We start from the raw sequence: 57,671 nt of genomic DNA on the forward strand, positions 1-57,671 counted from the left end.
CCCAAATATATGACCAAAGCCAAACAAAAAAGAGGTAATCAAAATAGCATATAATGCTGCATTCTTGCTATTTTCAAAACAATTTTCTAAAAGATTTTGCAATAATCCTCTCAAGTACACTTCTTCTACAACAGCCACACCAATATAATAAATAATTCCTTCAACTAAGACACGCCAAAAGGATGGTTGATTACCAAATGGTGCTAAGCCACTGCAAAAAGTAATTGCTACAGCTAGCGTCGCAATCACAGCTGGTAAGCCAAATCTTTGTAAACCTGAAAAAGACCTGATTTTTGTAAACCAAACTTCAATGATTTAATCCAAATTTTTTGGCACAACCAGCAAATAAGCAAGGCTAGAACAAAATTTAACATCAATGTAAAATACATTGGTTTAATATCTTTGAAAGTTACTTGACCTAAAAAAGCTGCTGGTAAGGCTGAGAGCTCCATAAAAGCCATTAACAAAGTTAAAATAAGCACTTTCATTCTTGGTAGCTTATATATCATCGTTATCTCCTGATTCTAAGTGTCGCTGCCACAACTATTTTCATTAAATTTTCAAAACATTTTTATTATACGTTACCTGAAAATGCATTTCAAGAAAGAAATCAAAAAGCCTCAAAGAAATTCTTTAAGGCTTTAGGCTATATATTCTATTCAAAATAAATATCTGTTGTACCGAGACCATTATCAATGTTGAGTTTCAACAATGGCAATGTTTCATCTGTTGCTGGATTACCATGCGTGTTAACGGTACCGAGACCATTATCAATATTGACTGATACTCTAAATTCTTTTGGAACATAAACTTGCAGTTTACCTAGACCATTATCGATATCAATCGTAGCACCCGATTCATCTAAACTTGTGCCATTAAGATAAACAATCAAACTACCTAGGGCATTTTCAATTTTACCATGTCTTAAATCATTCACAGACATATAAGCTGTTCTTTCACCAAGACTATTGTCTACTGTAAATGTCCCGTCAGCATCCGAATATTCCTTAGAATCTGAAACATTACTATAGATGTACTTGCCTCCAAAATCATGACGAACATATGCCTTCTTACCAAAAATCATAGAAAGACCAACTCCAATCAAAATAGAAACCAAAATGATGATAAACGGAGATACCATACCAATCCCAAGCAAATCAGAGAATAAACAAGCAATAATACCAAGTGGGAATGTCACACCAAGAAAACTTCTTTTACCGATACCATTCACAATGATGAAGTAAGCTAAAATGACTATCAAAGCAATTTTCATCATAAACTTCAATGACGGAAATTCAGACAATACTCCCATTTTATTAAGTAATAACATCACAGCAAATAAAATCAATAATAATCCAGTAATAATTGAATTAATTCTATGTTTTTTCATCTCTTCAACCTCTTTTCGTCCATAATTTCAATTAATGCCTTAATATAATTTCTTGATGCATACGCTCTTTTAGTAGAATGAGTAAAGGATATCTCACTAGCACCAGTAATATTCTTCTTTATGCCAGAAATCCTGACGGTATTAACGATAGTTGATTTCGATACCCTGATAAAATCCCTTGGAAGAAGTTCTTCCAATTCATATAATTTTCGCCTGGTTTTGTAAATGTCCTGCGAAGTATGAACAAGAATATAATTACCATCTGATTCCATAAAAATGATTGTTTTTAATTCTAAAAAATGTTCAACATCATCCTGAAAAGCTGAGATGCGAAGACTTCCCACAGATTTACTGACTAAACTTTTTTGAAGTTCTAAAATATCATCTGTCAGCTCTTTACAATGAATGGTTATATAATCTTGCTCCAGAGAATCATCTACATCAATAGTGATTTTCAATCCTTTCCCTCCTTTTGATTATAGTAAAACATACTTACTTTTAATTCGCAATAGTTTGGGATAAGAGGTAAATTTATTGTGATGAAAGGTCAAAATCAAAACAAAAAAGCTAACCAAATCTGGTTAGCTCAATTCTTCGATAAAGTTCTGTATTCTCTGCGTGGCTAGTTCTTCTCGAGACATTTGACGCAATTCTTCAGCTGTCACCCATTTATAAGCAGAGGTTTCACCTTCTTGTAAAACAATACTATCCTTATCGACGTCTGTATGACAAAGATAATTGACATAATAAGTTTGATGCCTTTGGTGTAAGACGCGCCCTACTTCAACAAAATCATCTGTCACGATTCCTGTCTCTTCACGTAATTCTCGTTTTGCGCAATCTAAAGGACTTTCGCCTTGCAAAGCTGAACCTCCTGCGGTCGCTTCCCACATGCCACCTAGATTTTTTCTTGGATCTCTTTGTGTTAATAAATAAGTCCCATCGCTGTGCTTAACAATAATTTCACTAACCAAATGATAAACACCACAAGGAATCTTTTCCCCACGGACTAAAGTTTGTCCCTTAATTACATTCAAATGCGCATCATAAGCATCCCAAAGTTCCATTTCAAACCTCCTTTATTCCAGACAAATACTGTTAATAAGCTTTGATATTATACCACTTGATTTGATAAATTCAACTAAAAAACCACCTAGAAGATTTTCTTCTAAGTGGTTATATTATTCACCTCTCAGCAACCTCATCACATCGTCGCTTTTGCTCCTTGTTCTGAGACAGCTATCACAGGGGTAGTACTAAAGACTTTTTTTGCGACTTCGTCGCTAAAAATCTAGTACTACTCCCACTCAACTGTTGCAGGTGGTTTACTTGTAATATCGTAGACGATGCGGTTAACGTGGTCAACTTCATTTACGATACGAACAGAGATTTTTTGAAGAATATCCCATGGGATACGTGCAAAGTCTGCTGTCATACCGTCGATTGATGTGATTGCACGGATTGCGATTGTGTAATCGTAAGTACGTCCATCACCCATAACACCAACTGAGCGAACACCTGTGTTAACTGTGAAGTATTGCCAGATATCACGGTCAAGACCAGCTTTAGCAATTTCTTCACGAAGGATAGCATCAGATTCACGAACTGTTTCAAGACGTTCTGCTGTGATTTCACCCATTACACGGATAGCAAGTCCTGGTCCTGGGAATGGTTGGCGCCAAACGATTTCGTCAGGCATACCAAGAGCTGTACCAAGCGCACGAACTTCGTCTTTGAAAAGTGTATTAAGTGGTTCAATCAATTCAAATTGCATGTCTTCTGGAAGACCACCAACGTTATGGTGTGATTTGATTGTTTGGGCAGTATCTGTACCTGATTCGATAACGTCTGTGTAAAGAGTACCTTGGGCTAAGAAGTCAACACCTTTAAGTTTGCTTGCTTCGTCGTCAAATACACTGACAAATTCATTACCGATGATTTTACGTTTTTTCTCTGGGTCATCAACACCAGCAAGAAGGTCTAAGAAACGTTTTGAAGCATCGACACGAATGATGTTCAATCCGAATTTACCACCAAGCATGTTCATAACTTGGTCACCTTCTCCTTTACGAAGAAGACCGTGGTCAACGAAGATGCATGTCAATTGATCACCGATAGCGCGTTGTAAAAGAACACCAACTACTGATGAGTCAACCCCACCTGAAAGTCCCAAAAGAACTTTACGATCACCAACTTTTTGACGGATTTCATTAATTTGCAAATCAATGAAGTTATCCATTGACCAATCACCTTTAGCACCACAGATGCGGAAAGCAAAGTTACGTAAAATATCGTTACCATATACTGAGTGACGAACTTCTGGGTGGAATTGGATACCATAGATGTTTTTCTCAGTATTTTCAATTGCTGCGTAAGGGCAATCAGCAGAGTCCCCAACCAAATGGAAGCCTGCAGGAATTTCAGTAACGGCATCACCATGGCTCATCAAAACAGTTTGTTCTTCTGGTGTTTCAGCAAAAAGTTCTGATTTTGCTTGCAAACGAAGTGTTGATTGACCGTATTCACTGTGACCAGTTTGACCGGCTGGAACAACTTTACCACCAAGTTTGTCAGTCAACAATTGCATACCATAACAGATACCTAGAATCGGAATACCCAATTCAAAAATTTCTTCATCAATACCAAAAGCATTGTCAGCATAAACTGAATTTGGACCACCTGAAAGTACGATACCAATTGGGTTAATTGCACGAACTTCGTCTGCTGTGATTTTGTGGCTTCGTAGTTCAGAGAAAACACCAAATTCACGGATACGACGAGCAATCAATTGGTTGTACTGGCTACCATAGTCAAGAACAATGATTTTTTGAACATCGTTCAAAGTAGATTTGTCAGTCATTATTACCCTTTCTATTAACGTCAGCCCCTTTGGCTAACAGTGTTCCCTTTAATTGTAGCATAATTTCTAGCATTTAGCAGTAGATTTTCGGTATCTAATTAAAATTAGCAATTTAACAACTATTCTCATAATTATATAATCAGATAAAGCGATTTCTGCACTTGATTTTAGAAATTTCAGCTGCTAAAAAGCCACGATTTCTCGTGACTTCTATTTTTAATCAATAATCTGTTCCATACGAGTTTCTTGTGGTTTCATCCCTTGACGTTCATAGAAACGAACTGCTGATTTATTAGCACTCCAGACATTCAACGTTAAGTTGTAACAACCAATCTCTTTGGCATACTGCAAGGCAAACTGATATAACTGCTCACCGATTTTTTGCCCACGCGCAGCCTCATCCACACACAAGTCATCAATAAAAAGTGTCTTTCGTGGCACTTTTGGCGCTGACGATTGCTCGATAACGGTAAACATATGCCCAAGAACTTGTCCCTCTTCGTCTTCATAGACAAAAATCGGACGATTATCATCAGCTATCAACTCAGCTAATTGGGCTTCCGTATATTTGACACCCTTTTCTTGGAATAAATCAGGTCTAACCTTATGGTGCACCAAGAGAACTTGCTCTAGTAAATCAATCAGTTTTGATATATCACTTTCTTTTGCTCGTCTAATCGTCATATCAGTCTCTCCTTCTTACAACTTACCGTCCCATTCTGCGTAGAATTCTTTTAAGAATTCTTCCAAAACAGCGTGGCGGTGCTCAGCCATTTTTCTAGCGTGGCTTGTGTTCATCAAGTCTTTAAGTTTAAGCAATTTTTCATAAAAATGCATGATTGCTGTGTCCTTGCCATTACGATACTCCTCAGCAGTCAAATGTTCACGGGCAGTCATGCTGGGGTCATGAATAGGACGGCCTTTACTTCCTGAATAAGCCATGCAACGCGCAATACCAATCGCACCAATAGCATCCAAACGGTCAGCATCTTGCACAACTTTTCCTTCTAAAGTTGCTGGAATACTGCTTCCATCTCCTTTAAAAGACATGGTATTGATGATTTGAATAACGTGTTCGACGTCTGCTTGAGAAAGTTGCCGCTCAACGAGCCAAGCTTTTAAATTAGCTAGAGCTTGCTTAGGATCATCATTTAACTTTTCATCAGCCATATCATGCACCAAAGCTGTCAACTGACAGATAAAGCTATCTGCTCCTTCTTTTTCAGCTAATTCACGCGCTGTATTTCTCACACGAACCGCATGCCACCAGTCATGACCACTAGCTTCTGCATGTAATTTATCATAAACAAGCTTTTCAGCCCTTTGTAAAATATCATTTTTATCAGTCATAAAATGATTATATCATAAAAACAGGACAAATTTGCCCTGTTAAAAAATAGGAAGATGTTTAAAAAAATGTTCTATTAGTATTCCAATGCTCCTGGCCACGCTGATGTGCCGCCATCAACATTTACCACTTTATAGCCTTGGTCATCTAGAAAAAAGCAGGCTTGTTCTGAACGGGCACCACTTTGGCAAATGATATGGTATGTTTTATCTTTATCAAGCGCTTGGTAGCCAGATACAAATTCACTCAAGGGAAGATTGACTGCTGTAGGTACATGTCTCATTGCAAATTCCATTTTCTCACGAACATCAATAATGTTTAACGCTTCATTATTATTTAATGCATCATGCAATTGTTTTGCACTAATGTATTTAACCATGTTTAATCTCCTCTGGTTTGACAGTACTGTATAGGTGATAAGCACCATCAAGATTTTCTACTTTAAAGCCATGTTGTTTCAAAATACGTTCGCCGATGTAAGAACGAAGACCACTGTGACAACTGATAATGTACTCTTGGTTTGGATCTAGTTCTGATAAACGGTCACGTAATTCATCTAGTGGTATGTTAATACCATCGGCAATATGACCTCTGGCAACTTCTGCTTTAGTACGAACATCAAGGAAGACCTTACCTTTTGCTAATTCATCAGCTAATTCATACCACTGAACAGACTCACTAACCCCTTCAATAATATTAAGGGCAGCATATCCAGCCATGTTTACAGGGTCTTTTGCTGCTCCAAATGGTGGCGCATAAGTAAATTCTAATTCTGGAAGATCTGCCACAGTCAAGCCTGCTTTAATGGCTGTCGCTAAAACATCGATACGTTTATCAACACCTTTTTGACCAACTGCTTGTGCTCCATAGATAACACCAGTTTTCTTATTAAAAATTAGTTTTATGACAACATCTGTCGCACCAGGATAGTAACCAGCATGATCTTTGTTATTTGTGTGAACAACAGCAACATCATCAAAGTTTTGACGTGCAATACGCTCGCTAAGTCCTGTTGAAGCAGCTGCTAAATCAAAGACACGAACAATAGCTGTTCCAATGCTACCTTTATTTTGGCGAGCAATCCCAGCAATATTATCAGCTACTTGACGACCTTGACGGTTTGCTGGGCTAGCTAGAGAAATAAGCGCATCTTGACCAGTGATTTCTTGTTTGACAATAATGGCATCCCCAACAGCATAAATATCAGGGTTGCTTGTTTGGTAGTTTTCATTAACCAAAATACCACCACGAAGGCCAAGTTCAAGACCTGCGTCTTTAGCCAAACTTGACTCTGGTTGAACACCAACAGACATAATCGTAATATCTGATGTCAATTCACTACTATCTTCAAGGATAATAGTTTTCCCATTATCTTTAAACGCTTTAGCAGATTGATTGGTGTAGACTGTAATACCGTTGCGTGTTAATTCATTCTTAACAAAAGCAGCCATTTCTTCATCAAGTGGCGGTAAAACGTGCGGCGCTTTTTCAACGATTGTCACTTTCAAACCTTTTTTGGCTAGGCTTTCTGCCATTTCAAGCCCGATAAATCCAGCACCGATGACTGTCGCATTTCCTGATTGTACATCAGATAAAGCTGCCATGATTTTATCCAAATCTGGAATATTGCGAAGTACAAATACATTATCAGCGCTGTCTAAACCTTCCATTTGTGGCACAAATGGTTTAGCACCTGGTGACAAGATTAGTTTGTCATATGATTCTGTGTAAACTTTCTCTTCATGACGAACTGTAATTTCTTTCTTATCAGCATCAACTGACAATACTTCTGATTCTGGACGAACCTCAATATTAAAACGTGCTTTCAAACGTTCTGGTGTTTGAACTAGCAAGTTATCACGCTCTGCAATTTCTCCAGAAACATGAAAAGGTAGCCCACAGTTAGCAAAAGACACATAAGGCCCTTTATCAAAAACAATAATTTCAGCATCTTCCATCAAACGACGAAGACGTGTTGCAGCAGACATGCCCCCAGCTACACCACCGACAATCAAAATTTTACTCATTTGTTACCTCCAATTGTTTTTCCTTGCCAAGCAAGCATGCCACCTTTAACTGAAATGGCATCATAACCTTTCTTTTTCAAGAGTTTCGCAGCGCGTTTGCTACGTGCTCCTGAATGACAGATTAGGTAAACAGGACTTTCTTTTTTACCCTCGTAGGTATGAATTCTGTCAAGCGGGAAAAGTCGTGCTCCTTTAATATGCCCCCCGGCGTATTCTTGAGCTGTTCGAACATCAAGCAAGGTTGTTGATTTATCTTGTAAAACAGACTCTAATTCACTCGTAGTAACTGTTCTCACTGATTGAGAAAATAATTTATTAAGAAAAATAAGCCTTTTCCTCCTTTCTTTTAGATACCCCTATAGGTATACTAAGATAATACCATAGCTCTTTTTATTCTGTCAACGAAAAGGTCTTGCATTTGACAAATATACCTACCACCGGTATAATAAAAACATAAAGGAGGCCTCATGAAAACAGACAAAAAAGATATTATCAACCGTTTAAAACGTGCCGAAGGACAATTACGCGGTATCCAAAAAATGATTGACGAAGACCAAGAATGTATCGACATTGTGACACAACTAACTGCAGTTCGCTCAAGTATCAATCGTACTATCGGTATCGTCATCGGAAATAAAATCAATCAAGTCATTGAAGAACCTGTCAAAGACCCTATACAACAAGAAGAAAATCTGGCCAAGGCTATCGACTTGATTATTAAAAAATAAGAGCCTTGGCTCTTATTTTTTTATCTGCTTGAGTCAGAATATTTTTTTCTTGATGCGAATTCCTTAAAAAGGTGATATACTAAAATTTGAGAAAGCGATTTTAAAATTAGTAAGGAGTCCATATGACTAAGAAAGAAATGGTAAGCTTCCTGTTAGATTACCTTATTATGGAGAATCCGCAATTTAAAGCCATCGATGTTCCAGATGACTTACCTGGACAAGAAACTCTCTTGCGTGCTCTTCTTAATGTCAGACCGCCAATGGCTGTCTCAACTCGTTTTTTAATCATGCAAAATGATTATCTTCAATTGAAAAAAGCCGAACGGGTGGTCGTCTTTTTAAATCACTTACACCCACTTATGACTGATGAGCGTTTGTACGTCTGGAAGGGAGATATTTCACGACTTCAAGTCGATGCTATTGTCAATACAGCCACTCAACAAATGCTCGGTTGTTTCCAACCCCTTCACGAATGTACTGACAATACTATCCATACCTATGCGGGGGTTCAATTACGTTTAGAATGCTACAACTTGATGAAAGACCAAGGGCATGATGAACCAATTGGTAGTGCTAAAATCACGCCAGGTTACAATCTGCCTGCTAACTTTATTCTTCACACCGTTGGTCCTGCTATCAATGAACACCTCACACCTGAAGATAAAGATTTGTTAGCCCAAAGTTATCTGTCTTGCTTAACATTAGCTGAGAAAAACCAATTAGAATCCGTTGCACTTTCTTCTCTTGCGACTAATCATGACAATCATTTCATCAATGAAGAAGCGGCTAAAATCGCTGTTAATACTGTTAAAGCCTTTTTAGATCAAAGCAAATATGTCAAAAAAATCATTTTCAATGTTGCTGAAGATGACGAAGCGGCTATCTATCAAGATTTACTTCATTAAACTAAAAGAACTGGGATAAACTCCCAGCTCTTTTTTTATCAAACTAATTTATAATTTTTCCAAGTACCTTTTCGATAGCGAATTTCATAGATGATACCTTTTACAAACCAGTCTAAGAACATTGCTACCCAAGTTCCAAGCATTCCCATACCAAAATTAATCGATAACAGATAAGCACATACAACGCGTACTAAAAGCATTGAGGCGATTCCGATAACCATTGGAAAATTAGCATCTCCAGCACTACGAAAGACAACCGGCAAAACATAACCTGAATTCCAGAAAATACTAACCAAAATACCATGAGCAAGCACAATAATCCAAACATAATGAGTAGCTTGGTCTGATAAGTCATAAATCTTCATTAATAAAGGCATCAAAGCAATCACAACAACTGAAAATGAAGCGTTAGCTAAATGAATAATACGGCTAACTTTACGCTTATAATACTCAGCTTGTTCGTAATCCCCAGCACCAACACATTTTGAAATCACAACTGCTAAGCCTAAAACAATAGAAATACCAGGTAATCCCTGGAACATGATTATGGTTCCACCAACTGAATTTGCGGCGATAGCTGCGGTTCCAAAAAGGGAAACAACTGATAAAACAATCAATCGTCCAAGGAAAAACATACCATTTTCAAAACCAAATGGTAGTCCAATACCAAGAACTTTTTTGATCATCTGCCAGTCGACTTTTTCTTTTAAGAAATTCCCCAAAGTCAAGTCTGACTTGATATGATGTGCAAACCACAAAACCAAAAGCATGGCACCAACACGGGAAAGAAGAATTGGAATAGCTACTCCTTCAACACCCCAACCACAACCGTAAATCAAGCTAACGCCCATGACAATGTTCAAGCCATTCATGACTAACATAATATTCATCGGTAAGCGAGATTTATTTAAGGTTCTGAAAATGGCTGCGCCTGAGTTATAAAGAGCAATAAAGGGAGTCGAAAGAGCTACGATATTAAAGTAACGATCAGCTTGCGCGTGAACTTCAGGTGTAATTGACCCAAATAAATGACTCAAAATAAAAGGTTTAATCGCAAAAATCAAAACCGTAATCCCTAAATTGAAAAATAAAGTAAATTTGACTAGCTGATTGACAGCTTTGTTGGCATTTTTAGTATCACGGTCACCCAAATATTGACCTGCTACAATCCCGCCACCAGTCGCAAATGCCGCAAAAATACTAATAAAAAGAGCCATCAAGAATTCTACCAAAGAAACTCCCGACACAGCTGCTTCTCCAACTCTTGAAACCATGATTGAGGCAATAAGACCAACCAAAAATTCTAAGCCCTGCTCAATGATTAAAGGGATAAAAAGTTTGGTTAAATCACGATTACTAAAAAAGTAATTCTTTTCTAACGCCTTATCCGAAAAACTATCCATTCTTTCCTCCTATTTGAATTGCTACTACTAATATTACACCTTGGAGCCTACTCAAAGTCAAGAGTTTTTTAATTTTTCTGTATCTTCTCATAAAAAACAACTAAACATTGGTTTAGCTGTTTTTCATTATTTTGCGGATTTCATTTTCTTCGCTTTAGCTGTGTAATAATCTATGACAACTTTAATCACTGCAACTGAATTTGTCATTTTTTCGGTAAACTCAAACATTTTACCAGTTTGGTGTTGCATGAGTTGATTCAAGGCATAAGCTTTTTGTTCAGAATCCTCCAAAAACTCTGCTTTTCCACGTCCGATAAAAGAGGTAAAGAAAGCACCGTACTTACATGGAATCTCGTGGTCATAATCTGGTATGACTTCACCTTCAATTTGGATACAAACATTTGGATTTTGATGGATTAAATCAATCTTATGGCCTTGTTTTGCACCGTGCATGTAAAAAATAAACTGATGATTTTCTTCTTTAAATTCATATCCATAATGTAAAGGAACAACATAAGGAAATTCCTCATCAAAAAGACCTAGGTGCAAAATCATATTTTTTTCGATAATAGCTTTAATTTCTGCTAAATCTCTCACTTCACGGTCACGTCGTCTCATCTCAGGCATAATCAAACCACCATTCTCTTTTTTCAACATTATAGCAAAATAATCTTATTCTTCATAATGAAAATGGAATTTTTCATTATTTTTTCATTATGTGTTGCACGGCACTAATCAATATGCTAAACTAATATCGTTTTCACAACTTTTTACAAAGGAGATTTTTTTTGAAACACGAAAGCTATTTTGACGGCGGTTTGCTAAGTTATATTGGACACAGCATTATTGCAAGTTTGATTACCATTTTAACACTTGGTATTTGTGCCCCATGGGGAATTTGCATTATGATCAATTGGAAGGTCAAACACACTGTCATCGACGGACACCGTTTTTACTTTGATGGTACAGCTATGCAGCTATTTGGAAATTGGATTAAATGGCTAATTTTAACAGTCATCACGCTAGGTATTTACTCATTCTGGCTTAATATTAAATTGCAACAATGGATTACCAAACACATGCACTACTTAGACTAAATTAGGAAAACGTGCAAAAAACTGAACCACGTTAAAAGCTTATAGGAGAATTATAAAACATGAAAAAATGGTTTTTAGGTTTAATAACCATCACTTGCTTAATCTTAGTCGGATGTTCTAAAAAGACAAGCGAAAAAACATACTACGATGATAAATTTATGTCATCACTTGCCAAAGGCTTGGAATCAAGATGGACTTATGTTGATAATAACGATGATGAATCTAAAGAATTCTATACTGTTGCTATCAAAAAAGAGCTTGATGAAGTTAATAAATATAGTGATTTATCATTTAAAGATAGTAAATTACAAGAAGCGGCTATTTCCTACATTAATTCATTAAAAAAATGTAAAGAAATTGCTCAAACATTCGGCGCTGATTCTTTTTACGAAAAATGGTTTGATGCCTACGACCAACGAACTGAAGCTTTAAATAAAATTAATAAAATCAAAAAAATCAAGGTTTCAAAAGCCAATCAAAAAAATCTTGATGAACTCTTAGCCTCAGGTAAAGAAGTGCAAAAAAACAATAAAGCCAAAGAGCAGGTTACAAAATTAATTAACTCTCTATCATTTGCCAAAGATGAAGAAAAATCTTTTGAAGAGTACGGAGAATATACTGCAACTGCAACTAATAATACTGAGTATACAATTGAAGACTTAAGTGTCATTGCTAAATTAAAAAATGATCAAGGTGTGGTTGTTGATGAACAATACTTAATTTTCAATAACTGGACACCAAATGAAACTCGACAAGCTGAATTCGGAACAGATAAAACTTTCTCAACAATCGAATACAGTATTGATTACATTGAAATCAAAGATAATGAAGATTAACCAAAACTAGCTAGCAATTTTTGCTAGCTGGTTTTATATTACCTCACTCCACTACTGCTTTTGCAATTTCTTGTGGGCTGATATTAGTGAAATATTGTGTGGTGTCTATGGTTTGGAGTTTTTCTAGGACATCTTGGTATTCATAGCGTAGACCGATGAGTTTTTCTTCAATATCTGAAACATCTTTGATGCCAAAGAAATCACCATAAATTTTAAGACCTGTAATCATCGATTTTTCAACTTTGACGTAGCTTGTAATCTTACCAGCTGGATAGCGAACTGAGCGTTTAATAGTATAATCTGGCGATTTGCCAAAATTCCAATCCCAAGTTGCAAATTTCTGGTCTGCTAAGGTTTGAATGGCTACTAATTCTTCTTCTGAAAAGACATATTCGGTCATTTCTGGATAAGATTCTTTCATTTTAGCTAACAGTTTATCCGAAAAGTCTTCAACTGTGATTTTTTCGGGTAATTCATTCAAAATGTTAGTCACACGCGCACGAACTGACTTAACCCCTTTTGATTCAATTTTATCTTTTGAAACTTGAAGGGCATTGCTAAGCACTGTCATATCAACATCAAAAAGCAAACAACCATGATGCATCATGCGACCTTTGTAATAAGCTTGTGCATTACCACAAAACTTTTTGCCATCGATTTCAAGGTCATTTCTTCCAGTGAAGGTCGCTGTCACACCAAGATCAGCAAGGGTTTCAATGACAGGTTGTGAGAAGGTCTTAAAATCAAAGGCACCTTCTTGGGTTTTATTAGAAATAATGGTGTAGTTCAAATTATTAAGGTCATGGTATACTGCTCCGCCACCTGACAAGCGACGAACCACATGAATACCATGCTCATCTGTATAGGCTTTATTAATTTCTTCGATAGCATTTTGGTGTTTGCCAATCACAATCGTTGGTTCATTGATCCAGAGAATAAAAATCTCATCTTCATCTTGTAATTCACGAAAAGCGTAAGCTTCCAAGGCAATATTGTAAGCTGGGTTGTGGGACTTGTTGACGATATACTTCATATGAAAGCTCCTTCATTTTCATTAAGCTTAGTATATCAGAATCACAGACCTGCGTCTTTTAATTTGCTCACTAATTCTCCCAAGCTTTTCTCAATCTCTTAACACAATCTGGAATATCTTCCAAGTCAATCTTACTAAACCCAAGAAAGAGACTTTCCTGCGGACAAGCCGCTTTTTCTTGCCAAAATTGCATGGTATCATAAACTCGGACACCTTCTTTTTCAGCACGTTTAATGACATCACACTGATTGATTTTATCTGGAAAAGTCAACAGAAAATATTGTCCACTAACATTTGAAGATAGTTTAATCGGAGCCTTAAATTCCTCGAATTCCTTTTTAAATGCTTCATAACGTTTTTTGAAGACATGATTCATTTTGCGAACCAAGCGGTCATAATCGCCACTAGATAAAATATTAGCCAGCGCAATTTGATTCAACAAATTCACCGTACTATTGTAAAGTTTAAATTTATCCAAGAAAGCTTCCGTGAATTGCTCAGGTAAAACCATGTAGCCCATCCGAAATGACGGTGACAAGATTTTTGAAAAAGTCCCAAGGTAAATCACGCGATCAAGGTAGTCAATGGATTTTAAAGCAGGGATTGGACGTTGGTAATAGCGAAGTTCACTATCATAATCGTCTTCAATGATAAAGGAATTCTTTTCCTTGGCAAAAGCTAGCAGCTCCTGACGCCTAGAAATTGGCATAATCATCCCCAGTGGAAATTGATGCGATGGTGTGGTGTAAATCATCTCAATCTCCGAACTCCTTTCAACCTTAGTCAAGTCCAAACCCTTCTCATCAACTTCTGCCGTCACGATTGGATAGGCGTTTTTCTTAAAAATTTCACGCGCCTTAGGATAGCTTGGATCTTCCATCAAGACGCTTTTTTGCGTATTTCCTAGGAACTGACAGATATAATCTAATGACTGCTGCAAACCACTGGTGATGATAATTTGATTAGGGTGGCATTTCACCCCGCGGATACGTTCCAAGTATCGACTGATTTCCTTTCTCAGCTTATATTCTCCCTGAAATGGCTGCAAAGTTGATAATTGCTCTGCTTTATCCAATTCATCAAGCGCTTGTAAATAATGCTTTTTCCAAACTTTTTTTGGAAACAAATTATTGGTATGACTACTATTTGTTAAGTCATAAACAATGTGATCATCATTTGAACAAGCTTCCTTGCTAGGAAGAATGTCATTAACTCCTTTTTCTGATTGAAAGGCTTTGGGCAATTTTAAAACATAAAAGCCAGCATTTTGACGACTTTCAATATATCCTTCCAAAGTTAGCTGCATGTATGCTCGATCAACGGTATTACGGCTAACTCCAAGCATTTTAGCTAAAGTTCGAGTCCCTAAAAGTCTCTCAGCTGGTGGTAAATAGCCCTGCAAAATATCTGATTTTACTTGCTGATAGATTTGCTGGTACAGGGGACTGCTACCTGCACTGCGATCAAGATGAATCATATTACCTCCAAAGTGGCACCTAAAAATTTTTAAATACTGGTACTTTTTATTATACCACATATTCGTTACAATTTTAGCTGAGGTGAAAAAATGAAGCAAAATCGTACAAATGATAGCAAATATATATTCTTAATTTTTCTAGCTATCTGTTTTTTAGCAACTGGTGGCATCTTTGTCAAACTCAGTTCGTTACCACCAATCAATACCGGTTTTTACCGTGTTTTATTTTCCATTCCCATGCTAATGCCATTTCTTAAGAAGTCTGATTTACAGGCTTTGAGTCGTAAAGAAGTCATAACGATTGTCTTAGCAGGCGCTTTTCTAGCAGGAGATTTGACTTTATGGAACACTTCGTTTTCTTATACAAGCGTCGCTAATTCAAATTTATTAGTGAACCTTACCCCTTTTACCGTTATTCCAGTCAGTTATTTCCTATTCAAAGAAAAAATAACGCCTAAGTTTTTATTAGGTGGCTTGATTACTCTTACTGGTGTTCTTGTTCTCATGGCAAATAAAGTAACCATGTCTCCTAATCGTTTACTCGGAGATTCTATGAGCCTTGGAGCTTCAGTCTTTTATGCCATGTTCATGATTACCGTTTACAAATTACGCGATACGGTCAAATCAAATACCATCATGTTTATCAGTGCTTTTGGAACGCTGCTAGTACTTGCTTTTGTTATTTTCTTTACTGAAGGCTTTTATTTACCAAAAAACTTTGGTGAGCTTTGGCCGCTATTAGCATTAGCTTTAGTCTCTCAAATTTTGGGACAAGGCTTACTAGCTTATTGTTTGGGAAAAGTTAGTGCCTGCCTATCCTGCTTAATTACCCTTTCTCAGCCAGTCGTTGCCGCACTTTATGCTTGGGTAGTTTTTCAAGAGAGTTTAAACCTCCAAACCGTTATCGCCATTTTGATTACATTAACAGGTGTCTACCTTGCTAAAACACAAACATCAACTGAAATCACACAAGAAAAATCCCAATCTATTTAATTTCTAAGTTCATAAACAAAACATCCTCAAAACTAAAATAACTCTTCACTTTTCATACTCACATATGAGCTTACTGATCAAGTTAAGCGAAAACAAAAGGCTAAGACAAAAATTCTTAGCCTTTTTATGTATAAAGAAATAATTAATAATATATCTTTTTTGTTAAGAAAACAAATTTCTATAAAGCCGTTAACTTGCTTTCAACAGCTTTTTATTTCTTGGGTGGGTTATGGATAGCTTCGCCAATAGTATCTAGAAAAGCTTCATACATATTTTCAGAGAAGGTTGGATGTCCATGAATGGCTTGGGCCACTTCATCAACTGTTAACTCATTTTCCATGATAGTTGCTGCTTCGTTAATCAGCTCAGCTGCTGCAGGACCAATAATATGCACACCAAGAATTTCATGGTACTTAGAATCAGCAATGACTTTAACAAATCCTTGAGCTTCATTTGATGCCAAAGCTCGTCCGTTACCTGAAAAACTTGATTTACCAATCAAGACATCACCATACTGCTCACGCGCAGCTTCTTCAGTTAATCCAACCATAGCCACCTCTGGATGAGTATAGACAGCTGCAGGTGTATACTCGAGTTTTGCTTTGCGATGATTGCCAGAAAGAGCATTTTCAGCAGCTACTTCTCCCATACGGTAAGCAGCATGCGCTAACATTTTCTGACCATTAACATCACCTGGAGCATAAATACCTGGAATAGACGTTTCTTGATAAGCGTTTACTTTAATACGATTACCATCCATGGCTAAATCTAGCTTTTCAAGTCCCTTCATCTGTGGCACGCGTCCAATAGATAGCAGAACTTTATCAGCCTGAACAGTTTCTCCGTTTGATAATTTCAAGGTTAAATGGTTTGACTCATCAATGATTTCTGACACACCAACACTTGTCTTAATAGTCATGCCTTTTTTGGTTAAAAGCTTTTGCAATTCTTGTGATACTTCTTTATCCATTGCTGGAATTATGCGGTCAGCCATTTCAATAACGGTCACTTCGACACCATATGATGCCCAAACCAATCCAAGTTCAATACCAACAACGCCACCACCCATAACAGCTAGTGATTTTGGTATTTCGCGTAAATCAAGAATGTCATCAGATGTCAAAACACGCGGTGAATCAATACCTGGAATATTGATACGAGACACTTTTGATCCTGTCGCAAGAATAATGCTATGACCTTTAATGGTTTGATGACCAATTGTCACTGTTTTATCTGGATTGACTTGAGCTAGTCCATCAAAAATAGCTACTTTGTTTGCTTTCAAAAGTCCTCGAACACCACCCGTCAAGGTTTTCACAACACTATTTTTAAAATCTACAGTCTTATCCATATCAATACTGTAATTGGTTGAAGCCAGATTAATTCCTCGCCCAGCAGCGATTTTTAACCCGTCTAAAATTTCAGCATTCTTAAGATAAGTTTTCGTTGGAATACAGCCAACATTCAAGCAAGTACCACCGAATTCAGACTTTTCAACGATAGCTACCTTACCTCCTAGTTGCGCAGCACGAATAGCTGCATAATAACCTGCAGGTCCTCCACCAACGACAACCACATCATACTCATCTGATGCAAGCGAAGTTTTTTGTTCTGAAGACACCTCTGCCGTCACCGTCTTTGGAACTTCAAGTCCAGCTGATTCTAGGTGAGCTGTCGCTTCTTTCACACTGACGTCTAACTCATCAAGAGTCTCTCCTTCTGCTCCAATATAACCAATCACCTCAGTCACCGGAACCACATCACCAGCTGGACGGGTAATTTTTAAAAGAGTCCCCGAATCTTCTGCTTCCAGTTCCATATTTGTCTTATCAGACATGATTTCAAGGAGAATGTCACCCTCTTTGACGCTATCGCCCTCAGCTTTTTTCCACTCGATAATCTCGCCTTCTTGCATATCAACGCCAAGCTTTGGCATGATAATTTCTACTGCCATAAGTTTTTTCCCTTTCTTAACTTTGTCTAAATCAGCAATTCTAATGGATTTTCAAGAAGTGCCTTGAGATCTAACATAAATTTTGCACCATTCATTCCATCAACCAGTCGATGATCAATTGTCAAACTCATTCCCATAATCGGACGAATGACGACTTGACCGTCATAAGCAACCGGTGTCTCAATCGTTGCTGAAATGCCTAAAATGGCTGAATTTGGTTGATTAATAATCGGATTAAAAGACTTGGTTCCAAACATTCCTAGATTTGTGATTGAGAAAGTCGACCCAGACATTTCTGATGCTCTCAATTTTCCAGATTGAGCTTTTTGAATTACATCTTTTGAAGCTACTACAAACTCTGAGAGGCTCATTTTATCAGCTTCTTGAACTACTGGAACGACAAGACCATCAGACAAGCCAACAGCTATTCCTAGATTCACAAAGTGATGCAATTCAATGTCTTGCCCATCATTAATCAAAGAAGCATTTAGATAACGGTGTTCTTCTTTCATCAATATTTTAACAACCGCAAGTCCAATTAAATCTGTAAAAGTTACTTTATAGCCCGTCTTAGCTTTGATTGGCTCAATCAATTGCTTGCGAAGAGCAATCAAATTCGTCATATCAATATCATAGTTAAGTGTAAAGGTCGGCGCAGTGAAATAAGAATGTGACATTCCTTTTGATATTGCCTTGCGCATCGCAGACATCTTAATCACTTCAACACCTTCTGGTAAATCAACAACTTCTTTTTGAACACTTACCGTTTCAGAAAGAGGTTCATTGCTTGTCATTTGAGCTAAGATATCCTTCTTAGTAATCTTGCCACCAACACCAGTTCCAACAATACCAGTGATATCAACACCAATGTCGTCAGCAATTTTACGAGCTAATGGTGTTACACGGACCCTATTAAATGAAGCGACATCATCCTTATGAATGCGGCCATTTTCACCGCTACCACTAACCTCTTTGATATTAATGCCACGTTCACGTGCCAATTGACGTGCCGCTGGTGTAGCACGAATCTTATCATCTTCATCATTCTTTTGAGAAATAGCTGGCGCTAAATCTTCTGATAAGGAATCAGCTGACGCTTTCTGACTTGATCCTGGCTGATTTGCTTGCTCTATTCCTACAGAATCAGGAAGTTTCTCCCCTTCTGCTCCAATATAACCAATCACCTCAGTAACAGCTACCACGTCACCTGCTGGGTGCAGAATTTTCAAAAGAACACCTGAATCTTCTGCTTCTAGTTCCATGTTCGTCTTGTCAGACATGATTTCAAGAAGAATATCCCCTTCTTCGATCTTATCACCTTCAGCTTTTTTCCATTCAAGAATTTCTCCTTCTTGCATGTCTACACCAAGCTTTGGCATAATAATTTCATTTGCCACAGAAAACACCTCCTTAGGCATCACGACCGTTGCGAGCCATTTTATAGATGGCTGCCTTAATCTTGTCAACGTCTGGCAGAATGCCCTGCTCCAAAACACGGGCGTAAGGGACTGGAACATCTTCACTTGCCAAACGAACAATTGGATAATCAAGGTAGTCAAAGGCTTCGCTTTCGGTTACCTGCGCAGCAATTTCACCAATAAAGCCACCTGTCTTATAAGCATCATTAACTAACATGAGCTTACCAGTCTTCTTAACAGAACTGATAATCAACTCCTTATCAAGAGGTATTAAGGTGCGAGGATCCACCACTTCGACACTAATCCCATCAGCCGCTACTTCATCTGCTGCTTGAAGCACACGCTCTAACATGCGACCATAAGAGACAATAGTCAGATCACTTCCTTCACGCTTAATCTCACCTTTTCCTAAAGGCAGGTAAAAATCAGAATCCAAGATAACGTCTTCTTTCTTACCATAAAGCGCCTTAGGCTCCATGAAAATAACGATGTTGTTATCACGAATGGCTGATTTTAAAAGCCCTTTGGCATCATTAGCATTCCCTGGAGCAACAACCTTAATACCAGGAATATGGGTTAACCAAGCTTCCAGAGACTGCGAATGCTGTGCAGCTGAACCGATACCAGAACCAGAGGCTACACGAAAGGTCACAGGTGTTTTCAAACCACCACCAAACATGTAATTATTCTTAGCGCCATTATTAACAATAGCATCAAGAGCAATGGTAATAAAATCCATAAAAGTCACGTCAACAATCGGACGAAGACCAGTTATGGCTGCACCAATGGCACTTCCAGCAATAGCTGCTTCTGAAATCGGCGTGTCCTTGATACGCTCGGGCCCAAACTCCTCAAACATCCCAACAGATGTTCCAAAGTCACCACCATAAATCCCAACATCCTCACCCATGAGAAAAATCTTGTCATCTTTTCGCATTTCTTCTGTCATAGCAAGATTAATGGCTTCTCGCAAGGCCATTTGTTTTGTTTCAGTCATTATTTTCTCTCCTCTTTGTCATTGAAAAGCTATTTAATCTACCCAGACATCCTCAAAAGCAACTGATAAATCTGGTTCTGGACTATTTTGCGCAAATTCATAAGCATCATCTATTTCTTTAACCACTTGTGCATCAATAACATCAAGTTCTTCTGAACTTACAATCTGATTCTCAGTTAAATACTTACGGAATTTAACAAGTGGGTCTTTTTGCTTCCATTCATCAACCTCTTCTTTACTACGATATTTACCAGCATCAGCGGTTGAATGACCAAACCAACGGTAAGATTCGACCTCAACAATCGCTGGACCATTACCAGAACGAACATGTTCAACAGCTTTGCCCATGGTTTCATATACAGCTAAAACATCATTGCCATCTTCGCAATAAAAGCCTGGAATACCGTAAGCTTCCGCTCTTGTGTAGAGATGAGGTGTATTTGTTGCTTTCCTAATATTCATAGAAATGCCATAACGATTATTAATAATGAAGAAAATAACAGGAAGTTTCCAAGTGGCTGCTAAGTTAACCGATTCATGAAACGAGCCTTCATTTGTCGCCCCATCACCAGAAAATGCCACAACAATATTATTCGTTTTTTGATAATCTTGCGTAATGGCTGCGCCAACAGCCAGAGCATAACCACCACCGACAATGCCATTAGTCCCATAGTTTCCTTTTTCAAAATCTGCCAAATGCATGGAACCACCACGACCTTTTGACACACCAGTCACCTTGCCAGAGAGTTCAGCCATCATTTTATTCAAATCCATGTCTTTAGCAATACACTGCCCATGACCTCTGTGATTTGAAAAGATAATGTCATCATAAGTCAAATGAGCCATCGCCCCGACACTTGCCGCTTCTTCCCCAACAGAAAAGTGAGTCATGCCTTGGACGAAACCTCGTCGTACGAGTTTGTTAATTCGCATATCAAATTCACGAATACGCTGCATCTTCAGATACATTTCCATATGTTGTTCTCGAGACAAATTCATGCCATTGTCCTCCAAATATCTTTCTTAGTTAGTCCATTAATCATAAGCTATTATGTCTCAAATCACAAATAATTTAACCGCTTTTTTGGAAGCGTTTAAAGAAAAATAAAAAAGACGCTTGCGGCACCAGGGATTTAATCATTTTTTAGACAAATAATAACTTTTTAAAACAACTAGAAAAAGCAAGGGGCCGGGAAAACCACTTGCTTCGGAGTTATATGAAAAGTTTTTAGGATAATTATATTATAGGTCTTTCTGATTTATACTACATCCGTCTTAAGACCTATTTTCACTTTTTAAACTTTTAAAAAAAGTTGACTTATCTCCAAAAAGTTTTACAATGATAGCAGCAAATAAAGAAATAAGATTGGAGATGGCGCTTCTGTTTCAACATTACAAAATAATTCAACGCTTAATTCATATCCTATCAGCACTTGTCTTTATCATATCCTGTGCCTGCATTTTTTGGCTATACCAACACGGTTATCTGACTAATCAGGAAAAAATCCAAGCACTCATTGGACAGGATAAAGTCTGGGGAGCAATCTTCTTTACAATTTTCCAAATGATGCAAGTTGTCGTTCCAATTGTTCCAGCTAGCTTAACCATGATGCTTGCTGTGATGACTTTTCACCCAGTAGTTGGTGTTTTAACCAGCTGTATCGGCATTATTATTGGGACAATGATTTTATTTTTACTGACACGTTGGTATGGAAAGCGTTTCTGCCTTCTCTTTATCAAAGAAAGCACCCTGAAAAAATACGAAGATCTAATTGCCAGACATAAATCTTTTACTGTAGTCTTCACCATCTGCATGCTTTTGCCCTTTGCTCCTGCTGATTTATTGGTTATGCTAGCGGCACTTAGTAATATGCCATTTAAAACATTTTCTAAAATTATTGTCTGCTGTAAACCAATTTCCATCATTGGACACATTTTACTGCTCTTTTATGGCGGTGAATGGATTATACACACCATTTAAATGCTGAGAACAATTCTCAGTTTTTTTATTTGATTTTTTATAGCGCAAACGTTTGCATTATTTGAAGTTTCTGTTAAAATAAAAGAAAAAGTCTTTCTCTTTGAGGTACGATATCATGATTAATGAAACTTTGATGCAATACTTTGAATGGTATTTACCAAATGATGGTAAGCATTGGAAACGTCTGGCAGCTGATGCCCCTACTCTAGCTAAAAAAGGTATCACAAAAATTTGGATGCCTCCTGCTTTTAAAGCGACGCATGATGGTGATGTCGGATATGGGGTCTACGACCTTTTTGACTTAGGTGAATTTGACCAAAAAGGTACCATTCGTACTAAGTACGGAACAAAAGTTGAATACTTAGATGCTATTGCAGCCTTGAAAAATAACGGCATCAAAGCTTTAGCAGATGTCATTTTAAATCACAAAGCGGCCGCTGACCATACTGAAACTTTCAATGTTGTTGAAGTTGCCCCAGATGATCGCACAAAGGTTATCAGTCAACCCTTTGAAATTGAAGGTTGGACAAATTTCACTTTTGACGGCCGTAATCACACTTATAATGATTTTGAATGGCATTGGTATCATTTCACTGGTACTGATTACGATGTCAAAACTGGCAAAAACGGGATTTTCCAAATTCAAGGAGATAATAAAGGTTGGGCGAATCAAGATTTGGTTGACGGTGAAAATGGCAACTATGATTATCTTATGTATGCCGACCTTGATTTCAAACACCCAGAAGTTATCCAAAATATTTATGATTGGGCAGACTGGTTCCTTAAAACAACAGGTGTTAGTGGTTTTCGCTTGGATGCCATCAAGCACATTGATTCTTTCTTTATGGGCAATTTCATCCGCGATATGAAAGCCAAATACGGTGATGATTTTTACGTTTTTGGCGAATTTTGGAATGGTGATGAAAAATCTAACAACGACTACCTTGAAAGCACTGATTATCGCTTTGATTTGGTTGATGTTCGCCTTCACCAAAATCTTTTCGAGGCAAGTCAAGCTAAAGAGAACTATGATTTACGCCACATTTTTAATCAGACTTTAGTTAAAAATCATCCCCATTCTGCTGTGACTTTCGTTGATAATCACGATACTCAACGTGGTCAAGCTTTGGAATCAACTGTCGAAGAATGGTTTAAACCAGTCGCTTACGCTTTGATTCTGCTTCGACAAACTGGACTACCTTGTGTTTTCTATGGAGACTACTACGGCATTTCAGGTCAATTTGCTCAAGAAAGTTTCCAAAATCAAATCGATAAACTGCTTGAACTACGACAAACAACTGTTTACGGCCAAGAGACTGATTATTTTGATCAAGCAAACTGCATTGGTTGGACTTGTTTAGGTGACGATGAACACCCTACTGCTCTAGCTGTTTTGATTAGTAATAGCAAAGCTCAGTCAAAACGCATGTTTGTTGGGAAGAAATGGGCAGACCAATTGTTCACTGACGCCCTAGACAATCAAACTGCACAAGTCTTAATTGATAAAGAAGGCTATGGTGATTTTCTCGTTGCTGAAAAATCAGTCAGCGCTTGGATTCCACTAGAAAGATAATATATACAAAAAAGAGACTAGAAAGATTTCCTTAGTCTCTTTTACATATCTAAATTTATGTAAACTAAATACATTATCCTGCTTGTGCAGTCTGCATTTGATAATAAACACCTTGTTTTGTCATTAATTCATCGTGGGTACCGTATTCTACGATATCACCATCAACCATTACCAAAATACAATCAGCTGATTGAATCGTTGATAAACGGTGAGCGATGATAAAGCTTGTACGACCCTTCATCAATTTTTCAAAAGCTTCTTGAACAAGGATTTCTGTGCGAGTATCGATAGATGATGTCGCTTCGTCCAAAATCAAGATTTTTGGTAACTTGACAAAAATACGGGCAATGGTCAATAACTGACGTTGACCTTGTGATAGGGAAGCACCTGCGTCAGATAAATAAGTATCATAACCATTTGGCAATTGTCGAATGAAGAAATCAGCGTTAGCTGATTTAGCGGCTTCAATAACTTCTTCACGTGTTGCGTCAGGATTACCATAGGCAATATTATCATGAATAGTGCCAACTTTTAACCATGTTTCTTGAAGCACCATACCAATTTGTTGACGTAATTCTTCAACAGAGTAGTTAGCCATTGACACACCATCTAGATAAATGGCTCCGCTATCGACTTCGTAAAAACGCATCAAAAGGTTAATCAATGTTGATTTACCAGCACCTGTCGGACCAACGATGGCAACTTTTGAAGCTGCAGGAATAGATAGGTTTAAATGGTTAATCAGTGTTTTCTGCGGTGTGTAGCCAAATGACACATCTTTAAACTCGATTTGACCTTGAATCTTATCAGCATCCAATTGTTTAGTAACTGGAAGTGGTTCATACTCTTCATCTAAAATGGCATACAAGCGCTCAGCACAAGCAATCGCTCCTTGCAATTCTGACAAAACTGATGAAATATCATTAAACGGCTTGGTGTATTGGGTAACGTAGTTCAAGAAAGTTGTCAATTGACCAACGGTAAAGGCACCTGACATAATGCGAAGCGCTCCTACCCCTGCCAATAAAGCATAAATCAAACTATTGATAAATCGTGTTGATGGGTTAACCGTTGATGAATAGAAAATAGCTCCTTGCGAATAATCTGCATAAGTGTCATTGATTTCTGTGAATGTATCGATAGCAGCTTCTTGCGCATTAAAGATGTGCAAAAGACTTTCTTGACGAATCATTTCTTCAATGTATTGAGTTTGGCGACCACGAGATTTGGTTTGTTTTTGATAAAGATGGTAACTCTTATTGGCAATAAAGCGGGCCAAGAAAAGTGATAAAGGTGTTAAAATAAGCACCAAACCGAGCATCAGTAAATCAATATCAGCCATGGTAATGATTGTGATGATAATCGTTAAAATACCAATGAAGAATTGATTGAAAACCATCAAAAGTCCGTTACTCAATTGCTCTGCATCAGTTGTTACACGGCTCACCAAATCACCAGAACTCTTCTTATCAAGATAAGAAATTGGCATTTGATTCAATTTTGCCATAACCCTTTGACGTAGGTCATAAATATAGCCAAAGGTCAAACGGTTATAAATCAAAGGATTCATCCATTGCACTAAGGTGTTTAGGGCAATGACAATAACCATTTTAGTGATAATTGGGATAATCAGCGTTAATGATTTTGGAGATAAAACCACATCAACAGCATTACCAATTAAGACTGGGAGGTAAACAGTCAAAGCAACTTGTGCAATGGTACCAAGAGTCGCTCCAATCACCAAACCTTTTTGAGAAAGGAGTTCCTTGAACAAACGGCGGCTTGTATCAGATTGTTTTCTTGCTTTCATGTTCTAGTCCTCCTTTCCTTTTTGGTGTTGTGAATAGTGGATATCTCGGTAAAGGTCATTAGTTGCAAGCAAGTCATCGTGACTAGCAAATCCAAGTTGATGCCCTTTATCCAAAAGCAAAATCTTGTCTGCAGCTTTCAAACTATTGGTACGTTGTGAAATCAAAATCAATGTCGTATCACTTAATTGTTCATGAATGGCTGATAATAATTTTGATTCTGTCAAATAGTCAAGTGCTGATGTTGAATCATCCAAAATGAGGAGCGGTGCCTTTTGAACAATAGCACGCGCAATGGTCAGACGTTGACGTTGACCACCAGAGAAATTGCGACCAAAAGCTTCTACTGGCGCATCCAATTGTCCTTCTTTTTCAGAAACAAAATCACTAGCTTGAGCAATAGATAAGGCACGCCACAAGTCTTCATCGCTGACATCACCTTTTAATCCTAAGATCAAGTTTGATCGGATAGTTCCTTGGAAAAGCTCGGCTTTTTGTGGCACCACATTGACCCAAGAACGCCATTGTCCGAGCGTTTTAGGAGAAAAATGATTGTGGAAAATAGCTAAGCTACCTTCCTGAGGTGTATAGAGATGAGTCAGCAATTCTACCAAAGTAGATTTCCCAGAACCTGTCCCACCAATAATTCCTAAGAAATCACCCGGATTTAAATGAAAATCAATGTGAGATAGTGAAGGCTCTGCTGCTGTTGGATAAGTAAAGCTCATGTCTTTAACCAAAACAGCATACTCAGACTGCATTTGCTCCAACTCAGTTGATAAATCTTCAGAGTCTTTTTCAAAAACTTCTGTAATACGTTTAGCACTGATAAATGATTGGTTCAATGATGTCACAAGCATAGTCATCTTAAGCAATTCTGTTAGAATTTGCAAAAGATAATTAACCAAGGCAATTAACATCCCTTGAGAAAGCAAATCATTACTAATCTGAAGATTTCCTTGCCAAATCACAAGAACCAAAGTGCTATTAACCACAAGGTATGTTAATGGTGTGACTAAACTTGAAAGACGTCCTGCTTTTAACTGTAAATCAGTGTAGTCTTGGTTTCCAGCAGCAAATTCTCTTTCTTCCTTATCAACTTGACCAAAAGCTCGAATAACACGAACCCCTTCTAATTGTTGACGTGTCATGTTAACAATCTTATCTGTCGCACGACGAATCTTAGCATAGATTGGATTCAACAGATGTGACATGGCAAAGACAATCATAAATAAAATGGCAACCATGACCAAAAAGTCGATGGTCATTTTGGGACTGATGTTAAAAGCCATGATAATAGCACCAAAAACAATAATCGGTGCGCGAAGGAAAAGACGTAAAAATTGATTAATTCCTGTCTGAATTTGATAAGTATCACTGGTTAAACGCGTAACTAAGCTTGAAGTTGTCAACTTATCACGATCTTCCTTACTCAAGCCCATGATTTTCTTAAATAAATCCGATGTCAATTGACGCGTATAGCCAACTGCTGCTTTTGAAGAAAAATACTGCGCAGTGATGGCAACAATCACACCAACAATTGCAAACAAGAACAAAAGACCAATCATCAAAACAAGATTTACCTTATTATCACTTGGGATAATCGTATCAACAATTCTTGCAATAATAATTGGCACTAATAATTCAAATGATGCTTCAAACAACTTGAAAAGGGGACCTAAGATTGTCTCCTTTAGGTACCCTTTGAAATAACGACTTAAATACTTCATGTTTCTCTGTTTTAATAGAGATTCTAAACTCTAAACCTTACTAAATTAAAATAAGCTCATTAATTCAATCAAATACAAATTAAAATGAACTTCACGCGAGTAATAGATGTTACCACCATTTTTATATAATTGCCCACCTGAAATTAAAGCGAGAGGATGATAGTAAAAATAAGATTCACCAGTCGTGTTACCAAGACTTGGAGCTACTACATCGCGTGAATAAGTTTTAGCTAAAGCAATTGTATTTTTACTACCGTTCTTTGCAACATAATCAATATAAGATGTTCCAAAGTTATAAGCTTGAACGGCTGTCCAAACATCTACTCCTGCCTCATCAGCTAAAGAAAGATTTTCTGAAAGGACTGTGACACCCTGACGAATACTGGTCTGACTATCGGTAATCGAATTAGCAACACCATCTGAACTTTCACTTGACTGCATTACATCGTCTTCGTTTCCTTTAGTTTCAGTGTAAATCATCGCCAATACCAACTCAACATTAGCCTTTGTGTCATTGTCGTCTAAAATCTCTTTAACCATACTTTTATACTGTAAAACTTTATGAACATTTTCGTGAGTTACATAAACTTGATACCCACAGAAAAGGACAAAAACCAGTATAATCAGGCGTTTTAAGAACTTAAACATTATTTATTTTGAATATCCTCTATATTTTTAATCAAGATGGAATAGGTTCCATTTGGATTCTGAATAAATTCAACCGACTCTGCATCTTCATAAACATTATTAGGAACAATCAATTGAATACCATTTGACAGTGACAATTTTTGATTCTCTAATTTTTTCGTTTGACGTGAATGGTCAATGTCCGAGACCTGAATAGGCTCTGGAATGCTCTCTTTCAATTCATCGACAAATGTTAAACGAGCGGTTAAATTATTATCAAAGAGTTGATCAGCCAACTTTTCAGGTGATAATTCTTGCTCTTCTTCCAAATTTTTATGAATAGCTGCTTTCATTTTAGATTGGAAGGCAAAATCATCTTGTTGGAAATTTTCAGCGATTTTCTGGGCAGCTTGTTCTACCATTTTAATCGATTTTTTGACCGATTGTTCTGGCTGAACTTGCAAAAGATTCTCTGAAAAATAGTTGGCAAAGCTTCCGTTGTGCTTAATACGTTTTTCAATCAAATAATAATGGTGATTAACGCGATTAATGACCAAAGCTTCATCTGGCGTTTGAGCCGCAGATGGGTAATTATTTTGTGTGATTTTAATCGGACTTTCACTGTCACTTGAAATGTGTGTGAAATTTTCTCTTAAGGCCACACGAAGAAAAGCAAAATGCTCAACACCGTCTTTATCAAATTGGATGAAGACCAAATCATTTGTCTTTTGATTATCAGAAATGACAAACTCTTCTTTCCAAAGCTGAGCGATTTTAACGGATGATTCCATCAAATCATCACTCAAATAACTAAGAAAGACATTGTCTTCTGAGAACGTTCCACGTTTGGCTTCATCTGAGAAAACTTTGCTTAATTTTTTACGAAAATACTCATCAATACGCGGCGTAATCGTCAATAACTGATTTGACAAAATCAATTCCGTATCATTTGGCGTAAATTGATGAATAACAATGCGTTTAATATATAAATCAATCATGGTTATGTATGTCTGAACACATCAAACGTGTTCAGCTGTTCGTTAATAAAGTGGGAAAGCATCTGTCAGTGCTTTAACCTCACGACGAACCTCCTCTAAAATAGTTTCATTTTGATAGTTTTCAAGTGCTTTTACAATCAATTCAGCAATGGCACGTGATTCTTTTTCGCCCATACCACGGCTAGTAATAGCTGGTGAACCAATTCGGATACCAGATGTCTTAAATGGTGATAAGGTTTCAAATGGAATCGAATTTTTGTTAAGCGTAATGTTAACAGACTCTAAAATGTTCTGAGCCAATTTTCCGTTTTCGACCACTTTTGTCACATCAACAAGAAAGACATGATTGTCTGTTCCACCTGAAATCACACGGAAATTTGGATGTTGATTAAAGACATCAGCCATAGCACCGGCGTTTTTAATCACATTTTCGCCATATTCTTTAAAAGCTGGATCCAAGGCTTCTTTCAAAGCAACTGCTTTACCAGCAATAACATGCATCAAAGGACCGCCTTGAAGCCCTGGAAAGACTGCAGAATTAATCTTCTTAGCAATAGCTTCATCATTAGTCAAAATAAGTCCACCACGCGGTCCACGAAGAGTCTTGTGCGTTGTTGTCGTTGTCACATGTGCATAAGGTACTGGGCTTGGATGATGACCAGAAGCCACAAGCCCTGCAATGTGTGCCATGTCAACCATTAAATAAGCTCCAACACTATCAGCGATTTCTCTAAAACGTGGAAAATCAATAATACGTGAATAAGCTGAGGCACCTGCAACGATTAACTTAGGTTTGACTTCCTTAGCCAAATCTGCCAATTTATCATAATCGATGCGTTCAGTGACTGGGGCAACTGAATAAGAGATAAAATGATATGTTTTTCCTGAAAAGCTGACTGATGCACCGTGAGTCAAGTGACCTCCCGCAGCCAAATCCATTCCTAAGACAGTATCCCCGGGTTGGATTAAAGCCATATAAGCTGCGGCATTAGCTTGACTTCCTGAGTGTGGTTGAACGTTAGCAAACTTAGCACCGAACAATTCTTTAGCACGTTCGATAGCTAAATTCTCAACAATATCCACACAATCAGTTCCACCATAATAACGTTTGCCAGGGTAACCTTCGGCATATTTGTTAGTCAGCAATGTGCCTTGGGCTGCCATAACAGCTTTAGAGACAACATTTTCAGAGGCAATGAGCTCAATATTATTTTGTTGACGAACTTCTTCAGCGTGAATCACTTGCCAAAGTTCTGTGTCAAATGCTTCGTAGTTTTCCTTGTCAAAAATCATATCCTTATCTCCTTTTGATAAGATCAAGTCACAATCATTAGCGATTGTAAAAGCCGAAACAGTATCAAATAAATTCCCAAAAAGTTAATCTTTTGCAAAAGGCAATTCCGGCACACGAGCAAGCAAGGTTTCTTTCGTAATAGCTCCTTGGCGTAAAATACGTGCAAAATCACCTGATAAATCCAAAATTGTCGAGTCGACACCTGTAATCGCAGCATCATCCGAAAGTCCTGAAACCGAACTTCCGAATTGCGCTTTAATTTCAGTAAAAACTTTCCCACTTTCTTGACCAGAAATATTTGCTGACGGACCAATTAACGGACCTGTCTTTTTAATTAAAGCTAAAGTCTGTGGGTGTTTGGGAATTCTAAAACCAATTGTTGATAAGCCAGAATTGATCCAAGCTGGCACACGGTCATTTGCCTGTAAAATAATGGTTAATGGTCCGGGTAAAAAAGCATCATACAGTTTTTTAAGATAAATTGGTTGATTTTTGGAAAAAGCTAAAATTGTCTCATAATCTGCTACATTAAGATTCATAGCTTTCTCTTTAGGACGACGTTTTAAGTGATAAACTTGTTCAACCGCTTCTTCATTCATGGCTTGTGCAAAAAGCCCATAAACAGTTTCTGTCGGTAAAATCACTGCACCACCTGTTTGAAGTATTTCTTCCAAATTAGCCATTATCCATCACGACCATTCTATCTTTACCAAATATGTCTTGTAATACACGGACACGTTTTTCTGGAAAATGTTTGCCAAGCAAAGCTCGCAAGCCATCTCCTTGCTTATAGCCAATTTCAAAATAAAGTTTACCGTCTTGCGACAGATGTTCACTAGCGCCTTCGATAATACGACGATAAATCGCAAAACCATCTTCATCCGCAAACAAAGCCAAATGTGGCTCAGAAGCAAGGACATTAATACCAACCTCATCCTTATCATTGTGAGCAATGTAAGGCGGATTAGAAATAATGACATCAAAAGTTCCTGTCACTTGGTTAAAAACATCAGATTCTACAAAATCAAGCGACACCTGATTTGTTACACTGTTTTCTTTTGCCAATTGCAGAGCTTCTTTGGAGATATCAGAAGCCGTTACTTGCCAATCTGGTCGCGCAGCCTTAAGTGAAATCGCAATCGCTCCACTGCCTGTTCCGATGTCTAAAACACGCAAATCAGCTTTGCTATTTTCCTTTAAAACCAGATCAACCAATTCTTCAGTCTCAGGTCGCGGAATTAAGACACGCTCGTCAACCGCAAGCTCCAAATCACGAAAATAAGCTTTTCCAGTGATGTATTGCGGAGAACGATGCTCTTTTAGTTGAGCCATAATCGTATCTAACAATTTTTGGTCTTGATCAGTAAGTTCTTTATTTTGATGTAAAATGAAATCAAGAAGCGTCCAGCCTTTTAATTCACGAAAAACGTAAGTCAAATTCTCTGGATCCTCTCCAATTTCTTGTAAATGTTTTTCTAGTTGGCTGATTGTTTCAGCATAGTTCATTATTGATTTAACTCTTCTAGTTTCTTAGTTTGATCAAACAAGATGAGGGCATCAATTACTTCATCCAATTTACCTGACAAAATAGTATCCAATTTTTGCAATGTCAAACCAATACGGTGGTCTGTCACACGGTTTTGTGGGAAGTTATAAGTACGGATACGTTCTGAACGATCACCAGTACCAACTGTTGATTTACGTTCAGCATCTTGTTCGTCTTGAGCAATTTGAGCAAAGTGGTCCGCAACACGCGCACGAATGACTTTCATGGCTTTATCACGGTTCTTTTGTTGTGTACGTTCTTCTTGCATTTCAACTTTGATACCAGTTGGAATGTGAACCATACGAACGGCTGTCGCAACTTTATTGACGTTTTGTCCACCGGCACCAGATGCGTGATAGATATCTACGCGCAAGTCTTTTGGATCGATTTCGTATTCTACTTCTTCAACTTCAGGCATGACAAGAACTGTCGCTGTAGATGTGTGGACACGACCTTGGCTTTCTGTAACAGGGACACGTTGCACACGGTGAGCACCTGATTCATATTTCAATTTAGAATAAACAGATTGACCTGATACCATGACAACAACTTCTTTGATACCACCGACACCATTGTATGAGGCTTCCATAACTTCAAATTTCCAGCCTTGGCTTTCAGCGTATTTTTGATACATTTGAAGAAGGTCGCCAGCAAATAGAGCAGCTTCGTCACCACCAGCAGCACCGCGAATTTCCAAGATAATGTTTTTGTCATCATTTGGATCTTTTGGTAAAAGAAGAATTTTAAGTTTTTCTTCGTAATCTTCTTTGGCTGCTTTTGATTCTTTAAGTTCTTCTTTTGCCATTTCTTCAAGTTCTGGATCACCACCAGCATCTTTAATCATTTCTTCGGCATCTTCAATGTTTTGAAGAACTTTTTTGTACTCGCGGTAAACTGTTACAGTTTCACGTGTACTTGCTTCCTCTTTAGATAAAGCCATGAAGCGTTTTGTATCACTAACGACATCTGGGTCACTTAGTAATTCTCCTAATTCTTCATAACGGTCTTCAACCGCTTGTAGCTGATCATAAATGTTCATCTGAGTTTATTTCCCTCTCTTTTACAAATTCCTTTTTCTTATTTTTCGTCTGAAATCATTGGATGAAAATAGTGTTTACGGCAAACTGGGATGTAAGTCTCATTTCCTCCAATTTGGATTTGATCTCCCTCGTAGACCGGCTTTCCATTTTCAGTTCGTAAAACCATTGTGGCTTTTTTAGAACAGAACTGACAAATAGTTTTAATTTCATCAATTTTATCTGCTAAAAGCAGTAGGTATTTTGAACCTTCGAATAATTCGTTCTGAAAATCATTTTTTAACCCAAAAGCCATAACTGGTACTTCTAATTCATCAACAACACGTGCTAATTCATAGACATGCTTTTTCGTTAAAAACTGACATTCATCGATAAGAACACAATAAGGTTTTTCTGGTAGAGCTTTGACGTAAGCAAAAACATCCATATCATTTGTAATCGCAACAGCTTTTCGGCGCATGCCGATACGACTAGAAACAACACCATAACCATCGCGTGTATCAAGTGCTGACGTCATAATGACAACAGGCTTGCCTTGTTCTTCATAGTTATGAGCTACTTTCAAAATTTCAATGGTCTTACCAGAATTCATGGTTCCATATTTATAATAGAGTTGAGCCAAAAGTGACAATCCTACCTTCTACTAATATTCTACTATTCTACCATAAAATCGCTGATGGATAAACAAGAAGAAGGATCAATTCAATGCCTCAAAAACGTTCACATCCCACTACTACAAGCATTTAACAGCATAAAAAAAGCTAAAGCAAATTTTGCCTTAGCTTTTATCACTAAATGTGATATCGGTAACCAACACTATTGAATAACAAATCAACGCACTAAAGAGCGACAAAACCGCCACTCCTTGCACTGTTAAATTGTTAATGCTTAACTCTATTGTAGCACAGCTACTCATGTAAATACGATGACACTTTATTAAAAAAATCACGATTGTGTTACAAGAATATTTAAAAAAACAGTATTGACGAAGGAAAAACAATGGAGTATCTTATAACATGTTATAAAAAAACATACAAAGGAAAGTCAAAGTGAAATTTATTATAATCACAGCACTATTAGCCATCTTCATTGCTCTATATGCTGGAGATAAAAATAATCAATAGTTTTATGTGCAAAGAATGAATCACGTTAAAAGTTGAAAATATGGAGAAAAAGAAAATGGCATTGTTTGGAAAAACAAAAGAAGAAAAAACTGAAGCTTACCTTGAAGCGCGTGGCGTTAAAGGTTTATCTCAAGATAGTTATGCTCAAGTTCAACGTATTGCAAATGAAATGGCCGGCAACGGGCTTATCAAAGCTGGGCTAGCGCTTTCGTTTAACAACGGCGTTGACCAAACTAAACTTTCTTATTTGTCTGCATTAGTAGAACAAAACTGGCTTTTAATTAATCAAAATCAACAGATTATTGACGAACTTAAAAAATTGAATAGTAAGTAAGAGGTACAATCATGAAAGTTGGATTTCGAAAACCAAGTCTTAAAAAGAGTTTAAAAGCTCGCACTACTGCTAAGTGGAAACGACAAGCTAAAAAAGCTCTTATCCCTGGCTACGGTAAAAAAGGTATGGGCTGGGTAAAGAACCCGAAAAGAGCAGCTTATAATAAGGTTTACCATAAAACAACATTTGGTTTATCAGATATTTTGAAATTGTTTAAATAAGATTTCTTCTAAAATAGCACAAAAAGCTTGTCTAAACAGCTGATATTTCTTAATTTTACTGAATTTTCTCTCAGAATGTGCTACAATGTTACTGTTAATTTATTTTAAAGGAGATTCTTATGCCATTCGTAAAAATTGATTTGTTCGAAGGTCGTAGTCAAGAACAAAAAGTTGAGCTTGCTCGCGAAGTTACTGAAGTTGTTTCACGTATCGCTAAAGCTCCAAAAGAAGCTATCCACGTTTTCATCAACGATATGCCAGAAGGTACTTACTACCCACATGGTGAAATGAAAAAGAAAAACTAATTTTTCATAACAACTATGCTTGAGGCGATTGTCTCAAGCTTTTTTACTGACTTATAAATTGCTTTTCCGTTAAGAAAACGATATGCTAAAAACATATGAATATTCAGGAGGTGAGCATTTGCAACTTGGCCATAGTATTCAGATGATGGGGACAACTATTGATATTTTAATTGATTCTGATACACCTCAAAATCATATTGCTGAAGTTTGTCATCTGCTAACAGTTTATAAAGATCGCTTCAGTGCTAACGACGCTGATTCAGAACTTATGGTCATCAATGATCAGTCTGGTATCGCTCCAGTAACTGTTCACCCAGACTTATTTGAACTTACACAAATCGGAAAAAAACATAGCCTTGCTCAACCTGGCAATCTTAATATCGCTATCGGGCCTTTGGTTCAAAGCTGGCGCATTGGATTTGAAGATGCTAACGTCCCTAGTCAAGAAAAAGTTCAAGAGGCGCTAGCATTATCAAATCCCCAAAACATTATCTTAGATAATAAAAAACAAAGTGTTTTTCTAAACCAAAAAGGCATGAAAATCGACCTTGGTGCCATCGCAAAGGGATATATTGTGGACAAAGTTATGGATTACCTGAAATCAGAAAAAGTCAGCTCTGCTATGATTAATTTGGGTGGCAATGTCTTGGTTTATGGCGACAATCCAAAACAGGATAATGGTATTTGGCGAATCGGTATCCAAAATCCACAACTACCTAGAGGCAATAATATTGGTGTTCTTGCTATCAAAAATCAGTCAGTCGTTACATCAGGAATCTATGAACGTCGTTTAAAGGTTGGTGATAAAGAATACCATCATATCTTTGACCAAAAAACAGGCTATCCAATTGACACTGAAATGGCAAGCCTTACGATTGTTTCTGACTTATCAGTTGATTGTGAAATCTGGACCACTCGTCTCTTTGGTCTTCCGATTATGCAAGCTTTAGCAACTATTCAGTCTCTACCTCATATTGAAGGGATTGTTATCACTAAAGATAATCGCTTAGCCATGACAAATGGCTTACGCTCACGATTTCGATTATTACGATAATAAAAATTCATCTAGGAAAAATCCTAGATGAATTTTTTATGTCTAAACGCTTATTTTTTTGGTTTTCCGTTTAAAATCAAATTAAGAACAACAGCAAATAATGCAGCAATAACAATACCATTTGTCAAGAACATTTGAACTGTATTTGGAAGGCTAACAAAGAGATTTGTTCCGTTAAAACCAACACCACAAGCGATTGAAACCGCAGCGATAATGAAGTTGTATTCATTATTTTTAAAATCAACTTGATTTAGCATTTGAATCCCTTGAAGAGCTACCATACCAAAAAGAACAATCATAGCACCACCAAGAACTGGACTTGGAATCATTTGTGCCATTGCTCCAAATTTTGGAAGCAAACCAAGAATCACGAGGAATAAAGCTGTGTAGTAAATTGGACGACGTGTTTTGATTCCTGAAATACGAACTAAACCAACGTTTTGAGAAAATCCAGTATATGGGAAAGTATTGAAAATACCACCAAGAAGAACAGCTGCACCTTCTGCACGGTAACCGTTACGAAGACGTTTGCTGTCTAATTTTTCACCAGTCAAATCTGACAATGCAAGATAAACACCAGTTGATTCAACCATAGAAACCGTTGCAATGATACACATCATAATAATTGATGTAATTTCAAATTTTGGTGCACCAAAGTAAAATGGTTGTGGAATATGAACAAGCGGTGCATTTGCAACAACTGATGGATCAACCAAGCCCATGAAAGCTGCTACGATTGTTCCACCAATCAGACCAATCAAAATGGCAATAGATTTAATAAATCCTTTGGCGAAAATATTAACCGCAAGAACAATCGCAATGGTTACAAGCGCCAAAATCAATGATTGAGCTGTTGGTTTGTCACTATTATCACCCATGTTCCCAATAGCAACTGGAATCAAAGTCAAACCAATAGTTGTGATGACAGAACCAGTAACAACTGGTGGGAAAAAATCAGCAATTTTTGAGAAAATACCAGAAATCAAAATCACATAAATACCAGAGACAATCAAAGCCCCAAACATATAGCCTGAACCCTGTTTGGCACCGATGATTGATAAAGGTGCAACTGATTGGAAGGCACAACCAAGTACAACTGGAAGACCTACACCAAAGTGTTTACGCAACTGCAATTGTAAGAAAGTTGCTACACCACACATGAAAATATCAGTTGAAATCAAGTAAGTTAATTGCTCTGCTGAATAATTAAGAGCGCTAGCAATCATGATTGGAACCAAGATTGAACCAGCGTACATAGCAAGCAAATGTTGCAAACCTAAAATGGCAGCTTGTGAGTGTTTTTGTTCATTCATTTCCATTTTATGCATCAGCCTCCGCAAAGACAACTTGTCCATCTTTGAATTCTTTAATACGTGCAAGAGATGTCACAGGAACACCTGTTTCTTCTAGTAATTTACGACCTGTTTGGAAAGATTTTTCAATCACAATACCGATACCAGCAACTTTTGCACCTGCTTGACCAATAATTTCCAAAAGACCTTTAGCAGCTTGACCATTTGCCAAAAAGTCATCGACGATTAAAACTGTATCATCTTCTGACAAGAATTTACTTGCGATTGATACCGTACTTGTCACACGTTTAGTAAATGAATAAACTTCAGCAGTTAGAATGCCCTCAGTCATTGTAATATTTTTAGCTTTTTTAGCAAAAATCATTGGAACGCCCATGGCTTGTGCTGTATAAAGTGCTGGAGCAATACCTGAGGCTTCAATAGTGACGACTTTTGTAATTCCAGCATCTTTGTAAGCTTGCGCAAGAACTTTACCAATTTCTTGCATTAATTCATAGTCAACTTGGTGAGTAAGAAAGCTATCAACTTTCAAAATATCCTCACCCAAAACATTCCCATCTTTTAAGATGCGATCTTCCAATAATTTCATGGATTCTCCTTTAAAAAAATAGTTAAAATTGGATGTCAAAACTAACAACTTACTATGAAGCTTTCAAGGGCTATTAACAAAGACAAGTGTTACAAAAAAGAGATGTTTACAATTCGTAAACACCTCTTGCAAAACTCGGTCACATTTTCACAACTATGCAAAAATGTCTTCTCAGACAGCAACTGAGAATTGACTTATTGTTAGACATTACGGTGTCTTGTAGAAACGCTACGCCCATTCGTAGCATAAATAAGTATTATTAAATTTTAACCATCACATTAATGATAGAACTATTGTATCATTTTAATCTTGGAATTCAAGATGACATTGGTCCTATTATTAAAGAAGTAATATTCTGAAAATAATGACAAATTTCCTGTTCTAAATTGAATCACCATTCCAGATTGAATTTTTAACGATGACATAATCAACGCGTGTCAATGCATGAAGGTCACGGCCGCCGGCATATGAAATCGAACTTTGAAGATCTTCTTGCATTTCAGTAAGAGTATCTTTTAGATGTCCTTTAACTGGAAGCAAGATTTTCTTACCTTCGACGTTTTTATGTTCTCCTTTTTGGTATTCAGATGCTGAACCGTAATATTCTTTATATTGTTTACCATCTACTTCTACCAATTTTCCTGGACTTTCTAGGTGTCCAGCAAAAAGCGAACCAATCATCACCATTGTTGCACCAAAGCGAATTGATTTTGCAATGTCACCGTGAGTTCTGATACCACCATCAGCAATAATTGGTTTACGAGCTGCCTTAGCACACCAACGTAATGCCGCTAATTGCCAGCCGCCTGTTCCAAAACCAGTTTTCACTTTTGTGATACATACTTTACCAGGACCAATCCCAACTTTTGTGGCATCAGCGCCGGCATTTTCCAACTCACGAACAGCTTCAGGGGTGCCGACATTACCAGCAATAACAAAAGTTCCCGGTAATTCTTTTTTAATGTGTTTAATCATCTCAATAACGCTGTCAGAATGTCCATGGGCAATATCAATCGTGATAAATTCTGGTGCATCATCTTTTAAACTTGAGACAAATTCATACTCATAATCTTTAACACCTACTGAGATTGAAGCAATCAATCCTTGATCATGCATACGCTTAACAAAAGGTTTACGAGACGCTTCGTCAAAACGATGCATAATGTAAAAATAACCATCTTTTGCAAGCTTTTCAGCGATATCTTCATCGATGATTGTTTGCATGTTCGCTGGAACAACCGGCAACTTAAAAGTATAATCACCAAGTGTCACATGCGTATCTGCTTCTGAACGGCTTTTAATGATACATTTGTTAGGAATGAGTTGAATATCTTCGTAATCAAAGACAGGCATTTCGTTATACATATAAGTTTCTCCATGGTCTTTGTGTCCTTGCAAACTCAAACAAAGTCAAAGGACAATACAAAAAGGCCACTTTTTCTCTGTCAGAGTAGGCAAAAAAACACATCGACTCTTTCATTAAAAAATGACCTTCCTATAACTCTACTGAGCATTGGTACAATAGAGCATCGCTAGGTAAAAACTTACCCTTCCATTATCATTCTACAACTTCATTCGTTTTATGTCAACTATTTTTTCTTTGTGTTTTTATATCGTTCGTTATATCCGTACGTTATCTGCGGTGTCAACTTTACGTATTTAAGCTTTATTTTAGCTTTCTTTCAGTTTCGATTAAGTCTAATCCCCTAATATTTTTGTAACACAATTGCAAAGGAGTTTTATATGAATTTTATTAAACGTGCTTGGCTTGCGACAAAAGCCAAAAAAGGACGTACTGGGCTACTAATTCTAGTGACTAGTGCCATCTTGATTTTTGTTCTAGCAGGCTTGACTATCAAAAATGCTGCTGATTCAGCTGTAAAAAGTGCTAAAAAGCAAGCTGGCGCAACTGTAACGTTATCTGTTAATCGCGAAGCGATGATGAAAGCTTTCAAACCTGATAGCGAAAATAGTTCTGATTCAAATAGTGACACTTCTGCTACTACCTCTGTTGACCTTGCAACCGCAAAATCTATTGCTGAAAAAAGCGATGTAGCTTCATACCTTTTTACGACAACAACAACTGCTACAGCAGGCGATGATATCACTGCTATCTCAACATCATCTACCTCATCATCTTCTGATGAATCTTTAAACAGCAACTCTCAACCAGCTAGCCCTGGAATGATGGTTTCTGGCGATTTCACAATTACAGGAGTCAATAGCACAGATAAGGTAAGCGACTTTACTTCTGGGACAAATAAAATTTCTAAAGGAACTGGTATCACTGAAGACACTGCTGACAATTCAGCACTTATTTCAGCTGATTTAGCCAAAGAGAACAACTTAAGTATCGGCGATAGCTTTACAGTTAAAACGACTGTCAATGATACCGAAACAAGTTACACTCTAAAAATCGTTGGTATTTATGACAATTCATCGACAGCGACAACTGCTCAAATGATGTCAAATGCCTCAAATCCACAAAATAACATCTATACTAACCTCACAACGGCTAATACTATGAAAGGTGAATCCGACAAATTAGATTCAGCTATTTACACTCTTTCAAACCCTGAAAAAATGGATGATTTCGTCAAAGAAGTCAAATCAGAAATTGATACTGATTCATATTCTGTAACCTCTAGCGATGAAATCTATGAACAAATGCTTTCACCACTCAATAACATTTCATCAATTGCACAAAATATTGTTATTTTAGTTGCTGTCGCTGGTGCCGTCATCTTGACGCTCATTGTCATTCTAAGCATCCGAGAACGTCGTTACGAAATCGGTGTCCTTATGAGTTTAGGTGAAAATCGCCTTAAAATTATCGGGCAATTCTTCACAGAATTATTTATGGTAACAGTCGTTTCCCTTGTCATTGCTACTGTTGCTGGAAATTTTGTTGGAAAGGCCCTTGGTAACCAACTGTTATCATCTTCAACTCAAATCCAACAGACTACTAAAAATGATTTTCCTGGTGGTCCTGGTCAAGAGACAAACTCTTCTAATGATGACAATAAGCAAAATGACTCAAAACCCCAAAATGACAAACCATCCGGCGGTGGTTTTGGCAATATGATGACAATGGCTACTTCTTCAAGCAAAGAAATTGATCAATTAGACATCAAGTTAACAGGAAATGATGTCGCAAAACTTGGTGGAATTGCCCTTCTTATCTCATTTATCTCAACTATCTTAGCAAGTATCGGCATCATCCGCATGAAACCTAAAGATATCTTGTCTTCTAACTAGAAAGGAATGTTTATGACATTACGCACACAAAATATCGGCTATTGGTACACTAATAATCCAGATGATTATCTGTTCAAAGATGTCAATCTAAGCTTCGAAAGAGGAAAAATTTATGCCATTCTTGGTCAATCAGGAAGTGGAAAAACAACATTTTTATCCCTTTTAGCTGGACTAGACAGCCCAAAGGCTGGTGAAATTTTCCTCAATGATAAAGACATTACTAAATCTGGTCTGACCAATTACCGTAAAAATGCTGTTTCCACTATTTTCCAAGCTTATAATTTAATGACTTACATGACTGCACGTCAAAATGTTCAAACAGCGCTAGAAATTTCAAACAAAAGTGTTGACAACGCTAAAATCGAAGAACTTTTTGAACTTGTTGGCATTCCAAAAGAACTAATTGATAAACAAGTTCTTCAACTTTCAGGTGGCCAACAGCAACGCGTCGCTATTGTACGAGCCTTGGCAACAGAGCACGATATCATTATCGCTGACGAACCGACTGGAAACCTTGACGAAGAAACCACCCAAGATATCGTTAATATTTTTAAAGAAATCGCACATCAGCAAAACAAAACCGTAATTATCGTTACTCACGAAACTGCTGTTGCCAACGAAACAGACGTCATCTTCGAACTTAAGAAGAAACAATTTACACAGATTTAAAAGAAAATGCACTCAATAATTAAACTGAGTGCATTTTTTTATTCATCCATTTTAATCTGACAAATCTTGTCCGTTTGTGGCAATAACTTTTTTATACCAGAAGAATGAATCTTTGCGGTAACGTTCAAGACTACCAACTTCTTCATCTGTGCGGTCAACGTAGATAAAGCCATAACGTTTGCGAATGCCTTCGTGAGTTGAGATAAGGTCGACTGCTGACCATGGATTATATCCAAGCATATCAACCCCATCTGTAATAGCCAATTGAATTTGTTCAATGTGAGCACGAAGGTAGTTGATACGGTATTGGTCGTGGATTTTACCATCTTCTGTCAAAGTATCGTAAGCTCCAAGACCGTTTTCAGTAACCAAAAGTGGCAAGCGGTAACGGCTGTACATTTCACGGACAGTGGCACGGAAACCAACTGGGTCAATTTCCCAACCAAATTCTGTTTTTGGAAGATTTGGATTATCAACGCCGCGATAGAAACCTGCTTCACCACGCGCTGTTTGTTGGTCAGCAGAAGGATTCAAACTTTCTGTACCATCTGAAGCAGCTACAGTTGCAGTATTATAGTAGTTAAATCCGATGAAATCTGGTTTTGCAGCTTTCATAATGGCACGGTCTTCTTCAGTAATCACTGGCGTAGCATCTTGTTCTTCCAGGTATGCCCAGACAAGGTTATTGTATTCACCTAGGATATAAGCATCAAGGTAAAGCCAGTTACGAATAGCATTAAAGTTTTGAGCTGCTAGCACATCTTCTGGTTTTGATGAAGCTGCATAAACAAGTGAAATATTTGGAGCTGGACCAATCTTAGCTTCTGGAAGCATTTCGTGACAAAGCTGCATCGCTTTTGCTTGTGCTACCAACTGGTGATGGTTTTGTTGGTAAATTTCTTTTGTAAGATTTGTTGTTCCTTCTGGTACATGAAGAGTACCAATAACCGGACCAACCAAGGTCAACATGTTTTGTTCATTAATTGTCAACCAATATTTAACACGGTCACCAAAATTTTCAAACAAAACACGCGCATATTCAGCAAACCAATCAACAGATTCATGTGTTGACCATGAGCCACGTTCATCAAGCGCTGCTGGCATATCAAAGTGGAACATTGTCACGATTGGTTCAATATCATATTTCAAACATTCGTCAATCAAATTGTTATAGAATTCAATTCCTTTTGGATTCACTTCGCCAGTTCCTTTTGGCAAAACACGTGACCAAGAAATTGAAAAACGGTATGATTTAAAGCCCATCTCTGCCATCAAAGCAATATCTTCTTTGTAATGATGATAATGGTCAACAGAAACAGTCAAATCAGCAGTACCTGCAGGCAATTCTTTCACATCTTGACAAGAAGGTCCTTTACCATCTTCTAAAGAAGCCCCTTCAACTTGATAAGCTGACGTAGATGCTCCCCACAAGAAGTAATCTGGAAATGGTTTTAACGTTTTATGTAACATGTCAATCTCCTTTTAACTTTTCATTGATTACATTATAGCGTTCTCATTTCTAAAAAACTAATGCTATCCAACGCATTCCTAATACTATCATATGAATCGATATTAAGAATCTAAACAAAATATCAAAAAGCTGCTCAACACCTCTGTTAAGCAGTTTTCATTGCCTTAAATCAAGTCTAATCTTGCAAATGCATTGTACAGTCCATCTTCTTCGACATCATCAGTCACCATGTCTGCCATGGCTAAAATCTCTGGGCCACCATTTCCCATAGAAATGCCAATCTCACAACATTCAAGCATCGGGATATCCACCTTAGCATCTCCAAAAGCAATGGTATCTTTTCTATCAGCTTTTAAATGTTCCAAAAGAACATCAATGGCATGTGCTTTGGTAATATCCTTGACACCTAGATCACCAAACAATGCCGTCTCACCACGACCACCCCATGTTCCAGCTTTTAAATTTGGGAAAACTTTGGCTGAATCCAAATGATCTTGGTAAGAGTTCAAAATAAAGCTGACTTTATTCAAATCATCACGGTACAATTCTTCACCATACACCAAGCCATGAAGAGCATCCTCTGCTTCCATGTGCTCCACTTCTTCTGCTGATTTTCCTTTTTGCATGACGTATTGACGCATGACTGGACGTGCTGCCTCTTTAAAGTTTTCAGATGCAAATAAACCATTATTTGATTCTAGGTAAAATTCCAATCCTCTTTCATGCAACCAATCTACGATGGCCTTTGAATCTTCTTTTGAAATCATTTGATGCATGATAACTTGACCATCATGTTCCACATAAGAACCATTTCCGCCAATCATCCCGTCTAAGCCAATTTCCCAAAGTTCAGGTTGCATCTCTGCACGACTACGACCTGTACAGACAAAGACGGCATGTCCGTTCTCACGCGCTTTTCGAATAGCTTTGACCGCTGATTCTGGAATACGATTATGATAATCAACCAAAGTCCCGTCAACATCTAAAAAAATAATTTTACTCACAGCACTGTCCTCTTCGTTTTTTAATGCCTCTATTTTACTAAGAAAAGTTTGAAAACGATAGTTATATCTTACGAAAAACTGATACTTTCCTCTGCTATTTTTAACCACAAACTAATACTAACCCCCCTCAAGCAACTTAGTTGCATTTCTAATCTAAAATCGCTATGATGAATCCATGGAACTTATTAAAAAATTGCTAGCACACCTACCTTACCGTGCTAGTTTTTATGATAAAGATTTAAAACTTATATACAGTAATAACCGTTCAGATGGATCTTTTTTCTCTGATGATGAGGAAGAGAAAGAATTGCCACAATGGGTTTGGGGTTTGGACTAGCCTTGAACAAGCACCAGAACAAGCCCTTCATTTTCAAATTCCTACCGAATCATTTGACCGTATCTTATTTCAAACTTATCAAGCAGTTAAAGATGATTCTGGTGAACTTATGGGTGTTATTACTTTTATCCAAGACTTAAAGCCTGTTCTGGCAAGTTACCTAAATGAATCTGGTCAAGCAATCGTTGGATGGTCTGATGTGACATCAGGTCCTTCTAACACCAACCCAATTTTTGATGATTAAAAAAGAGCCAAAAGGCTCTTTTTGTTATTCTTAATCACGATATATCGGTTGAGCACCGTATGTTTGAGACACTGGCATCATTTCAATACGGTTGAAATTAACATGTTCTGGTTGACTAGCCACCCAAGAAACAGTGCTTGCGATATCTTCTGGCGTAATGGCGTTCGCTCCTTCGTAAAGTTTCTCAGCACGTTCATCGTCACCTTTGAAGCGGACATTTGAGAACTCTGTTCCTTCACAAAGCCCTGGTTCGATATTCGTCACACGAATCTTTGTCCCAGCAAGATCAGCACGCAAATTTAGCGAGAATTGTTTGACGAAGGCTTTTGATGCACCGTAAACATTGGCACCTGGGTATGGAATAGTTCCTGCTGTTGACCCAAGGTTAATAACCATCCCTGAATTACGCTTAACCATGTCTGGTAAGACTTGGCGTGTCAGATAAACAAGACCTACGATATTAGTATTAATCATGGTCATCCAGTCAGTAAAATCGGCCTCAAATGCCTTGTCTAAACCAAGTGCCAAACCAGCATTATTAACTAAAAGGTCGATGTGTTGCCAAGCTTCTGGTAAACTTGCTAAAGCTTGATCAATCAGCTGAGTATCTGAAACATCCATCTGTAATGGATAAACCTTGTCCTTATCAAGTTCGTCTTGCAAGCTCTGCAATTTTTCCAAGCGACGTGCGCTTGCAATCACTTGATAACCATCTTCAACTAACTTTTTAACAATGGCTCTACCAAACCCAGCAGATGCTCCTGTTACTAATGCAATTTTTATCATTCTATTCTCTTTCTAAATCTATAAATATAAGAAAGTCAGTTGGCTAAACGACCAACTGATTTTTTTAGTTATTCATGTCATTAACAATCAACAGCTTGAGCTGCTGTGATAATCGCTAATTTATAAATATCTTCAGCACTTGAACCACGTGATAAATCATTGACTGGCTTATTCAACCCTTGAAGGATTGGCCCAATCGCTTCAAACATACCAAGTCGTTGAGCAATCTTATAACCAATGTTACCTGATTGAAGATCTGGGAAGATAAAGACGTTTGCTTGACCTGCAACCTTACTATCTGGTGCTTTAACAGCTGCTGTACTTGGAACAAAAGCAGCATCAAATTGTAATTCACCATCAATAGCTAGCTCAGGTTCACGCCCCTTAGCCAATTGAGTTGCTTCACGAACTTTGTCAGCTTGAGGAGCTTTAGCACTACCTTTTGTTGAAAAGCTAAGCATGGCAATTTTAGGGTCAATATCAAAAATTCTTGCTGTATCAGCAGTATTCAAGGCAATTTCAGACAATTCTTGAGCATTCGGATCAATATTAATAGCACAATCCGCAAAAATAAAACGTTGATCAGTGCTTTCACGATTCATCAAGAAGACACCTGACGTTCTGGAAATACCGGGCTTTGTCTTGATAATTTGAAGTGCTGGACGAACAGTATCCGCAGTTGAGTGAGCAGCACCAGAAACCATACCATCCGCTAACCCTAGTTTAACCAACATAACACCAAAGTAATTGACGTCTTTTAGGAGACGATCAGCGTCTTCAGGAGTTGCTTTACCTTTTCGGATTTCAAGAAAGGCTTCCTTCATTTCATCAAACTTATCATAAGTTTGAGGGTTAATGATGACATAGTTTTGATCTGCAAAACCGAATTTAGCCAATAATTCTCGAACTTCCGTAGCTTCTCCCAAAATAATTGGTTCAACCAAACCTTCAAATTTTAAACGAGCGGCTGCACGAAGAACACGTTCATCATTTCCTTCAGGAAAAACAATTTTAAGGTTTTTACCAATAATCTTTTCCCTTAAGCTACCAAATAAAGATCGAATTCCCATAAAAATTAACCTTCCATCTAATTTTGTTGTAGCTCCATGATAACGCTATCAAAGTCATCTGTCAAGTTTGTAGTCTGGATTATCTCTTCATTTGTGTAAGGGTTAACAAAGCGCAAATAATGGCAATGTAGCGCCTGACGTGTGATACCAAAATCCATGCGTCCACCATACATATCGTCTCCTAAAAGTGGAAAACCAATATGAGAAAAATGAACACGAATCTGGTGCGTACGACCAGTATGAAGTCGAATATCTACCAGAGCAACTTCCCCAAAACGTTCGACAACACGATAACTAGTATGAGCATATTTTCCAGAAGGATGAACACAACGTGTGATAATACTATCTTCTGAGCGAGCAATCGGAGCAATAATCTCACCCTCATCTGCTAATTCACCCTGCCCAGAAACCAAAGCATAATAGCGTTTTTCAATTGTTTTATTCTGCAGTTGCTTATCAAGTCTCGCATGAGCATAACCATGTTTTGCAAAAAGCATTAACCCACTCGTATCCTTATCAAGACGTGTGACAATGTGCACTTGTTTATTTGGATAATTTTGTTCTAAATAATAATGTTTCACAAAGTTAGCAATGGTATTTGAATGCAAAACGCTTGGAATACTAGCAAAACCATGTGGCTTATTTAAAATTAAAAAGTGCTCGTCTTCGTAGGCAATATTAAGGTCATGTTTGACCGGAATCAAGGTTTCATGTTCTTGTTCATCAGGAATTTCAATTGTAACAAGGTCCCCTTCATCCAATAAATAAATGGCATTTTGCTCAACGCCATTTACCCAAATATTACCACCTTTAAATTTCACTTTGGCTAACAAGCCTTTTGAGACATCATGTCCCTTTAAAAATGTTTTTACTTTTGTTCGTCGGTCCGCAACAAAATCAAATCTCACGAATCTACTTCTCCTATAAAGGCATCTCTCACGCGCTCCCAGAAACTAGTATGGAAGGGTGTTGCCACAAAACTAATTTTTTTATTGTCAATACAATATTCAATTTTAGACACATTTTTATAATGCATGGTCTTATTATCGATTGATACTGTATAAACGCCCTGACGTTTAGGGACAATTTCAATCTTGTCTTTTTTAGGAACAATGACTGAAGATCCTAGTGTGCGATAAACGCGATTATTAAGACTAGAAATTTCTGTTAATTGCATGGCTTCCATCGTCGGATGCAAAATAGCACCACCTAAAGATTTATTGTAAGCCGTACTTCCTGTTGGTGTCGATACCGAAATACCATCACCACGGAAACGTTCTAACTTCACTTTATCGATGATAACATCAGCAACCATTGTTTTTTCAATACGTTTAATAGCTACTTCATTAAGCGCACGCGCCTTGACCACACGCCCATCATCTAATGTGATTTTAGCTCGTAAAACAGGATACGAAGCTTTACGTCCTTTATCAGATCGCAAATTTTCAATTAACTTCTCAACTTCAAAATCTCGATAATCAGTGTAAAAACCAAGATGACCAGTATGAATTCCCACAAAACGCACTTTATCAAGGATTTTCTCATACATGTGAAAGGCAGATAAAAGCATGCCATCACCACCAATGGAAATGACAATATCTGGATCCTTTTTAGACAAATAGAATCGTTTATCTTCCTTGAAAGCCGCAAAAAGTTTTGAGGCAACTCGTCTACTTTGATATTTCCCGTTTGCTACAATAGCAACACGCGTCACTTTATCTGTAATATTCGTCTGTGTCATCACTATTTCCTACACCATCACTTAATTTCCGACTTGCGGGATCAAATAAAAGCTGTGCTTCCCTAATATCCTCGCGAATTTTTCGCATCTCTTCATCCAGCTCAAGCGCAATCTTTGCCGTTGTTTCCAAACGTTTTTTAATCTCATCAGGAAACTCGCCTTTATATTTATAGTTCAATGAATGTTCAATCGTTGCCCAGAAGTTCATGGCAAGTGTTCTAATCTGAATCTCAGCTAGAACTGTTTTTTGACCATCAATGGTATCAACGGGATATTCCACAATAACATGGTATGAACGATAACCACTGGCTTTCATATGCGTGATGTAATCACGTTCCTGCACGATTTTCATATCATGTCGACTACGTAAAAGTGCCAAAACTTCATCAACGTCATCAACAAATTGAACCATAATACGAAGACCAGCAATATCTTGCAAATCTTGAGCAATATTCTCTGGTTTAATCCCGCGTAGCACCATTTTTTCCTTGATACTTTCGACTGATTTAACGCGACCAGTCACAAATTCAATCGGCGAATGTCGATTTTGTTTACGGAATTGCTTACGAATCCCACGCAATTTAATCTTCAGTTCACCAACAGTTTGTATATATGGATCTAAAAATTTCTCCCAATCCATAAGGTTTCCTTCCTAATGGACCTGTCACGCGGACATGACCAATCCTTGTCAAAAAATTGACTTTTGTATAGAATTAATATAATAAACTTATTATACCATACTTTTATGGACAAAAAAGGAAAATTATTTTTATGACACACCTTGAAATTGAGTACAAAACATTACTCACTAAAGACGAATTCAATCGTCTAAATAGTCAACTCTCACATGTTACGCCTATTACACAGACGAACTACTACTTCGATTCAGAGAATTTCGATATGAAAGCTCACCGTATGTCTCTTCGCATTCGGACATTGCCAAATCGTGCAGAGATTACATTGAAAATTCCGAAAGAAGTTGGAAATTTAGAGTACAACTACGACTTAAGTGTCGCTGAAGCAAAAGAAATCATCAAATCAGGAAAATTTCCAGAAGTTGATTTCCTAAAGCTTATTGAAGAAAATGGTGTTAAACTATCGAGCCTTAAAAATTTTGGTAGTCTCACGACAACGCGTCGTGAAACCATGACTGATATTGGTCTTATGGCTCTTGATAGCAACCAGTATGCTGATATCAAAGATTATGAACTTGAACTTGAAGTTGAGAATGCTGAAAAAGGTAAAAAAGATTTTGATAACTTCTTAGCTCAGCACGACATTGATTTCAAGTATGCTAAAAGCAAAGTTGCTCGCTTTAGCGCAACCCTTAAGCGAATTTAACCACGCTTTTTCCTTAGAAAATGCTGAATTATTTCAGTTTTTTTGGTAAAATATAAGTATTAATTTTAAAGGAGTTTATTTATATCATGGCAGAACATTACGCCGACAAACAATTCAAGCTTTTTTCTCTTTCTTCTAACGTAGAGATTGCACAAAAAATCGCGGACGAAGTTGGAGTCCCTCTTGGAAAAGTGTCAACACGCAAGTTTTCAGACGGCGAAATCATGATTAACATCGAAGAAACAGTTCGTGGTGATGATATCTACATCATCCAATCAACTAGTTACCCTGTTAATGACAACCTTTGGGAACTCTTGATTATGGTAGACGCTTGTAAACGTGCCAGCGCCCACACTGTCAATGTCGTTATCCCTTACTTTGGATATTCACGTCAAGACCGCATCGCTGCATCACGTGAACCAATCACAGCTAAACTTGTAGCAAACATGCTTGTTAAAGCTGGAGTTGACCGTCTTTTGACACTTGATCTTCACGCTGTTCAAGTACAAGGTTTCTTTGATGTCCCAGTTGATAACCTCTTTACTGTTCCATTGTTTGCTAAATACTACTGCGACCTTGGTTTGAAAGGTGAAGACGTTGTTGTTGTCAGCCCTAAAAACTCTGGTATCAAACGTGCTCGTAGCTTGGCTCAAACTCTCGACTCACCAATCGCTATCATCGACTATGCTGAAGATGATGCACACCGTGAAGAAGGATACATCATCGGTGAAGTTGCAGGTAAAAAAGCAATCCTTATCGATGACATCTTGAACACAGGTAAAACATTTGCTGAAGCTGCTAAAATCGTTGAACGCAATGGTGCAACTGAAATCTACGCCGTAGCAAGCCACGGATTATTTGCTGGCGCTGCTGCAGAAAGCCTTGATGCTGCTCCTATCAAAGAAATTTTAGTAACTGACTCAGTTGCTACTAACGAACGCTTGCCAAAAAATATTAAATATCTTTCAGCAAGCAAGTTGATTGCTGATGCGATTATTCGTATCCACGAAAAAACTCCGCTCAGCCCATTGTTCTCATATAACGCTAAAAAGGATTAATTTAATATATGATATATCTCGATAATGCTGCAACTACCCCTCTCACACCTTCTGTTATTGATGCAATGACAGAAATCATGGCTAACGATTTTGGTAACCCATCAAGTATTCATGGAATTGGACGTCACGCTAACCAGCGTTTGCGTTCATACCGCCAAACAATTGCCTCAGCTTTAAAAACTGACCCACGCCGCATTATCTTTACTTCTGGAGCTACTGAAAGTAACAACACTGCCATCAAAGGCTATGCTCTCGCTAATCAAACTAAAGGAAAACACATCATTACGACTTCCATCGAACACCATTCAGTGCTTCACACAATGGAGTATCTGGAAAAACGCTTTGGTTTTGAAATTACTTATTTAAAACCGGAAAATGATCATATTTCTGCAAAACAAGTAGCTGACGCTCTTCGTGATGACACGATTTTAGTCAGCACAATGTTTGCTAACAATGAAACTGGTGATTTGCTCCCTGTTAAAGAAATTGGTGAACTGCTTCAAGACCACCAAGCTGCTTTTCATGTCGATGCTGTTCAAGCAATCGGGAAAATTGATGTTTATCCTGAAGAGATTAAAGCTGATTTCCTTTCAGCTTCTGCTCATAAATTCCACGGACCAAAAGGTGTGGGTATTCTTTACTCAACACCTCAACACTTTGATAATTTGCTCCTTGGTGGAGAGCAAGAAGAAAAACGTCGAGCTAGTACTGAAAATATGATTGGTATTGCTGGTATGGCACAAGCCTTATCAGACGCTGTTGCTAATAAAGATGATAACTACAAACACGTCCAAGATTTGCGTCAAGCATTCCTTGATGCTATTTCTGGATTAGATTATTACATCAACGGTAGCCAAAACAAAATGCCACACGTGCTTAATATTGGTTTTCCAAATAAAAACAACGGTATTCTCCTAACACAACTTGACTTAGCTGGTATCGCTGTCTCAACTGGTTCTGCTTGTACCGCTGGTACTGTTGATCCAAGTCATGTTTTGGCAAGCCTATATGGTGAAGATTCACCACGTTTGACAGAATCAATTCGCGTTAGCTTCTCTGAACTTAACACTATTGAAGAAGTTCAAGAACTCGCTAAAAAATTAAAAGAAATTGTAGGAAAATAGGATGGCATTTGAAAAAGAAATCACTTTAAAAGACTGTCTTTACAGCTATGCTATTAGCGATAACATTAAAAAATACACGCTTCGTGACACAACTTTTGTACAAAATCGTGTCGGTAATTACGAATTAACGCGTTTATTGGAAAAAGTGCCTAATTCAGGTGACGGATTCCCATTGAAAATCACTATCAATAAAGATTTAACAGGTTTTAAACTAAGCATCACTGATAAGTCAGGCCTTCGCTTTGTTAACATCTTCAAATCTGAAGATAATAAAATTCTTCAAGAGAAATTCTATTTCTTGATGGACAGCCTCGTTGAACGTGATATTTTCACTAAAAAAGAAGCTTAATCAATAAAAACAACTCCAAAGCTACTTCTCATTAGCCTTGGAGTTGTTTTTTTACTCTATTTTGTAAAATTTGTTTTTAATTTCACAAAGTTTTTGTTACAATAGATGTAACAAGTAAAAGGGAGATGGTATTGTGACTACTGAGAAATCTATTCCTAAAGCAACAGCTAAGCGACTCTCACTTTATTATCGTATTTTTAAACGTTTTAATACAGATAATGTCGAAAAAGCAAGTTCAAAACAAATTGCAGATGCTATGGGAATCGATTCTGCGACAGTCCGCCGAGATTTTTCATATTTTGGTGAACTAGGAAGACGTGGCTTTGGCTACGATGTCAAAAAACTAATGAATTTCTTCGCTGATATTTTGAACGACCACTCTACAACAAATGTTTTGTTGGTAGGCTGCGGAAATATCGGACGAGCATTACTTCACTACCGCTTCCATGATCGTAATAAGATGCAAATCGCTATGGCTTTTGACACAGATGACAATGAAATTGTTGGGCATCAAACTTCTGATGGTATTCCTGTTTATGGAATCTCATCACTCAAAGAGCACGCACAAGAGGCTGGCATTGAGACTGCTATCTTAACAGTTCCAAGTACTAAAGCTCAAGAAGTTGCTGATATTTTAGTTGAGGCTGGTATCCGAGGAATTTTAAGTTTCTCTCCTGTCCATCTTAATGTCCCTAAAGGTGTGATTGTTCAATATGTTGACTTAACAAGTGAATTACAGACACTTCTTTACTTTATGAGTCAATCTAACCAATAATAAAACAAAATCCAACTGCTTTTTGCTTAGCTAAGTTTGTTTAGTATTAGAATACTTTTTATTGCCTGAGAAATGATATCTCGGGTTTTTCTTATAAATTACAACACATCTGTCTCTTCTCTAAAACTATAATATTGGTATTTCCCTACTATAATATGATCTAAAAAAATTAACCCAATATCCTCACAGGCTCGCTTCATTTTCTCAGTAAAACGTAAATCGTTCTCACTTGGTGACGGAGAACCAGATGGATGATTGTGAACAATGATGATAGATATCGCCATATTCTTACAAGCATAGTACAAAATCTCACGAGGTTCTGCTATAGAACGTCGTACTGAACCAATAAAAATGGTCCGCTGTTCAATAATCCGATTTTGACTGTCTAAATAAATGGCTACTAAATGTTCTTGCTTGTGGTCGCTCAACTCCAACATCATCTTTCTTGCTAAACGCTCACTACTCATAATACGCTCTTTTTGAATGTATTCTGCTTTACTGATACGCTTGGCTAGTTCAATCATTGCTTTGATTTCAATGGATTTGACATAACCAATCCCTTTTATCTTTTGTAGTTCTTGCAAGGATAAATGCTGAAAATCAGCAAGTGACTCTATATGCTTTAAAATATCATTAGCAACTTCTAAAACAGGTCTTGTTTTGGTGCCTGTCCGCAATAAAATAGACAATAGTTCTTGATTACTTAAGCGCTCTGCTCCCAAATCTCTTAAACGCTCACGCGGCAACATGGCATCTGTTTTCATTTCAATTGCATACATAAAAATACCTCCACTTATTTATTCGTAAGTTAGAGGTATTTTTCAATTCAATTATTCTAAAAGATTTTGTTGTCGCTTAGCAACATTATCCTTAATGATTTGATAAAGACTTGCTGCCAAAGGTACAGCGACTAGCATTCCAAGGATACCCCATAAAGCACCGCCGATTGTGATTGCCATTAAGACCCACATACCTGGTAATCCAATTGAACCACCAACGACACGCGGATAAATGACATTCCCTTCAAATTGTTGTAAAACAATCAAGTAAACTAAAAAGAGAAACGCTTGTGAAACGGATTGTGTGGCAATTAAGATAAAACCAATGGTCGCTCCGATATAAGCACCAATAACAGGAATTAATGCCGTAAATGCAACTAAAATACCAATTGTTGCCGCATAAGGGAAACTAAATAGAAACATTCCTACTGCTGTCAAGCTACCAAGAATCATTGCTTCTAAAGTCTGTCCTACAAAGAAACCATGAAATCTATTGTGTAAAATCCCTAAGACATAATGAACAGTTTTAGCATATCTTCCCAAATAAGAATCAATCAAAAGATTAAATTGGCGAGCCAGTTGCTCTTTACTAGCCAAAACATAAATTGAGAAGACTAAACTAATAAAGACATTAAGCAAAGTTGAGGCAATAGTGCTCACAGATGTGAGGATTCCTGTCAAAACTGACAACACTTGATTCAAAATCTGTTGGCTGTAATCTGATAAAGTTGATGTGACATCTGATGAATTTCCAAAATAATCAAACAGTTCTTTGATAGCCTTATTATCACTCACTTCTTTAATAAAATTAGCAATACCAGTCGTATCAATCTTCAGCAAGGAATTAATACTTGAAATCAAATCAGGCAGGACAATCGAAAAGAGCCAGCTAATCAAAAAAATAAAGGTTAAGTAAGCTAGAATCATTGAGACAGCTCGTTTTACCTTTAAAAGGTATTTATTTTTAATAAAACGAGTAAAAATCATCTCATAAAGACTCATTACGATATTGACAATATAAGCAATACCAGCACCTATCAGAAAAGGTTGACTAGCCCTAATAACCGTCGTAACTAACGATGCTCCTGTACTCCAATAAGCTTGAATAGCATAACATATCACAAAAGCAAGAACTATATAATAAACATTTTTTTTCTCAAATTTCATGGGAAATAAGTTCTCCTTCATTCAGTTATTCCCATTATAGCAAATTTTATTAAAATGTCGAAAAGTCTGCTGTTTTACTGATAGTCATCACTTTTGCTTACGTTCATAAACATATTCTTGTGAACTTGGGTCATATATTGATTGAACAAGCATGTCTTCTCCGTCATCCGTAATTTTAAAAATAGCACAATTCGCGAGACGTTTTTTAGGAACCGGTGGATTTTTGGTAGCGTGTAAATAAAATTGAGTAATGGCTCCACCGTGACTAACAAATAAAAGAGTCTCATCTTCTTTACTTTCTTCTACAATATCATGAATTGTCTGATACATTCGTTCATAAACTTGAACATTGGATTCGCCACCATAAGCCACAAAATAATCACGATAACCTGAACCATCTTCACGATGTAAAGGTGGATTGAGGTATTCTTGGTGCGCTTCGTAAGAACCAAAATCCATTTCTTTTAGTCCTTTCAAACGAATATAATCCGTTCGACCAGTTGCTAGCTCTGCTGTGTCACAAGCTCTTTCTTGAGTTGATGAATAAACACGGGTAAAATGAATTCCCTCTTGCTCAAAATACCGTCTTGCTGCCTTAGCTTGTTCAATACCAAGTTCTGTCAAGGGGGAATCGCAGGCTCCTTGGATACGTCCCTGAAGATTAAAACGCGTTTGACCATGTCGCATCACATAAAAAGTTTTAATCATTTTTACTCCCCTTCAAATGAATAAGTCTTAAATGCCTTGGTTGGTAAAATCAATTTTTGCAACTCTAACTGTTCTTGATGATATTGGAACTCACAAATAGCACAATTTGAAAAGCCAACTCCCTCTGGAAATTGAATACCGAGCTGCAGACAAATACCCCACATCGTTGCTCCATGGCTAACCATTAAAATGTTATCAGCATGATTATCATTTGCCAGCACTTCAAGAATGCTGTCCAACCCCCGCTTACCAACTGTTACAATGTCCTCGCCACCAAAAGGCACCAACAAATCTTCAAACGAATTAGCACCTGCTCTAAATTTTGGCAAAAGAAATTCAGGCTGTGCTTCAAACTCACCAAAGTTCATCTCTTTGATGCCTTTTAATTGAATGACTTGTGATTGACCAGATACTAATTTAGCAGTATCTGTCGCTCGTTCTTGCGTTGAAGAATAAACACTATCAAACCAAATGCTATTTTCATTAAAATAATCTTTGGCAAGAAGAGCTTGCTGAATACCTAAATCTGTTAGAGGCGAATCGCAAGCTCCCTGCACACGCCCTTGTGTATTAAATAAGGTCTCGCCATGGCGCATCAAATACAATTTTGTTGCCATTTATATCATTTCCCTTCCTAGCAAATAAACTCAGCTGAAAAAGCCCAACTGAGTTTAGACTATTAATCATTTAAAATATTAGCACCACGCGTTGCAATTAAATCTTTGTAATAGTAGAAAGAATCTTTGCGTGAACGGTTGAATGTCCCATTTCCTTGGTCGTCAGCATCGACATAAACAAATCCATAACGTTTTGACATTTCAGACGTTGATGCTGAAACAAGATCTGTACAACCCCACCAAGTATATCCCATTAAATCGACACCGTCTTCGATTGCTTCATACATTTGTTTGACGTGAGATTCAAGGTAGTCGATACGATATTGGTCGTGAATTGAACCGTCCTCTTCTACTTTATCAAGAGCACCTAGACCATTTTCAACAACCATAAGTGGTACTTGGTAACGATCATAAAGTTTATTCAAAGTAATACGAAGACCAACAGGATCAATTTGCCAACCCCAATCTGAAGCTTCAAGATATGGATTTGGTTCACTTAGAATAAGATTTCCAGCTGTCTCTTCACCAGATTTTTTCTTGCGTGCAATCGAACTCATATAGTATGAGAATGACATGAAGTCAACAGGATATTTTTCAAGAATTTCTAAATCTCCATCAGCAATTTCTAATTCGATATCGTTTTCCTTAAAGAAACGTTTAGCATACGATGGGTATTTCCCACGAACTTGAACGTCCGAGAAGAAAAGATTTTCATGATCTTTTTTGATTTCTTCCATCACATCATCGGGGTTACACGTTGCTGGATAAGCTTGCATACGCGCTAACATACAACCGATTTTAAAATCAGGATTAATTTCATGACCAACTTTTGTTGCCAAACTTGATGCCACAAATTGGTGATGCGCTGCTTGATACATCTCTTGCAAATTCAATTTACCATCGTCAAATAAGAGGCCACCAGACAAGTAACCTGTCATACCAATAATGTTGATTTCGTTAAAAGTCAACCAGTATTTGACTTTATCTTTGTAGCGATTAAAGACTGTTTCAGCGTAACGCACAAAGCAATCAATCACTTTACGATTCTTCCAACCGCCATATTCTGTGATTAGATGAATTGGAAATTCATAATGTGACAATGTCACAAGTGGTTCGATGCCATACTTGTTAAGTTCATCAAAAACACTATCGTAAAACGCTAAACCTGCTTCG

General features: G+C 37.5%; 62 protein-coding genes, 3 pseudogenes and 1 riboswitch (1 of these 66 running past the window's edge). Of the genes and pseudogenes, 20 read left to right on the top strand and 45 right to left on the bottom strand.

Translation table 11 applies throughout. The features are described 5' to 3' along the window. From B4D49_RS02560 to B4D49_RS02610, 11 genes are all read right to left on the bottom strand, one after another. On the bottom strand, positions 1-249 hold a 249-nt coding region (locus B4D49_RS02560; RefSeq protein WP_286783087.1), incomplete at its 3' end, for a CPBP family intramembrane glutamic endopeptidase. Continuing rightward, complete coding sequence (locus B4D49_RS02565; RefSeq protein ID WP_286783088.1) at positions 246-509, bottom strand: hypothetical protein; 264 nt, start codon at positions 507-509, stop codon at positions 246-248. The genes B4D49_RS02560 and B4D49_RS02565, both read right to left, overlap by 4 nt. A gap of 146 nt (positions 510-655) precedes the next feature. Then, positions 656-1,390 (bottom strand): LiaF transmembrane domain-containing protein, encoded by a 735-nt coding sequence (locus tag B4D49_RS02570; RefSeq protein ID WP_286783089.1) that lies wholly within the window; start codon positions 1,388-1,390, stop codon positions 656-658. After that, positions 1,387-1,848 carry a LytTR family DNA-binding domain-containing protein gene (locus B4D49_RS02575; RefSeq protein ID WP_074628722.1) on the bottom strand — a complete coding sequence of 154 codons (462 nt, stop codon included), beginning with the start codon at positions 1,846-1,848 and terminating at the stop codon, positions 1,387-1,389. The genes B4D49_RS02570 and B4D49_RS02575 overlap by 4 nt, the downstream gene beginning before the upstream one ends. Before the next feature lie 123 nt (positions 1,849-1,971). Then, positions 1,972-2,457, bottom strand: a complete 486-nt coding sequence (locus B4D49_RS02580; RefSeq protein WP_286783090.1) for an NUDIX hydrolase — start codon at positions 2,455-2,457, stop codon at positions 1,972-1,974. A gap of 230 nt (positions 2,458-2,687) precedes the next feature. Next, a complete protein-coding gene (gene guaA / locus B4D49_RS02585) occupies positions 2,688-4,250 on the bottom strand; it encodes a glutamine-hydrolyzing GMP synthase (protein WP_286783091.1) in 1,563 nt (520 codons plus the stop codon). A gap of 216 nt (positions 4,251-4,466) precedes the next feature. Next, on the bottom strand, positions 4,467-4,934 hold the full coding sequence (locus B4D49_RS02590) for a GNAT family N-acetyltransferase (protein ID WP_286783092.1): 468 nt from the start codon (positions 4,932-4,934) through the stop codon (positions 4,467-4,469). A gap of 15 nt (positions 4,935-4,949) precedes the next feature. Beyond that, positions 4,950-5,600, bottom strand: a complete 651-nt coding sequence (locus tag B4D49_RS02595) for an HD domain-containing protein (RefSeq protein ID WP_286783093.1) — start codon at positions 5,598-5,600, stop codon at positions 4,950-4,952. A 74-nt stretch (positions 5,601-5,674) separates the two neighbouring features. After that, positions 5,675-5,977 carry a rhodanese-like domain-containing protein gene (locus B4D49_RS02600; protein WP_286783094.1) on the bottom strand — a complete coding sequence of 101 codons (303 nt, stop codon included), beginning with the start codon at positions 5,975-5,977 and terminating at the stop codon, positions 5,675-5,677. Further along, positions 5,970-7,625 carry an FAD-dependent oxidoreductase gene (locus B4D49_RS02605; protein WP_286783095.1) on the bottom strand — a complete coding sequence of 552 codons (1,656 nt, stop codon included), beginning with the start codon at positions 7,623-7,625 and terminating at the stop codon, positions 5,970-5,972. The genes B4D49_RS02600 and B4D49_RS02605 overlap by 8 nt, the downstream gene beginning before the upstream one ends. Then, on the bottom strand, positions 7,622-7,921 hold the full coding sequence (locus B4D49_RS02610) for a rhodanese-like domain-containing protein (protein ID WP_074799129.1): 300 nt from the start codon (positions 7,919-7,921) through the stop codon (positions 7,622-7,624). The genes B4D49_RS02605 and B4D49_RS02610 overlap by 4 nt, the downstream gene beginning before the upstream one ends. A gap of 171 nt (positions 7,922-8,092) precedes the next feature. On the opposite strand from B4D49_RS02610, the gene B4D49_RS02615 reads away from it, so the two are divergent. Both B4D49_RS02615 and B4D49_RS02620 read left to right on the top strand, forming a co-directional pair. Next, a complete protein-coding gene (locus tag B4D49_RS02615) occupies positions 8,093-8,353 on the top strand; it encodes a metal-sensitive transcriptional regulator (RefSeq protein WP_039696933.1) in 261 nt (86 codons plus the stop codon). 122 nt (positions 8,354-8,475) lie between these two features. Continuing rightward, complete coding sequence (locus B4D49_RS02620; RefSeq protein ID WP_286783096.1) at positions 8,476-9,258, top strand: protein-ADP-ribose hydrolase; 783 nt, start codon at positions 8,476-8,478, stop codon at positions 9,256-9,258. A 38-nt stretch (positions 9,259-9,296) separates the two neighbouring features. On the opposite strand, the gene B4D49_RS02625 is transcribed toward B4D49_RS02620, so the two are convergent. Both B4D49_RS02625 and B4D49_RS02630 read right to left on the bottom strand, forming a co-directional pair. After that, positions 9,297-10,661: an MATE family efflux transporter gene (locus B4D49_RS02625; RefSeq protein WP_286783097.1), complete on the bottom strand. Its 1,365-nt coding sequence runs from the start codon at positions 10,659-10,661 to the stop codon at positions 9,297-9,299. A 126-nt stretch (positions 10,662-10,787) separates the two neighbouring features. Further along, positions 10,788-11,318: a pyridoxamine 5'-phosphate oxidase family protein gene (locus tag B4D49_RS02630; RefSeq protein ID WP_286783098.1), complete on the bottom strand. Its 531-nt coding sequence runs from the start codon at positions 11,316-11,318 to the stop codon at positions 10,788-10,790. Positions 11,319-11,449: 131 nt separating this feature from the next. On the opposite strand from B4D49_RS02630, the gene B4D49_RS02635 reads away from it, so the two are divergent. Both B4D49_RS02635 and B4D49_RS02640 read left to right on the top strand, forming a co-directional pair. Next, on the top strand, positions 11,450-11,758 hold the full coding sequence (locus B4D49_RS02635) for a DUF898 family protein (RefSeq protein ID WP_286783099.1): 309 nt from the start codon (positions 11,450-11,452) through the stop codon (positions 11,756-11,758). Positions 11,759-11,817: 59 nt separating this feature from the next. Next, the gene (locus B4D49_RS02640; RefSeq protein ID WP_286783100.1) at positions 11,818-12,594 is read left to right on the top strand and encodes an FxLYD domain-containing protein; all 777 of its coding nucleotides are present in this window, start codon (positions 11,818-11,820) and stop codon (positions 12,592-12,594) included. 43 nt (positions 12,595-12,637) lie between these two features. Here B4D49_RS02640 and B4D49_RS02645 read toward each other — a convergent pair whose 3' ends face one another. Beyond that, a complete protein-coding gene (locus B4D49_RS02645; RefSeq protein ID WP_286783101.1) occupies positions 12,638-13,627 on the bottom strand; it encodes a lipoate--protein ligase in 990 nt (329 codons plus the stop codon). A gap of 70 nt (positions 13,628-13,697) precedes the next feature. Then, positions 13,698-15,104, bottom strand: coding sequence for a PLP-dependent aminotransferase family protein (locus tag B4D49_RS02650; RefSeq protein WP_286783102.1), 1,407 nt, complete (start codon positions 15,102-15,104; stop codon positions 13,698-13,700). 90 nt (positions 15,105-15,194) lie between these two features. On the opposite strand from B4D49_RS02650, the gene B4D49_RS02655 reads away from it, so the two are divergent. Continuing rightward, complete coding sequence (locus tag B4D49_RS02655) at positions 15,195-16,097, top strand: DMT family transporter (RefSeq protein WP_286783103.1); 903 nt, start codon at positions 15,195-15,197, stop codon at positions 16,095-16,097. A 211-nt stretch (positions 16,098-16,308) separates the two neighbouring features. Here the strand turns inward: B4D49_RS02655 and lpdA are convergent, their stop codons facing one another. The 6 genes and pseudogenes from lpdA to B4D49_RS02675 form a co-directional block, all read right to left on the bottom strand. After that, positions 16,309-17,784, bottom strand: a complete 1,476-nt coding sequence (gene lpdA / locus B4D49_RS02660) for a dihydrolipoyl dehydrogenase (RefSeq protein ID WP_414717950.1) — start codon at positions 17,782-17,784, stop codon at positions 16,309-16,311. Positions 17,785-17,804: 20 nt separating this feature from the next. Then, a pseudogene (locus B4D49_RS09620) lies at positions 17,805-18,051 on the bottom strand (biotin/lipoyl-containing protein); the annotation flags it as partial. A 26-nt stretch (positions 18,052-18,077) separates the two neighbouring features. After that, positions 18,078-19,085, bottom strand: a pseudogene (locus tag B4D49_RS02665) (dihydrolipoamide acetyltransferase); the annotation flags it as partial. Positions 19,086-19,280: 195 nt separating this feature from the next. Then, positions 19,281-19,568 (bottom strand): annotated as a pseudogene (locus B4D49_RS09625) (biotin/lipoyl-containing protein); the annotation flags it as partial. Further along, on the bottom strand, positions 19,462-20,466 hold the full coding sequence (locus tag B4D49_RS02670) for an alpha-ketoacid dehydrogenase subunit beta (RefSeq protein WP_132869606.1): 1,005 nt from the start codon (positions 20,464-20,466) through the stop codon (positions 19,462-19,464). The pseudogene B4D49_RS09625 and the gene B4D49_RS02670, both read right to left, overlap by 107 nt. 33 nt (positions 20,467-20,499) lie before the next feature. Next, the gene (locus B4D49_RS02675) at positions 20,500-21,465 is read right to left on the bottom strand and encodes a thiamine pyrophosphate-dependent dehydrogenase E1 component subunit alpha (RefSeq protein WP_286783106.1); all 966 of its coding nucleotides are present in this window, start codon (positions 21,463-21,465) and stop codon (positions 20,500-20,502) included. A 373-nt stretch (positions 21,466-21,838) separates the two neighbouring features. Here B4D49_RS02675 and B4D49_RS02680 point away from each other — a divergent pair, with 373 nt between their 5' ends. Then, positions 21,839-22,447, top strand: a complete 609-nt coding sequence (locus tag B4D49_RS02680; RefSeq protein WP_132869492.1) for a TVP38/TMEM64 family protein — start codon at positions 21,839-21,841, stop codon at positions 22,445-22,447. 115 nt (positions 22,448-22,562) lie between these two features. Beyond that, positions 22,563-24,020 (top strand): alpha-amylase, encoded by a 1,458-nt coding sequence (locus B4D49_RS02685; protein ID WP_286783107.1) that lies wholly within the window; start codon positions 22,563-22,565, stop codon positions 24,018-24,020. Positions 24,021-24,093: 73 nt separating this feature from the next. On the opposite strand, the gene B4D49_RS02690 is transcribed toward B4D49_RS02685, so the two are convergent. From B4D49_RS02690 to B4D49_RS02730, 9 genes are all read right to left on the bottom strand, one after another. Then, positions 24,094-25,830, bottom strand: coding sequence for an ABC transporter ATP-binding protein (locus B4D49_RS02690; protein WP_286783108.1), 1,737 nt, complete (start codon positions 25,828-25,830; stop codon positions 24,094-24,096). A gap of 3 nt (positions 25,831-25,833) precedes the next feature. Continuing rightward, entirely contained in the window at positions 25,834-27,558 is a 1,725-nt protein-coding gene (locus B4D49_RS02695) for an ABC transporter ATP-binding protein (protein ID WP_286783109.1), read from the bottom strand. Between the two features lie 45 nt (positions 27,559-27,603). Beyond that, positions 27,604-28,206 (bottom strand): lysozyme family protein, encoded by a 603-nt coding sequence (locus B4D49_RS02700; protein WP_286783110.1) that lies wholly within the window; start codon positions 28,204-28,206, stop codon positions 27,604-27,606. After that, the gene (locus B4D49_RS02705; RefSeq protein ID WP_286783111.1) at positions 28,206-29,183 is read right to left on the bottom strand and encodes a nucleoid-associated protein; all 978 of its coding nucleotides are present in this window, start codon (positions 29,181-29,183) and stop codon (positions 28,206-28,208) included. The genes B4D49_RS02700 and B4D49_RS02705 overlap by 1 nt, the downstream gene beginning before the upstream one ends. A 42-nt stretch (positions 29,184-29,225) precedes the next feature. Further along, positions 29,226-30,476: a serine hydroxymethyltransferase gene (gene glyA, locus B4D49_RS02710; protein ID WP_286783112.1), complete on the bottom strand. Its 1,251-nt coding sequence runs from the start codon at positions 30,474-30,476 to the stop codon at positions 29,226-29,228. A gap of 84 nt (positions 30,477-30,560) precedes the next feature. Beyond that, a complete protein-coding gene (locus B4D49_RS02715) occupies positions 30,561-31,160 on the bottom strand; it encodes an L-threonylcarbamoyladenylate synthase (protein WP_286783113.1) in 600 nt (199 codons plus the stop codon). Continuing rightward, positions 31,153-31,983: a peptide chain release factor N(5)-glutamine methyltransferase gene (gene prmC, locus B4D49_RS02720; protein ID WP_132869588.1), complete on the bottom strand. Its 831-nt coding sequence runs from the start codon at positions 31,981-31,983 to the stop codon at positions 31,153-31,155. The genes B4D49_RS02715 and prmC overlap by 8 nt, the downstream gene beginning before the upstream one ends. After that, positions 31,983-33,062 (bottom strand): peptide chain release factor 1, encoded by a 1,080-nt coding sequence (prfA, locus tag B4D49_RS02725; protein WP_132869589.1) that lies wholly within the window; start codon positions 33,060-33,062, stop codon positions 31,983-31,985. Before prfA ends, prmC begins: the two co-directional genes overlap by 1 nt. A gap of 38 nt (positions 33,063-33,100) precedes the next feature. Further along, positions 33,101-33,682, bottom strand: coding sequence for a thymidine kinase (locus B4D49_RS02730; RefSeq protein WP_286783129.1), 582 nt, complete (start codon positions 33,680-33,682; stop codon positions 33,101-33,103). Between the two features lie 557 nt (positions 33,683-34,239). Between B4D49_RS02730 and B4D49_RS02735 the strand changes: the two genes are divergently transcribed. The 4 genes from B4D49_RS02735 (at position 34,240) to B4D49_RS02750 (ending at position 36,098) form a co-directional block, all read left to right on the top strand. Further along, the gene (locus tag B4D49_RS02735; protein ID WP_074625806.1) at positions 34,240-34,518 is read left to right on the top strand and encodes a hypothetical protein; all 279 of its coding nucleotides are present in this window, start codon (positions 34,240-34,242) and stop codon (positions 34,516-34,518) included. Positions 34,519-34,529: 11 nt separating this feature from the next. Further along, positions 34,530-34,739: a hypothetical protein gene (locus tag B4D49_RS02740; protein WP_286783114.1), complete on the top strand. Its 210-nt coding sequence runs from the start codon at positions 34,530-34,532 to the stop codon at positions 34,737-34,739. A gap of 119 nt (positions 34,740-34,858) precedes the next feature. Beyond that, positions 34,859-35,044 carry a 4-oxalocrotonate tautomerase gene (locus B4D49_RS02745; protein ID WP_074482163.1) on the top strand — a complete coding sequence of 62 codons (186 nt, stop codon included), beginning with the start codon at positions 34,859-34,861 and terminating at the stop codon, positions 35,042-35,044. A 118-nt stretch (positions 35,045-35,162) separates the two neighbouring features. Continuing rightward, positions 35,163-36,098 (top strand): FAD:protein FMN transferase, encoded by a 936-nt coding sequence (locus B4D49_RS02750; protein WP_286783130.1) that lies wholly within the window; start codon positions 35,163-35,165, stop codon positions 36,096-36,098. A gap of 50 nt (positions 36,099-36,148) precedes the next feature. On the opposite strand, the gene B4D49_RS02755 is transcribed toward B4D49_RS02750, so the two are convergent. The 3 genes from B4D49_RS02755 to guaC form a co-directional block, all read right to left on the bottom strand. Then, the gene (locus tag B4D49_RS02755) at positions 36,149-37,426 is read right to left on the bottom strand and encodes a nucleobase:cation symporter-2 family protein (protein WP_074482161.1); all 1,278 of its coding nucleotides are present in this window, start codon (positions 37,424-37,426) and stop codon (positions 36,149-36,151) included. Continuing rightward, the gene (locus B4D49_RS02760; RefSeq protein WP_074482160.1) at positions 37,419-38,000 is read right to left on the bottom strand and encodes a xanthine phosphoribosyltransferase; all 582 of its coding nucleotides are present in this window, start codon (positions 37,998-38,000) and stop codon (positions 37,419-37,421) included. Before B4D49_RS02760 ends, B4D49_RS02755 begins: the two co-directional genes overlap by 8 nt. Positions 38,001-38,177: 177 nt before the next feature. After that, positions 38,178-38,273: riboswitch (purine riboswitch) on the bottom strand. A 108-nt stretch (positions 38,274-38,381) separates the two neighbouring features. After that, a complete protein-coding gene (gene guaC / locus B4D49_RS02765) occupies positions 38,382-39,365 on the bottom strand; it encodes a GMP reductase (RefSeq protein WP_199544033.1) in 984 nt (327 codons plus the stop codon). Positions 39,366-39,743: 378 nt separating this feature from the next. Between guaC and B4D49_RS02770 the strand changes: the two genes are divergently transcribed. Together B4D49_RS02770 and B4D49_RS02775 are read left to right on the top strand one after the other, a co-directional pair. Next, positions 39,744-41,258, top strand: coding sequence for an ABC transporter permease (locus B4D49_RS02770; protein ID WP_286783115.1), 1,515 nt, complete (start codon positions 39,744-39,746; stop codon positions 41,256-41,258). 12 nt (positions 41,259-41,270) lie between these two features. Then, a complete protein-coding gene (locus tag B4D49_RS02775; RefSeq protein ID WP_286783116.1) occupies positions 41,271-41,927 on the top strand; it encodes an ABC transporter ATP-binding protein in 657 nt (218 codons plus the stop codon). Between the two features lie 51 nt (positions 41,928-41,978). Here the strand turns inward: B4D49_RS02775 and B4D49_RS02780 are convergent, their stop codons facing one another. Both B4D49_RS02780 and B4D49_RS02785 read right to left on the bottom strand, forming a co-directional pair. After that, positions 41,979-43,397 carry a glycoside hydrolase family 1 protein gene (locus B4D49_RS02780; RefSeq protein ID WP_132868773.1) on the bottom strand — a complete coding sequence of 473 codons (1,419 nt, stop codon included), beginning with the start codon at positions 43,395-43,397 and terminating at the stop codon, positions 41,979-41,981. 165 nt (positions 43,398-43,562) lie between these two features. After that, complete coding sequence (locus tag B4D49_RS02785) at positions 43,563-44,402, bottom strand: Cof-type HAD-IIB family hydrolase (protein WP_286783117.1); 840 nt, start codon at positions 44,400-44,402, stop codon at positions 43,563-43,565. A gap of 175 nt (positions 44,403-44,577) precedes the next feature. On the opposite strand from B4D49_RS02785, the gene B4D49_RS02790 reads away from it, so the two are divergent. Next, positions 44,578-44,739 (top strand): hypothetical protein, encoded by a 162-nt coding sequence (locus B4D49_RS02790; protein WP_286783118.1) that lies wholly within the window; start codon positions 44,578-44,580, stop codon positions 44,737-44,739. Continuing rightward, positions 44,690-44,983 carry a hypothetical protein gene (locus B4D49_RS02795; RefSeq protein WP_286783119.1) on the top strand — a complete coding sequence of 98 codons (294 nt, stop codon included), beginning with the start codon at positions 44,690-44,692 and terminating at the stop codon, positions 44,981-44,983. The genes B4D49_RS02790 and B4D49_RS02795 overlap by 50 nt, the downstream gene beginning before the upstream one ends. Before the next feature lie 30 nt (positions 44,984-45,013). On the opposite strand, the gene B4D49_RS02800 is transcribed toward B4D49_RS02795, so the two are convergent. The 5 genes from B4D49_RS02800 to B4D49_RS02820 form a co-directional block, all read right to left on the bottom strand. Then, positions 45,014-45,769: an SDR family oxidoreductase gene (locus B4D49_RS02800; RefSeq protein ID WP_199544045.1), complete on the bottom strand. Its 756-nt coding sequence runs from the start codon at positions 45,767-45,769 to the stop codon at positions 45,014-45,016. An 80-nt stretch (positions 45,770-45,849) separates the two neighbouring features. Then, positions 45,850-46,839: a phosphate acetyltransferase gene (gene pta, locus B4D49_RS02805; protein WP_132868769.1), complete on the bottom strand. Its 990-nt coding sequence runs from the start codon at positions 46,837-46,839 to the stop codon at positions 45,850-45,852. A 17-nt stretch (positions 46,840-46,856) separates the two neighbouring features. Then, positions 46,857-47,747 (bottom strand): RluA family pseudouridine synthase, encoded by an 891-nt coding sequence (locus tag B4D49_RS02810; RefSeq protein ID WP_286783120.1) that lies wholly within the window; start codon positions 47,745-47,747, stop codon positions 46,857-46,859. Further along, complete coding sequence (locus B4D49_RS02815) at positions 47,744-48,580, bottom strand: NAD kinase (protein ID WP_132868767.1); 837 nt, start codon at positions 48,578-48,580, stop codon at positions 47,744-47,746. The genes B4D49_RS02810 and B4D49_RS02815 overlap by 4 nt, the downstream gene beginning before the upstream one ends. Further along, entirely contained in the window at positions 48,555-49,220 is a 666-nt protein-coding gene (locus tag B4D49_RS02820) for a GTP pyrophosphokinase (RefSeq protein WP_132868766.1), read from the bottom strand. The genes B4D49_RS02815 and B4D49_RS02820 overlap by 26 nt, the downstream gene beginning before the upstream one ends. A gap of 131 nt (positions 49,221-49,351) precedes the next feature. Here B4D49_RS02820 and B4D49_RS02825 point away from each other — a divergent pair, with 131 nt between their 5' ends. From B4D49_RS02825 to B4D49_RS02845, 5 genes are all read left to right on the top strand, one after another. Continuing rightward, positions 49,352-49,921, top strand: coding sequence for a CYTH domain-containing protein (locus tag B4D49_RS02825; protein WP_074482148.1), 570 nt, complete (start codon positions 49,352-49,354; stop codon positions 49,919-49,921). A gap of 86 nt (positions 49,922-50,007) precedes the next feature. Then, positions 50,008-50,979, top strand: coding sequence for a ribose-phosphate diphosphokinase (locus tag B4D49_RS02830; RefSeq protein WP_132868764.1), 972 nt, complete (start codon positions 50,008-50,010; stop codon positions 50,977-50,979). 8 nt (positions 50,980-50,987) lie between these two features. Next, positions 50,988-52,103 (top strand): cysteine desulfurase family protein, encoded by a 1,116-nt coding sequence (locus B4D49_RS02835; protein ID WP_286783121.1) that lies wholly within the window; start codon positions 50,988-50,990, stop codon positions 52,101-52,103. 1 nt (position 52,104) lies between these two features. Next, entirely contained in the window at positions 52,105-52,452 is a 348-nt protein-coding gene (locus B4D49_RS02840; protein ID WP_074482145.1) for a DUF1831 domain-containing protein, read from the top strand. A 133-nt stretch (positions 52,453-52,585) separates the two neighbouring features. Next, on the top strand, positions 52,586-53,227 hold the full coding sequence (locus B4D49_RS02845) for a redox-sensing transcriptional repressor Rex (protein ID WP_039696977.1): 642 nt from the start codon (positions 52,586-52,588) through the stop codon (positions 53,225-53,227). Between the two features lie 98 nt (positions 53,228-53,325). On the opposite strand, the gene radC is transcribed toward B4D49_RS02845, so the two are convergent. From radC to B4D49_RS02870, 5 genes are all read right to left on the bottom strand, one after another. Further along, a complete protein-coding gene (radC, locus tag B4D49_RS02850) occupies positions 53,326-54,006 on the bottom strand; it encodes a RadC family protein (RefSeq protein ID WP_286783122.1) in 681 nt (226 codons plus the stop codon). 51 nt (positions 54,007-54,057) lie between these two features. Continuing rightward, on the bottom strand, positions 54,058-55,173 hold the full coding sequence (locus B4D49_RS02855) for an AI-2E family transporter (protein ID WP_286783123.1): 1,116 nt from the start codon (positions 55,171-55,173) through the stop codon (positions 54,058-54,060). Between the two features lie 87 nt (positions 55,174-55,260). Beyond that, positions 55,261-55,881, bottom strand: a complete 621-nt coding sequence (locus B4D49_RS02860) for a histidine phosphatase family protein (protein ID WP_286783124.1) — start codon at positions 55,879-55,881, stop codon at positions 55,261-55,263. A 2-nt stretch (positions 55,882-55,883) separates the two neighbouring features. Further along, positions 55,884-56,498 carry a histidine phosphatase family protein gene (locus B4D49_RS02865; RefSeq protein ID WP_286783125.1) on the bottom strand — a complete coding sequence of 205 codons (615 nt, stop codon included), beginning with the start codon at positions 56,496-56,498 and terminating at the stop codon, positions 55,884-55,886. 62 nt (positions 56,499-56,560) lie between these two features. Next, on the bottom strand, positions 56,561-57,671 hold the 3' portion of the coding sequence (locus tag B4D49_RS02870; protein ID WP_286783126.1) for a glycoside hydrolase family 1 protein. The gene runs 353 nt beyond the window's last position; the window shows 1,111 of its 1,464 coding nt (coding positions 354-1,464); its start codon lies off the right edge, out of view — the gene reads right to left on this strand; it ends in the stop codon at positions 56,561-56,563.

The organism is Streptococcus sp. UBA4344 (genome assembly GCF_002393675.1).
GTDB lineage: Bacteria > Bacillota > Bacilli > Lactobacillales > Streptococcaceae > Streptococcus > Streptococcus vicugnae.

Excerpts from the sequence above, each read along its gene's own strand:
- radC (WP_286783122.1), bottom strand. The coding sequence starts at position 54,006 with ATGTATGCAATTGAAATGAAAACAGATGCCATGTTGCCGCGTGAGCGT.
- B4D49_RS02680 (WP_132869492.1), top strand. The coding sequence starts at position 21,839 with ATGGCGCTTCTGTTTCAACATTACAAAATAATTCAACGCTTAATTCAT.
- B4D49_RS02700 (WP_286783110.1), bottom strand. The coding sequence starts at position 28,206 with ATGTTTAAGTTCTTAAAACGCCTGATTATACTGGTTTTTGTCCTTTTC.
- B4D49_RS02865 (WP_286783125.1), bottom strand. The coding sequence starts at position 56,498 with ATGGCAACAAAATTGTATTTGATGCGCCATGGCGAGACCTTATTTAAT.
- B4D49_RS02605 (WP_286783095.1), bottom strand. The coding sequence starts at position 7,625 with ATGAGTAAAATTTTGATTGTCGGTGGTGTAGCTGGGGGCATGTCTGCT.
- B4D49_RS02570 (WP_286783089.1), bottom strand. The coding sequence starts at position 1,390 with ATGAAAAAACATAGAATTAATTCAATTATTACTGGATTATTATTGATT.
- B4D49_RS02565 (WP_286783088.1), bottom strand. The coding sequence starts at position 509 with ATGATATATAAGCTACCAAGAATGAAAGTGCTTATTTTAACTTTGTTA.
- B4D49_RS02860 (WP_286783124.1), bottom strand. The coding sequence starts at position 55,881 with ATGATTAAAACTTTTTATGTGATGCGACATGGTCAAACGCGTTTTAAT.
- B4D49_RS02590 (WP_286783092.1), bottom strand. The coding sequence starts at position 4,934 with ATGACGATTAGACGAGCAAAAGAAAGTGATATATCAAAACTGATTGAT.
- B4D49_RS02755 (WP_074482161.1), bottom strand. The coding sequence starts at position 37,426 with ATGCATAAAATGGAAATGAATGAACAAAAACACTCACAAGCTGCCATT.
- B4D49_RS02615 (WP_039696933.1), top strand. The coding sequence starts at position 8,093 with ATGAAAACAGACAAAAAAGATATTATCAACCGTTTAAAACGTGCCGAA.
- B4D49_RS02705 (WP_286783111.1), bottom strand. The coding sequence starts at position 29,183 with ATGATTGATTTATATATTAAACGCATTGTTATTCATCAATTTACGCCA.
- B4D49_RS02600 (WP_286783094.1), bottom strand. The coding sequence starts at position 5,977 with ATGGTTAAATACATTAGTGCAAAACAATTGCATGATGCATTAAATAAT.
- B4D49_RS02715 (WP_286783113.1), bottom strand. The coding sequence starts at position 31,160 with ATGGCTAATTTGGAAGAAATACTTCAAACAGGTGGTGCAGTGATTTTA.
- guaA (WP_286783091.1), bottom strand. The coding sequence starts at position 4,250 with ATGACTGACAAATCTACTTTGAACGATGTTCAAAAAATCATTGTTCTT.
- B4D49_RS02830 (WP_132868764.1), top strand. The coding sequence starts at position 50,008 with ATGGCAGAACATTACGCCGACAAACAATTCAAGCTTTTTTCTCTTTCT.
- B4D49_RS02580 (WP_286783090.1), bottom strand. The coding sequence starts at position 2,457 with ATGGAACTTTGGGATGCTTATGATGCGCATTTGAATGTAATTAAGGGA.
- B4D49_RS02690 (WP_286783108.1), bottom strand. The coding sequence starts at position 25,830 with ATGAAAGCAAGAAAACAATCTGATACAAGCCGCCGTTTGTTCAAGGAA.
- B4D49_RS02820 (WP_132868766.1), bottom strand. The coding sequence starts at position 49,220 with ATGGATTGGGAGAAATTTTTAGATCCATATATACAAACTGTTGGTGAA.
- B4D49_RS02640 (WP_286783100.1), top strand. The coding sequence starts at position 11,818 with ATGAAAAAATGGTTTTTAGGTTTAATAACCATCACTTGCTTAATCTTA.
- B4D49_RS02825 (WP_074482148.1), top strand. The coding sequence starts at position 49,352 with ATGACACACCTTGAAATTGAGTACAAAACATTACTCACTAAAGACGAA.
- B4D49_RS02645 (WP_286783101.1), bottom strand. The coding sequence starts at position 13,627 with ATGAAGTATATCGTCAACAAGTCCCACAACCCAGCTTACAATATTGCC.
- B4D49_RS02740 (WP_286783114.1), top strand. The coding sequence starts at position 34,530 with ATGAAAGTTGGATTTCGAAAACCAAGTCTTAAAAAGAGTTTAAAAGCT.
- B4D49_RS02790 (WP_286783118.1), top strand. The coding sequence starts at position 44,578 with ATGGAACTTATTAAAAAATTGCTAGCACACCTACCTTACCGTGCTAGT.
- B4D49_RS02840 (WP_074482145.1), top strand. The coding sequence starts at position 52,105 with ATGGCATTTGAAAAAGAAATCACTTTAAAAGACTGTCTTTACAGCTAT.
- B4D49_RS02630 (WP_286783098.1), bottom strand. The coding sequence starts at position 11,318 with ATGTTGAAAAAAGAGAATGGTGGTTTGATTATGCCTGAGATGAGACGA.
- B4D49_RS02675 (WP_286783106.1), bottom strand. The coding sequence starts at position 21,465 with ATGAATTTGTCTCGAGAACAACATATGGAAATGTATCTGAAGATGCAG.
- B4D49_RS02620 (WP_286783096.1), top strand. The coding sequence starts at position 8,476 with ATGACTAAGAAAGAAATGGTAAGCTTCCTGTTAGATTACCTTATTATG.
- B4D49_RS02770 (WP_286783115.1), top strand. The coding sequence starts at position 39,744 with ATGAATTTTATTAAACGTGCTTGGCTTGCGACAAAAGCCAAAAAAGGA.
- guaC (WP_199544033.1), bottom strand. The coding sequence starts at position 39,365 with ATGTATAACGAAATGCCTGTCTTTGATTACGAAGATATTCAACTCATT.
- glyA (WP_286783112.1), bottom strand. The coding sequence starts at position 30,476 with ATGATTTTTGACAAGGAAAACTACGAAGCATTTGACACAGAACTTTGG.
- B4D49_RS02625 (WP_286783097.1), bottom strand. The coding sequence starts at position 10,661 with ATGGATAGTTTTTCGGATAAGGCGTTAGAAAAGAATTACTTTTTTAGT.
- B4D49_RS02795 (WP_286783119.1), top strand. The coding sequence starts at position 44,690 with ATGATGAGGAAGAGAAAGAATTGCCACAATGGGTTTGGGGTTTGGACT.
- B4D49_RS02780 (WP_132868773.1), bottom strand. The coding sequence starts at position 43,397 with ATGTTACATAAAACGTTAAAACCATTTCCAGATTACTTCTTGTGGGGA.
- B4D49_RS02685 (WP_286783107.1), top strand. The coding sequence starts at position 22,563 with ATGATTAATGAAACTTTGATGCAATACTTTGAATGGTATTTACCAAAT.
- B4D49_RS02775 (WP_286783116.1), top strand. The coding sequence starts at position 41,271 with ATGACATTACGCACACAAAATATCGGCTATTGGTACACTAATAATCCA.
- B4D49_RS02695 (WP_286783109.1), bottom strand. The coding sequence starts at position 27,558 with ATGAAGTATTTAAGTCGTTATTTCAAAGGGTACCTAAAGGAGACAATC.
- B4D49_RS02670 (WP_132869606.1), bottom strand. The coding sequence starts at position 20,466 with ATGACTGAAACAAAACAAATGGCCTTGCGAGAAGCCATTAATCTTGCT.
- B4D49_RS02835 (WP_286783121.1), top strand. The coding sequence starts at position 50,988 with ATGATATATCTCGATAATGCTGCAACTACCCCTCTCACACCTTCTGTT.
- B4D49_RS02800 (WP_199544045.1), bottom strand. The coding sequence starts at position 45,769 with ATGATAAAAATTGCATTAGTAACAGGAGCATCTGCTGGGTTTGGTAGA.
- prfA (WP_132869589.1), bottom strand. The coding sequence starts at position 33,062 with ATGAACATTTATGATCAGCTACAAGCGGTTGAAGACCGTTATGAAGAA.
- B4D49_RS02595 (WP_286783093.1), bottom strand. The coding sequence starts at position 5,600 with ATGACTGATAAAAATGATATTTTACAAAGGGCTGAAAAGCTTGTTTAT.
- B4D49_RS02855 (WP_286783123.1), bottom strand. The coding sequence starts at position 55,173 with ATGAAATTTGAGAAAAAAAATGTTTATTATATAGTTCTTGCTTTTGTG.
- B4D49_RS02745 (WP_074482163.1), top strand. The coding sequence starts at position 34,859 with ATGCCATTCGTAAAAATTGATTTGTTCGAAGGTCGTAGTCAAGAACAA.
- B4D49_RS02650 (WP_286783102.1), bottom strand. The coding sequence starts at position 15,104 with ATGATTCATCTTGATCGCAGTGCAGGTAGCAGTCCCCTGTACCAGCAA.
- pta (WP_132868769.1), bottom strand. The coding sequence starts at position 46,839 with ATGGGAATTCGATCTTTATTTGGTAGCTTAAGGGAAAAGATTATTGGT.
- B4D49_RS02760 (WP_074482160.1), bottom strand. The coding sequence starts at position 38,000 with ATGAAATTATTGGAAGATCGCATCTTAAAAGATGGGAATGTTTTGGGT.
- prmC (WP_132869588.1), bottom strand. The coding sequence starts at position 31,983 with ATGAACTATGCTGAAACAATCAGCCAACTAGAAAAACATTTACAAGAA.
- B4D49_RS02815 (WP_132868767.1), bottom strand. The coding sequence starts at position 48,580 with ATGACACAGACGAATATTACAGATAAAGTGACGCGTGTTGCTATTGTA.
- B4D49_RS02655 (WP_286783103.1), top strand. The coding sequence starts at position 15,195 with ATGAAGCAAAATCGTACAAATGATAGCAAATATATATTCTTAATTTTT.
- B4D49_RS02735 (WP_074625806.1), top strand. The coding sequence starts at position 34,240 with ATGGCATTGTTTGGAAAAACAAAAGAAGAAAAAACTGAAGCTTACCTT.